General features: G+C 36.7%; 45 protein-coding genes (1 of these 45 running past the window's edge). 39 read left to right on the top strand and 6 right to left on the bottom strand.

The window, feature by feature from the left end; translation table 11 throughout:
• Positions 1-183 precede the first annotated feature (183 nt).
• The gene (locus IEV09_RS09895) at positions 184-897 is read left to right on the top strand and encodes a ferredoxin reductase domain-containing protein (protein WP_188368143.1); all 714 of its coding nucleotides are present in this window, start codon (positions 184-186) and stop codon (positions 895-897) included.
• 108 nt (positions 898-1,005) lie between these two features.
• Positions 1,006-1,452: a YbaK/EbsC family protein gene (locus IEV09_RS09900; RefSeq protein WP_188368144.1), complete on the top strand. Its 447-nt coding sequence runs from the start codon at positions 1,006-1,008 to the stop codon at positions 1,450-1,452.
• Between the two features lie 42 nt (positions 1,453-1,494).
• Here IEV09_RS09900 and IEV09_RS09905 read toward each other — a convergent pair whose 3' ends face one another.
• A complete protein-coding gene (locus IEV09_RS09905) occupies positions 1,495-2,352 on the bottom strand; it encodes an AraC family transcriptional regulator (protein WP_188368145.1) in 858 nt (285 codons plus the stop codon).
• Positions 2,353-2,564: 212 nt separating this feature from the next.
• Here IEV09_RS09905 and IEV09_RS09910 point away from each other — a divergent pair, with 212 nt between their 5' ends.
• From IEV09_RS09910 to IEV09_RS10015, 22 genes are all read left to right on the top strand, one after another.
• Positions 2,565-4,760 carry an alpha-galactosidase gene (locus tag IEV09_RS09910; protein WP_188368146.1) on the top strand — a complete coding sequence of 732 codons (2,196 nt, stop codon included), beginning with the start codon at positions 2,565-2,567 and terminating at the stop codon, positions 4,758-4,760.
• Between the two features lie 291 nt (positions 4,761-5,051).
• On the top strand, positions 5,052-5,531 hold the full coding sequence (locus IEV09_RS09915; RefSeq protein WP_188368147.1) for a sigma-70 family RNA polymerase sigma factor: 480 nt from the start codon (positions 5,052-5,054) through the stop codon (positions 5,529-5,531).
• 79 nt (positions 5,532-5,610) lie between these two features.
• On the top strand, positions 5,611-5,817 hold the full coding sequence (locus IEV09_RS09920; RefSeq protein WP_188368148.1) for a hypothetical protein: 207 nt from the start codon (positions 5,611-5,613) through the stop codon (positions 5,815-5,817).
• Positions 5,818-5,840: 23 nt separating this feature from the next.
• Positions 5,841-6,059 carry a DUF2922 domain-containing protein gene (locus tag IEV09_RS09925; protein ID WP_188368149.1) on the top strand — a complete coding sequence of 73 codons (219 nt, stop codon included), beginning with the start codon at positions 5,841-5,843 and terminating at the stop codon, positions 6,057-6,059.
• A 128-nt stretch (positions 6,060-6,187) separates the two neighbouring features.
• The gene (locus IEV09_RS09930; protein WP_188368150.1) at positions 6,188-7,039 is read left to right on the top strand and encodes a glycoside hydrolase family 25 protein; all 852 of its coding nucleotides are present in this window, start codon (positions 6,188-6,190) and stop codon (positions 7,037-7,039) included.
• A gap of 181 nt (positions 7,040-7,220) precedes the next feature.
• Positions 7,221-8,147, top strand: a complete 927-nt coding sequence (locus tag IEV09_RS09935; RefSeq protein ID WP_188368151.1) for an LCP family glycopolymer transferase — start codon at positions 7,221-7,223, stop codon at positions 8,145-8,147.
• 68 nt (positions 8,148-8,215) lie between these two features.
• Positions 8,216-8,905, top strand: coding sequence for a sugar transferase (locus IEV09_RS09940; protein WP_188368152.1), 690 nt, complete (start codon positions 8,216-8,218; stop codon positions 8,903-8,905).
• 29 nt (positions 8,906-8,934) lie between these two features.
• Positions 8,935-10,155, top strand: a complete 1,221-nt coding sequence (locus tag IEV09_RS09945; protein WP_188368153.1) for a nucleotide sugar dehydrogenase — start codon at positions 8,935-8,937, stop codon at positions 10,153-10,155.
• A 39-nt stretch (positions 10,156-10,194) separates the two neighbouring features.
• Entirely contained in the window at positions 10,195-11,274 is a 1,080-nt protein-coding gene (gene wecB / locus IEV09_RS09950; protein WP_275950544.1) for a non-hydrolyzing UDP-N-acetylglucosamine 2-epimerase, read from the top strand.
• Between the two features lie 11 nt (positions 11,275-11,285).
• Positions 11,286-12,386 (top strand): glycosyltransferase family 4 protein, encoded by a 1,101-nt coding sequence (locus IEV09_RS09955; RefSeq protein WP_188368155.1) that lies wholly within the window; start codon positions 11,286-11,288, stop codon positions 12,384-12,386.
• Positions 12,387-12,397: 11 nt separating this feature from the next.
• Positions 12,398-13,558 carry a hypothetical protein gene (locus IEV09_RS09960; protein WP_188368156.1) on the top strand — a complete coding sequence of 387 codons (1,161 nt, stop codon included), beginning with the start codon at positions 12,398-12,400 and terminating at the stop codon, positions 13,556-13,558.
• A complete protein-coding gene (locus tag IEV09_RS09965) occupies positions 13,551-14,285 on the top strand; it encodes a WecB/TagA/CpsF family glycosyltransferase (RefSeq protein ID WP_229731703.1) in 735 nt (244 codons plus the stop codon). Before IEV09_RS09960 ends, IEV09_RS09965 begins: the two co-directional genes overlap by 8 nt.
• Before the next feature lie 83 nt (positions 14,286-14,368).
• Positions 14,369-15,781 carry a lipopolysaccharide biosynthesis protein gene (locus IEV09_RS09970; RefSeq protein ID WP_188368157.1) on the top strand — a complete coding sequence of 471 codons (1,413 nt, stop codon included), beginning with the start codon at positions 14,369-14,371 and terminating at the stop codon, positions 15,779-15,781.
• Between the two features lie 1,022 nt (positions 15,782-16,803).
• Positions 16,804-17,832: an acyltransferase gene (locus tag IEV09_RS09975; RefSeq protein WP_188368158.1), complete on the top strand. Its 1,029-nt coding sequence runs from the start codon at positions 16,804-16,806 to the stop codon at positions 17,830-17,832.
• Between the two features lie 444 nt (positions 17,833-18,276).
• Entirely contained in the window at positions 18,277-20,328 is a 2,052-nt protein-coding gene (locus tag IEV09_RS09980) for a GH25 family lysozyme (RefSeq protein WP_188368159.1), read from the top strand.
• Between the two features lie 171 nt (positions 20,329-20,499).
• Positions 20,500-22,620 carry a glucosaminidase domain-containing protein gene (locus IEV09_RS09985; protein ID WP_188368160.1) on the top strand — a complete coding sequence of 707 codons (2,121 nt, stop codon included), beginning with the start codon at positions 20,500-20,502 and terminating at the stop codon, positions 22,618-22,620.
• Positions 22,621-22,866: 246 nt separating this feature from the next.
• Positions 22,867-23,589, top strand: coding sequence for a methionine ABC transporter ATP-binding protein (locus IEV09_RS09990; RefSeq protein ID WP_188368161.1), 723 nt, complete (start codon positions 22,867-22,869; stop codon positions 23,587-23,589).
• On the top strand, positions 23,586-24,257 hold the full coding sequence (gene emtB / locus IEV09_RS09995) for a metal ABC transporter permease EmtB (RefSeq protein ID WP_188368162.1): 672 nt from the start codon (positions 23,586-23,588) through the stop codon (positions 24,255-24,257). Before IEV09_RS09990 ends, emtB begins: the two co-directional genes overlap by 4 nt.
• Positions 24,258-24,265: 8 nt before the next feature.
• On the top strand, positions 24,266-25,087 hold the full coding sequence (locus IEV09_RS10000) for a MetQ/NlpA family ABC transporter substrate-binding protein (RefSeq protein WP_188368163.1): 822 nt from the start codon (positions 24,266-24,268) through the stop codon (positions 25,085-25,087).
• Between the two features lie 160 nt (positions 25,088-25,247).
• Positions 25,248-27,083 (top strand): LTA synthase family protein, encoded by a 1,836-nt coding sequence (locus IEV09_RS10005; protein ID WP_188368164.1) that lies wholly within the window; start codon positions 25,248-25,250, stop codon positions 27,081-27,083.
• 68 nt (positions 27,084-27,151) lie between these two features.
• Positions 27,152-27,715 carry an elongation factor P gene (gene efp / locus IEV09_RS10010; RefSeq protein ID WP_188368165.1) on the top strand — a complete coding sequence of 188 codons (564 nt, stop codon included), beginning with the start codon at positions 27,152-27,154 and terminating at the stop codon, positions 27,713-27,715.
• A 679-nt stretch (positions 27,716-28,394) separates the two neighbouring features.
• Positions 28,395-30,062 carry an extracellular solute-binding protein gene (locus IEV09_RS10015; RefSeq protein WP_188368166.1) on the top strand — a complete coding sequence of 556 codons (1,668 nt, stop codon included), beginning with the start codon at positions 28,395-28,397 and terminating at the stop codon, positions 30,060-30,062.
• Positions 30,063-30,168: 106 nt separating this feature from the next.
• Here the strand turns inward: IEV09_RS10015 and IEV09_RS10020 are convergent, their stop codons facing one another.
• Together IEV09_RS10020 and IEV09_RS10025 are read right to left on the bottom strand one after the other, a co-directional pair.
• A complete protein-coding gene (locus IEV09_RS10020; protein WP_188368167.1) occupies positions 30,169-30,438 on the bottom strand; it encodes a GIY-YIG nuclease family protein in 270 nt (89 codons plus the stop codon).
• Positions 30,428-31,165 (bottom strand): tRNA1(Val) (adenine(37)-N6)-methyltransferase, encoded by a 738-nt coding sequence (locus IEV09_RS10025; RefSeq protein ID WP_188368168.1) that lies wholly within the window; start codon positions 31,163-31,165, stop codon positions 30,428-30,430. Before IEV09_RS10025 ends, IEV09_RS10020 begins: the two co-directional genes overlap by 11 nt.
• Positions 31,166-31,332: 167 nt before the next feature.
• Here IEV09_RS10025 and IEV09_RS10030 point away from each other — a divergent pair, with 167 nt between their 5' ends.
• The 9 genes from IEV09_RS10030 to pepF all read left to right on the top strand — a co-directional run bounded on the left by IEV09_RS10030 (position 31,333) and on the right by pepF (position 46,115).
• Positions 31,333-31,950 carry a lysophospholipid acyltransferase family protein gene (locus IEV09_RS10030; protein ID WP_188368169.1) on the top strand — a complete coding sequence of 206 codons (618 nt, stop codon included), beginning with the start codon at positions 31,333-31,335 and terminating at the stop codon, positions 31,948-31,950.
• Positions 31,951-32,130: 180 nt separating this feature from the next.
• On the top strand, positions 32,131-33,261 hold the full coding sequence (locus IEV09_RS10035) for an exonuclease SbcCD subunit D (protein WP_188368170.1): 1,131 nt from the start codon (positions 32,131-32,133) through the stop codon (positions 33,259-33,261).
• Positions 33,262-33,263: 2 nt separating this feature from the next.
• Positions 33,264-36,374 (top strand): AAA family ATPase, encoded by a 3,111-nt coding sequence (locus IEV09_RS10040; protein ID WP_188368171.1) that lies wholly within the window; start codon positions 33,264-33,266, stop codon positions 36,372-36,374.
• A gap of 12 nt (positions 36,375-36,386) precedes the next feature.
• Positions 36,387-39,566, top strand: a complete 3,180-nt coding sequence (locus IEV09_RS10045) for a DEAD/DEAH box helicase (protein ID WP_188368172.1) — start codon at positions 36,387-36,389, stop codon at positions 39,564-39,566.
• A 255-nt stretch (positions 39,567-39,821) separates the two neighbouring features.
• Positions 39,822-41,549 carry an ABC transporter ATP-binding protein gene (locus IEV09_RS10050; protein ID WP_229731704.1) on the top strand — a complete coding sequence of 576 codons (1,728 nt, stop codon included), beginning with the start codon at positions 39,822-39,824 and terminating at the stop codon, positions 41,547-41,549.
• A gap of 226 nt (positions 41,550-41,775) precedes the next feature.
• Positions 41,776-42,174 (top strand): transcriptional regulator SpxA, encoded by a 399-nt coding sequence (gene spxA, locus IEV09_RS10055; protein ID WP_188368173.1) that lies wholly within the window; start codon positions 41,776-41,778, stop codon positions 42,172-42,174.
• Positions 42,175-42,365: 191 nt separating this feature from the next.
• On the top strand, positions 42,366-43,100 hold the full coding sequence (locus IEV09_RS10060; protein ID WP_188368174.1) for an adaptor protein MecA: 735 nt from the start codon (positions 42,366-42,368) through the stop codon (positions 43,098-43,100).
• A 169-nt stretch (positions 43,101-43,269) separates the two neighbouring features.
• The gene (locus IEV09_RS10065) at positions 43,270-44,238 is read left to right on the top strand and encodes a competence protein CoiA (RefSeq protein ID WP_188368175.1); all 969 of its coding nucleotides are present in this window, start codon (positions 43,270-43,272) and stop codon (positions 44,236-44,238) included.
• 62 nt (positions 44,239-44,300) lie between these two features.
• Positions 44,301-46,115 carry an oligoendopeptidase F gene (gene pepF / locus IEV09_RS10070; protein ID WP_188368176.1) on the top strand — a complete coding sequence of 605 codons (1,815 nt, stop codon included), beginning with the start codon at positions 44,301-44,303 and terminating at the stop codon, positions 46,113-46,115.
• Between the two features lie 22 nt (positions 46,116-46,137).
• Here the strand turns inward: pepF and IEV09_RS10075 are convergent, their stop codons facing one another.
• Positions 46,138-47,319, bottom strand: a complete 1,182-nt coding sequence (locus IEV09_RS10075) for an MFS transporter (RefSeq protein ID WP_188368177.1) — start codon at positions 47,317-47,319, stop codon at positions 46,138-46,140.
• 337 nt (positions 47,320-47,656) lie between these two features.
• On the opposite strand from IEV09_RS10075, the gene licT reads away from it, so the two are divergent.
• The 6 genes from licT to IEV09_RS10105 all read left to right on the top strand — a co-directional run bounded on the left by licT (position 47,657) and on the right by IEV09_RS10105 (position 56,460).
• Positions 47,657-48,496, top strand: coding sequence for a BglG family transcription antiterminator LicT (gene licT / locus IEV09_RS10080; RefSeq protein WP_188368178.1), 840 nt, complete (start codon positions 47,657-47,659; stop codon positions 48,494-48,496).
• Positions 48,497-48,627: 131 nt separating this feature from the next.
• Positions 48,628-50,568, top strand: coding sequence for a beta-glucoside-specific PTS transporter subunit IIABC (locus IEV09_RS10085; protein WP_188368179.1), 1,941 nt, complete (start codon positions 48,628-48,630; stop codon positions 50,566-50,568).
• Between the two features lie 9 nt (positions 50,569-50,577).
• Positions 50,578-52,002 (top strand): 6-phospho-beta-glucosidase, encoded by a 1,425-nt coding sequence (locus IEV09_RS10090; protein WP_188368228.1) that lies wholly within the window; start codon positions 50,578-50,580, stop codon positions 52,000-52,002.
• A 295-nt stretch (positions 52,003-52,297) separates the two neighbouring features.
• The gene (locus IEV09_RS10095) at positions 52,298-53,296 is read left to right on the top strand and encodes a LacI family DNA-binding transcriptional regulator (protein WP_188368180.1); all 999 of its coding nucleotides are present in this window, start codon (positions 52,298-52,300) and stop codon (positions 53,294-53,296) included.
• 54 nt (positions 53,297-53,350) lie between these two features.
• Complete coding sequence (locus IEV09_RS10100; RefSeq protein ID WP_188368181.1) at positions 53,351-55,009, top strand: alpha-glucosidase; 1,659 nt, start codon at positions 53,351-53,353, stop codon at positions 55,007-55,009.
• 20 nt (positions 55,010-55,029) lie between these two features.
• Complete coding sequence (locus IEV09_RS10105) at positions 55,030-56,460, top strand: PTS transporter subunit EIIC (RefSeq protein WP_188368182.1); 1,431 nt, start codon at positions 55,030-55,032, stop codon at positions 56,458-56,460.
• A gap of 130 nt (positions 56,461-56,590) precedes the next feature.
• Here the strand turns inward: IEV09_RS10105 and IEV09_RS10110 are convergent, their stop codons facing one another.
• Both IEV09_RS10110 and IEV09_RS10115 read right to left on the bottom strand, forming a co-directional pair.
• Positions 56,591-57,235, bottom strand: a complete 645-nt coding sequence (locus IEV09_RS10110; protein WP_188368183.1) for a DNA alkylation repair protein — start codon at positions 57,233-57,235, stop codon at positions 56,591-56,593.
• Positions 57,232-57,671, bottom strand: partial view of an endonuclease/exonuclease/phosphatase family protein gene (locus IEV09_RS10115; protein WP_373281485.1) — the 3' end only. It continues 652 nt past the right edge of the window; only the last 440 of its 1,092 coding nucleotides appear in the window; its start codon lies off the right edge, out of view; its stop codon occupies positions 57,232-57,234. The genes IEV09_RS10110 and IEV09_RS10115 overlap by 4 nt, the downstream gene beginning before the upstream one ends.

Below are 57,671 nucleotides of genomic sequence, written 5' to 3' on the forward strand. Positions count from 1 at the left end.
AAAAAACTCCTCTCATAGTAGACTAGAATTTTTGTTTTTTCTAGTGTCTACTATGAGGGGAGCATATCAGAATAACTAGAAGTACTGTTTTTTTGTTGGAAAATTTGATGAAGTCATTCTAATTGATAATCATTCTCAATTAGTGTATATTAGTATGAAATACGTAATCAAGGATGGTGCCTTATGGAAATATATTGGACAAAGATTAAAGAAATTATCGAAGAAACACCTGAGATTCGCACGTATCATTTAGAATGTCCTGTAGGGGTGACTTGGGAAGAAGGCGCACATATTCATTTAGCGTTGGAAGGTTTCAATGCCGGCGATAAGCCGAATCGTGCACTCGTACGTCACATGTCGATTTCAACGGTTCAAAAAGAAACAACGATTGGCATTACGACGCGATTAAAAGAAGAACGTTCTGAATTTAAAACCATTTTAGGCAATTTAGCGATTGGCGATCAAGTCGCTGTTTTTAAAATAAAAAGTAATTTAGCTTTACGTCGTGAAAACCGCAACGTTTATCTGCTATCTTCGGGCGTGGGACTGGCTTCGTTTCGTCCACTCGTTTTACAATATTTAGGGGATAACAAGGAAATAAATAAAATCCATTCGCTTCATATTTCAGATAAGAATGATCGTTTGTTTGAGTCTGTTTTTAACGGACAGTCAACGCCAACATTGACATCAGAAGTGGTGAATCAAAGAAGTGATTACTATGATAGCGTGCAATCACTAGCAGTAGACAAAGAAGGTTTATTCTATCTTGTCGGTAGCGATGAATTTTTGACACAAAATATTTCGTTGTTATTAGAAGCAGGGATACCCGCAGGACAAATTGTCATTGATAAACATGAAAACAAGCGAGCGCTGTTTTTATCAGAAGCCGCTGTTTAATAAAATAGTAGAAGTCCGTTTGTCCATTACGTGTCGACGGACTTTTCCTTCTATTATTTATGATACAGATGCTTGCTCGATTTAAGAATCGTAAGGAGTACCAAACCAATGACTAAAACAGAAGTCGAACAGTATTTGGAAATCAATCAAATTCCCTATGAGCGGTACCGTTTTACGGATGCTCCAATTGAACAGAGCACCATTCCAATATATAAAACACTCGTTCTAACAGGCGATAAGACAGGCGCGACGATTGCGCTGATTCCTATTGATCAGCGATTGGATTATAAGAAGTTAGCCAAGCTTTCAGGCAATCGAAAAATTGGTTTACCGCCAATCGAAAAAGTGCTTGAAATGACAGGATACCCACATGGAGCCAATACGCCAATTGGCATTTTTATCCATCATCCAGACTATCCAATGTTCTTTGATTCAACGATTCAAGAGCATCAGAAGGTCATCATTTCAGCAGGAGAATTAGGAAAAGTAGTCGTGATTGCAACGAGTGATTTAATCGAAACAATTGAACCAGTAGTCGCTGATTTACTAAAATAAAACCACGTATCAACGAAGGGAAAATTCGTTTGATACGTGGTTTTATTGATTGGGCATTATTCGGTTATGATTACGCCAAACCGTTGGTGAGACACTGAATTTTTGTTTAAAAGCTTTTGAGAAATACAGCTGATTATTGTAACCGGTCTTCTCGGAAATCGTTCGAATGCTATCATCGCTAAACTTCAAGAGGTCGCAAGCGACAGATAGTCGGAAATTGACCAAGTATTCTTGAAGCCCAATGCGCATCTCTTCTTTAAAGATCCGACTCAAATAATTACGGTTCAACCGACAGTGGGTGGCAATTTCTTCGACGGTAATCGGGCGATGGTAATGATGGGCAATGTAATCTTTCGCATCTTTGACATACACATTGGTTCGTTTCGTTTGAACGTCTAAAGCTTGTGTTTGTGAGGTGTGAATGAGCGCATCTAAAATTAAGTACAATTGCCCAGATAAGAAGAAGGATGAGCGATCTAAATGATTTGTCAGTTGCAACATTTGTGTGGCAATTTGCTGTCGGGCTTGGTTATCTTTAGCAGTATAAATCGGTGAATCAAAAGACAAGCCGGCTAAGGCAAAAGCTCGTTTGGCTAAAGTACCATCAATTTCAATCCACATATAATGCCAAGGGTCATTATAATCGGCGATATACGTATTGATTTGATCCGGTGAAATCAAAAATCCTTGTCCGCTACTTAGTTCATAAAACCGGTCTTCGCCTTTGGAATTCGTACTCTGGAGCGTTCCTTTTCCTGACAAAACATAATGAAATAAAAAATGATTCCGTATTGCTGGGCCATAAAGGTGTGCAGGATGACAATTTTGGGCGCCTGCTTGATACAGTTTTAAATCGATTAATTCATCTTGTGCGATCGATTGTAATTGAAAAGTAGACATATAGGCCTCCGTTTGTTCTTCATTCTTTTATTGTAGTTTACATGTAAAAGGAAAGCGTTTCAATTAAATGAGTGAAAAAGAAACAAAATATAGATAAATGAAACAAATAAGTTGGATAAAGGTATATAAAAGTAGCGAAATCACATCGATTCTCTTGTAAGTGCTAGGTATACTGTGGCTATTGAAAGAAAAAAAGCTTGAAGGAGTGTAATATGGCAATTATTTATAACGAGGAACGTCAACAGTTCCATCTATTTAATGATGAAATCAGTTATATTATGGAGTTAATTAACGAGGAGTATTTAGCACAAGTTTATTACGGACGTAACGTACAGACATTTAATCAAAGGAATCCTTATCCATATGTGTCTCGTTCTTCCTTTTCACCTTCGCCTGCGGATTGGCCCGATCGTCATTTTACGCTGGATGCGATTATGCAAGAAGCGCCCGGATATGATACTAGTGATTACCGTCAATCGATCATTGAAGTGACTTATCCTGACGGTACACAAGCGACGAATTTCAAATATGAAAGCCATGTCATTTTTCAAGGGAAAAAACCACTTGAAGGCTTACCGGCGACTTATATAGTAGAAGAAGACGAGGCACAGACGTTAGAAATAACGATGCTTGATGCGCATCGTCAGTTCAAAGCGATTTTGTCGTATACGATTTACACGGATCGTGCAGTCATTGCGAAATCGATTCGTTATGTGAATGCTAGTCCAGAGACAATTGTTTTAAATAAAGCAGCTAGTGCATGTCTTGATTTACCCGATTATGATTACGAGTTGATTCAAATGACCGGGAGCTGGGCTAGGGAAAAGCATCTGAAACGTGATCCGTTAACGATGGGAATTCATACATTTGATAGTAAACGAGGGGCAAGTGGTTCCGCACAACAGCCATTTATTTCACTCGTTCGACCGCAGACGACAGAAGCCACAGGCGAAGTTTATGGGTTCCATTTCGTTTATAGTGGGAATTTCGCGATTGAAGTAGAAGTCGATAATTACGAGCAAACACGCGTCCTTGTTGGAATCAACGCGCATCACTTTTCTTGGCAACTCGAACCGAACCAAGCGTTTCAAACGCCTGAAGTCATTTATGTTTATTCGAATCAAGGCTTAAATGGCCTGTCGCAAACGTATCACCACTTGTATCGTGAGCGTTTAGCTCGTGGCGAACATCAATACGCGGAGCGTCCAATTTTGATTAATAATTGGGAAACGACTTATTTTGACTTTAACGAAGAGAAAATTCTTGATTTAGTCGATGGTGCCAAAGAACTAGGAGTGGAATTGTTTGTGCTAGATGATGGCTGGTTTGGCAAACGGAATTCTGATAAGACATCACTTGGTGATTGGTTCGTCAATCGTGAGAAGTTGCCTGGTGGACTCGAACAATTAGCGAAAAAAGTCAAAGCACGTGGCTTGAAATTTGGTCTTTGGTTTGAACCGGAGATGGTTTCAGAAGCCAGCGAATTGTATCAAGCACATCCAAATTGGGCGCTTCAAGTTAAAGATTACCCATTAAGTAAAGGACGTGACCAACTGATTTTAGATTTTAGTCGCCAAGAAGTACGAGAAGCAATCTTCAATCAAATGACAGCAATCTTAGACGTCGTGCCGATTGATTACATTAAATGGGATATGAACCGGACGATGACAGAAGTCGGATCAATCGGACGTGACGCCAAGCAACAACTTGAAACTTCGCACCGTTATATGCTTGGCTTGTATGATTTCTTAGAGCGATTAACAACGCGTTATCCACATATTTTATTTGAAAATTGTTCAAGTGGTGGCGGACGCTTCGACCCAGGTATGGTTCATTATATGCCACAAAGTTGGGCGAGTGATAATACCGATGCTGTCGAGCGCCTCAAAATTCAATACGGCAATAGCCTGGTCTTTCCAACGTCCATGATTTGTGCGCAACTATCCGAAGTGGCAAATCATCAAGTTGGACGCATCACGAATGTTGAGATGCGCGCCAACGTTGCCATGTCGGGTAATTTCGGAATTATGCTGAACTTAGCACGCGAGTCACAAGCCGATTTAGCGGTAGTCAAAGCATCCATTGAATGGTACAAAACCCACCGACGTTTAATTCAATATGGTGATTTTTACCGTTTAATCAGCCCTTTTGAGTCGAACGAAACTGCTTGGTTATTCATTGATCAAGCCAAAGAAGAGGGTGTCTTGTTTTATTTCCAAATCTTATCTCAAGCATCGCAACCCTTGAAGAAAGTCAAATTCCAAGGGCTCGACCCAGACAGTCTCTATGAAATTCGTGGTCAAATATTGAGTGGCGATGAGTTGATGGCGTATGGATTGTATTTAAATCATGAATTTTATGGTGATTTCCAGTCCAAACGAATTCCGTTTAAAAAAATAAATCAATAGTATACAACATCCTTTCGATTCTCATGGAGCGAAAGGATGTTTTTTGTTATGCATAAATGAAAGCGCTTGTCAAATCGGATAATGACTAAATTGAGCGGAAAAAACGTCTAATCTGTGAGAATAGTATGTATCTCTCATTTAAGAATGTTGATAAATCAACATTCGCTTTTTTAAAATGCAAAAATAAAAGCATTATCGGCCCTTTTTTTCCATTATGTGAAATGCCAGAATGTCGAGTGCTTGATAATCTAAAGTCACCTCGAGGAATTCAAAATAAAGGACATATAAGAAATGACAAATGAAGAGTTGGATCAATTAGTGAGAGATTATGAAGGCTTATTTTATCGTGTCTTACAGCGTTGTGGCACCTTCCCAGGACAAGCAGCCTATGAAGATGAATTACAAGAGTTGCGTTTATTATTCTTTTTACGTGCCCAACAATACGAAACACGCGGATTATTTGAAATGGAAAATGACGTCACTTATTTATTCCGTCATCTATTGTGGCGACTCGTCGATGGCAAACGTAAAAAAGTCGTCGAAACCTATGGCAACGGTGAAGAGTTGTTTTTATACTTAGCCGAGGAAGAATCGTTATATGAAGAAGTTGAGTTGTTGGATCAACTGAATGCCTTCTATAAACAATTATCACAAAAAGATCAAAAGAAATGCCAAGCACTATTAAGCGACGAAACGTTGCCACGGCAAAGCCGCAGCCGCTATCGCAATTATTTCTACAAACATTTTAAAACTTTTTTCAAAAACCTGTGACATTTTCAATCTAAAACTCGTTTATATAGGTGTAGGAAGCGCAACTTACAAAAAACAAAAAAACAAGGAGGCAACAAACATGAAATTACACAAGCAAACAAAATTAACCGCTCAACTAACCATCGTCGGGGAAGAAAAACCACAAAAGCAAACATTTGCCAACGTCATTGAAAATCCAGAGGGTACTGCAATTATGGCACTAGGTGAAGTCATGGCAAGTTTCGATCCAGAAAACACGAGTGTCGCAAGCATGATTGAAACGGTTGAATTTGAACACACAAACTAAAAAACTAATTGGAGGAAACCAACATGAAAAAATTACATTTAACATTCTTAAACGCAGAAGGTAAGAAACACAAACTAATCCCGAAAGTCGCTTCGACAGAACTAAGTGGCGAAACCGTGGAAACAGCAATGAACCAACTTGCAGCATTAAATCTATTTGAAAAAGACAACGTCGCTCTATTCCAAGGAGTCGACAGCGCCAAATACGTCGAAACAATCGAAACACCACTCTTTCAAAAATAGAGGTTATTATTAAAGCACTAGCTTATGACCGAATCACTGCTCCAATAATACTAATCATCAAAAAATTACTCGAGAGGCTGTGACTTAGGTTGCAGCCTTTTTATTATAGAAGAAAAGGAGAATTTGTTATGATTCCAAAACCAATTATTTTAGATATTAGTGAATGGCAGGTCCCGACAAAGATTAATTACGATCAATTATGTCGAGAAATTGCAGGTGTCATCGTTCGCGTGCAATATGGTTCGAACTATGAAGATAAACATTACAAAACGCATATTGCTGCCTTTAAGAAAAGAAACATCCCTGTCGCAGTTTACGCTTGGGTCCGAGGCACATCAGTTACGGATATGGAAAAGGAAGCCAGTGATTTTTATCGACGAGCAAACACATTGGAACCAACTTTTTGGTGGTTAGACGTTGAAGAACAGTCGATGCGTAACATGCGACAAGGTGTGGAAGCGTATCGCAAAAAATTAAAAGAACTAGGAGCGAAGAAAGTCGGTGCTTATATAGCCAATCACTTATATAAACAGTTTAACTTGAATACATCAACTTTTGATGCGATATGGCTACCAACGTACGGTATCAACAATGGACAGTATAATGGTAGTAAACCCACAGCGACAAGCGTCTATCATTTACATCAATACACTGATCGAGGGAAATTGAGTGGTTATTCCGATTATTTAGATTTGAATCGAATAGCTAAAGGGAAATTAGATGATTATTTTAACCAAAAAGATAATCCTATTATAATAGAAGAAACAATACGTTATGAGCTGATTACCGACGTGTATCTAAGAGAAGGTCCTTCAGTTCATGCAAAAGAAATCGCACTTCTAAAAAAAGGAGAGCATATTTTAATTCACAAGAATCATTTTAAAGAAGGGTATATTTGGGGAGAACAAAGAAGAGAAAAGAAGCAGTCAGGATATCTCGCTTTAGTAATGTTACAAGAATATGTCAAGAAAGTTAAGTGAAGTTTACAAAGCACCCGATATTGGGTGCTTTTTTGATTGATTCAAGGAAAGGACTTTCTTTTTTCAATGACAGAAAGTATACTGATTCTGTGTGTTAAAATTAAGCAATTAAATTGTGAAGATAAGTTCAAAATGTTGCAAGAAGTAGAAATTAATTTTGCAATCAATCGGAGGAATGAATATGTCAAAATTTCAAAAAGTATTTATTTGGATATTAGGAATTTTATTAGTACTGGTGATAGGAGTTACTGGAATTGCCGCCAAAGTGTACTTAGATGTTAAAGGAAGTATTAAAGATACCTACGAAACAGTTGAACGTCAAGAAACAGGTGTCAAACGTAAAAAAGAAGTCGACTTAAATAAGAAAGATTCTTTCTCAATATTGTTGATGGGTGTTGATACGGGTGACTTAGGCCGAACAGATACAGGACGTTCAGATGCTATTATGGTCGCAACAGTTAGCCCAGAAGATAATAAAACGCAGATTGTCAGTATCCCACGTGATACATACATGGAAATTGTTGGTCACGGAACAAATGATAAAATCAATCATGCGTATGCCTTTGGTGGACCCGCTATGGCAATGGATAGTTTAGAAAAATATTTAGATATTCCAATTGATCACTATGCATCTATTAATATGCAAGGAATTAAAGATTTAGTCGATGCGGTAGGTGGGGTGACGGTTAACAATGATTTGGAATTTACAAATGAAGGTCATACGTTTGGTATGGGGAAAATTCAAATTAATGGAGAACAAGCACTAGCGTTTGTTCGTATGCGTTATGATGATCCACGTGGTGATTATGGACGTCAAGAACGTCAACGTCTCGTTGTAGAAGGTATTGCTAAAAAATTGATTTCATTATCGGGTGTGACGCAGTATCAGGCGGTATTAGATGCTGTTGCTGCAAATATGCGTACAGACATGGATTTTGGAATGATGCAAAAAATCGCATTAGAATACCGTAGTGCCTTTAACACGATTCAAATGGATCAAATGAAAGGCGAGGGCTTTATGCAAGATGGCGTGTCTTATCAACGTGTCAGCGATGAAGAGAAACAACGTGTGCAAACAGAGTTAAAAGATCAGTTAAACATAGACTAGGATTAGAAATGAAATACCACGGTGAGTAAAATCGTCGTGGTATTTACGTGTAGATTAGGGGGATATAAATGGAACAAAGTGAGATTCAATCAAAAGGAACGCCACTGAATTTTACGAAGAGCAAAGTTGATATAAAAGCAGTAAATAAGAAATATGTATTCTTTTTTTGTAAACGGGTAATTGATTTGGTAGGTAGTGTCCTAGGTTTGATTCTATTGTTTCCATTTTTTGTTGTATTAGCTATTTTGATGAAGATAGAAGACTTTAAAGCACCTATTTTCTTTTCACAGACAAGAATTGGCTTAAATGGCAAAAAATTTAAAATGTATAAGATTCGTTCGATGGTTGTGAATGCAGAAGAACTTCTTGAAGAACTGCTTGAGCAAAATGAAGTTGAGGGTGCAATGTTTAAAATGAAGGACGACCCTCGGATAACTAAAGTGGGAAAATTTATTCGTAAAACAAGTATAGATGAGCTACCTCAACTTTGGAATGTTGTAAAAGGAGATATGAGTTTAGTAGGTCCAAGGCCTCCTTTAGAAAGAGAAGTTGAAGAATATACAAAATATGATATGCAACGTTTATTGATTAAACCAGGGTGTACAGGGCTATGGCAAGTCAGTGGGAGGAATTCATTGAGTTTTTCAGAAATGGTGGAATTAGACTTGCAATATATTAGTAATTTAAGCATAAGTAGAGATATTTTGATAGGAATAAAAACAATCAAAGTAATTATTAAACCAAATGATGGATATTAAAAAAATATAGGAATGTGAGATGGAATTTTATGATTAACGTAATAGGATTAGGATATATTGGTTTACCCACAGCATTAATGTTTGCAAAACATGGAATAAAAGTTGTCGGGACAGACTATAATTCTCAACTAGTTAATTCTTTAAAACAAGGTGAATTGACTTTTGAGGAAAAAGGTTTAGAAGAACTATTTCAATCTGCTATTGAAGGAGGGATTGAATTCTCAACCGAATACCAAAAATCCGCTATGTATATCGTGGCTGTACCAACACCTTACATGAAAGATAGTAAGAAACTAGATCAGAAATATTTAATCTCGGCAGTAACCGGTATTTTGGATGTTTGTAATAAAGGTGCAATTATTATTATCGAATCAACGATTTCACCAGGATCAATCGATAAACATATTCGACCATTAATTGAAGATAAAGGATTAGTCATTGGCCAAGATATTCATTTAGTTCATGCGCCAGAACGAATTATTCCTGGCAACATGATTTATGAGTTAGAGCATAACTCTAGAACGATTGGTGCGGATAGTGTCGAAATTGCCGAAAAAGTTAAAGGATTGTATGCAAGTTTCTGTAAGTCTGAAATTATCTTAACAGATATTCGTTCAGCTGAAATGTCTAAAGTCGTAGAAAATACTTTCCGGGATATCAACATTGCTTTTGCCAACGAATTAGCACGAATTGCTCATTCCGAAGGAATGGATGTTTATGAAATCATTCGTATTGCGAATCATCATCCACGTGTAAATATTTTACAACCTGGACCTGGTGTAGGTGGACACTGTATTCCAGTCGATCCATGGTTCCTAGTAGGGGATTATCCAGAATTAACAAATTTAATTCATACAGCAAGAAAAACGAATGATGATATGCCGAATCATGTATTCAATCGAATCCGTGAAATCATGAGAGAGCACAATATTTCAGATATATCCAAAGTCGGTTTGTATGGATTAGCCTACAAAGAAGATGTCGATGATGTACGTGAAAGTCCAAGTTTACAACTGTTAGAAAAGATGGAAGAAGCGTCAATTCTAGGAGTGAAATCATTTGATCCATTTGTTAAAGAGAAATTAGTCGAAGGACAAGTCTTGGGATTCGAGGAATTCGTCAATGATGTCGAAGTAATCGTTGTGATGGTAGGACATCAACACCTCAAGGAAAATCTCGAGTTAATTAAAACCAAACATATTTTAGATACAAAAAATATTACAGCATTTGAAAATGCGTATCACTTATAACAGATGATCGAGGAGGCGTTACCCATTAGAAAGAAAGTTATGGTGGTCTTCGGAACACGTCCGGAAGCCATTAAAATGTGTCCGTTAGTCAAAGAATTGAAGACAAGAGAAAGTTTAGACACGATTGTTTGTGTAACAGGACAACACCGTCAAATGTTGGATCAAGTACTTGAGACATTTGAGATTGAACCGGATTATGATTTATCGATTATGAAGAGCAAACAGACGTTGTTTGATGTCACTATTAATATTTTAGATCGTATGAAAGATGTATTAGAAGAAGTAAAACCAGATATCGTACTTGTTCATGGTGATACCTCAACGACTTTTGTGACTTCGTTGGCTTGTTTTTATTTACAAATTCCAGTGGGACATGTGGAAGCTGGCTTAAGAACGCATAATATTTACTCGCCATTTCCAGAAGAATTTAATCGTCAAGCAGTAGGCTTGGTTGCGCAATATCATTTTTCACCGACAGAGCAATCCAAAGAAAACTTATTACAAGAAGGAAAAGACGAAGCGACAATTTTTGTGACAGGCAATACCGTGATAGATGCTTTAAGTACTACAGTTAAAGCTGATTATACTCATGAACATATCGAATGGGCTAAGGGGAGCCGTCTAATTATGATTACTGCTCATAGACGAGAAAATTTAGGCGAACCGATGCAACATATGTTCCGTGCGATTAAACGGATTGTGGATGAGACACCCGATATTAAAGTGGTTTATCCGATTCATATGAATCCAATGGTGCGAGAAGCAGCCAATGAAATTCTAGGAAACGATGATCGTATTCGTATTATCGAACCTTTAGAAGTGCTCGATTTCCATAATTTCATGGCTCAATCCTACTTAATTTTAACAGATAGTGGTGGTGTTCAAGAAGAAGCTCCAAGTTTAGGGAAGCCTGTTCTAGTAATGCGAGATACAACTGAACGTCCAGAAGGAATTGCAGCGGGAACGCTGAAATTGGTCGGAACGGATGAAGAAGTCATTTATTCATCGTTTAAAGAACTACTCGAGGATGAAGAAGTATACAAGAAAATGAGTAAAGCAAGTAATCCATATGGTGATGGAGATGCATGTAAGAGAATTGCAGATATTTTAGAAAAATAGGGGGAGATATTGTGAAAATTCACTTGATTTCAAATATGTATCCATCTAAAGATAGTCCAAGTTATGGAACATTTGTCGAAAAAATGTATAATCAAATCTCTCAAGTTGAAGGTATAACACTGTCTAAGACAGTGTTATACAAAGAAAAAAACAAAATCAAGAGAACTTTCAAATATGCTATCTTCTATATTAAAATTATAACGAAGTTACTATTAAATCAATACGATGTTGTTTATGCTCACTATGTTTCCCATTTTTCAATCCCAATATTAATTATAATGAAATTAAAAAAAATAAATTTGGTTATAAACGTTCATGGTTCTGATATAACATCGACAAGTCCTAAAGATCAAAAGTTGAAAAAAAACATGGGGAAATTATTAAGTAGGTCACAAAAAATTATTGTCCCATCAGACTATATGAAAAAAATTGTTGTTGAAGAACATAACATTATTGATGAAAAAATTTATATTTATCCATCAGGTGGAGTAGATGAGAGAATTTTTTATCCCAAAAATAAAAATACAATAAAATCTGATTTTTTATCAAAGTATAAAATTAGTCAAGAAAAAAAAATAATATCCTATGTATCGAGGCTAGATAAGGGGAAAGGATGGGACACTACGATTAAAGCGATGTCCATGTTAAAAAAACACGATTTTTTTGAAGATGACTGGCAAGTTTTATTTGTAGGATCGGGAAGCCAAGAGCAAGTATTAAATGCAGAAATAATTGAAAGTAAATTAAAAAATGTTATTCGTATTCCATCGCTTAGCAGAGATGAATTATCATATGTATATAACATTTCAGATTGGGTTGTTTTTCCGTCAGAGTTACCTGAAAGTTTAGGATTAGTAGGATTAGAGTCGCTAGCTTGTGGCACTCCGGTAATTGGCACTGACAATGCGGGAATAGCTTCATATCTAATACACGGCTATAATGGTTTACTATTTAATAAAGGCAATGCGGAAGAATTAGTAAAGGTTTTAACAAAAGCTATTTCTATGAAAAATGAGGAATACATTTCAATTAAAAGAAATGCTATACAATCATCTGATAAGTATTTATCCAAAAATATTGAAAATGATCTATTCAATATTTTACTTAAATGAGGTGGAATATGTTGAATAAAATTATCAAAAAGTCTTATGAAATTAAAGATGTATATTTCTTTTTAGGTATCGTATTGTTGACGATTACGGTGTTTTTTTCACCAGAATATATTAACCCTATTAAAAAATACATAGGAGTTATTGCTGTTATACTTTTTTTAGCGAAGATTTCTCTATCCGAGTACACTAAAAAAGAATATATCATAGCTTTTTTTTGTGGAGTAATACTATGTATCTCAACATATTTTAGTGGGCGAGAAGCCTTACTGATGAGTTATTTTGCAATACTTTCATCTAAAAATGTCGAGATTAGAAGTATATTCAAAACTATTTTTTGGGTAGGTTTGATATCCTTAATTACATCGATAGCGGTATATTTATCAGTGGATGGATTTTCACAATCACTTTTGGAAAGTAGACAATTTTTTGGTATAGAAGTATCTGTTTCAAAAAATAGTTTGGGATATTCCCATGCTAATATGTTGTATCTTTTAATGTTCGTATTGACTAGTATTTACGGATTCCTAAAGTTTAAGACACTAGGAGTTATAGATTATGTGGCTATTTTACTAGTGTCAATTGCTTTTTTCGCCATAACGTTCTCAAGAACTGGAATAGTTGTTTCCTTGGCGTCTATTATTATTTTATATATTTTAAAAAGATCTAATCGTGATAGTTGGATATATAAAGCAATACCTTATATTCCTTTAATATTATTAGTGCTTTCTTTCGTGCTTCCTCTTATATATAATGTGTATCCTAACGGAATCATGCATATTTTGAATAGGACATTATCAGATCGTATCTATTATTCTGCGGAGTTTTTAAGAGTTGCGAAACAAACCTTTTTTGGAACAGATGTTCACGGTTTATTAGGTGGAGAAAATGACTTTCCACTTAGAGCAGATAATAGCTTTGTCTTAATTTTACGGGCGTATGGTTATATTAATTTTATCATATTGTCTTTTTTGACATTTAAAATTAGTAGACAAGAATTCAAAAAAGAGGAATGGTATATAATAATTATTATGTATTTGTACTGTTTTACAGAGGGTTTTTTTGTAATTGCTGTACAAAATGTTTCATTATTTATTTTGAGTAAGAAGTATTTTAAGTATACTGAAATTCAAAAAAATCTTTTAGGTATGTTATGGAGGAAGTCAATTGAGTGATAGAATTAGAATATTTAATACTTATGTAGATAACTTAACGATGAGTGAAACATTAGAAAAAGTATCTGACATTATAGATAAAAAAATACCTACACAGCATGTAGTCTTAAATGCATCGAAAATTAATTTGATGAAGAATGACAGTAAACTAACAGACATTGTAAATTCTTGTAGCGTAATTAATGCAGATGGTGCTTCTATACTTTGGGCGGTAAAAAAAAATAACAAGGTACTGAAAGAACGAGTAACAGGGATAGATTTATTTGAAAATTTATTGCCTCTAGCGGAAGAAAAAGGGTACCGTATTTTTTTGTTTGGCGCAAAAGAAGAAGTTGTTCGCACAGTAAAAGAAAAGATAGAAAAAAAATACCCTGCTATTAATATAGTGGGAGTGAGAAATGGGTACTTTGACGAAAGTGAAAACCAAACTATTGTAAAAGAGATAGCTTCAACAAAACCAGATATCTTATTTGTTGCATTTTCATCACCAATGAAAGAATATTGGATCTCAGAACATTTATTAGATTTAAATGTACCGTTTGTTATGGGAGTTGGAGGTAGCTTTGATGTTCTAGCAGGTAAAACTAAGAGAGCACCTCGTTGGATGCAGAAGTTTGGTCTGGAATGGTTCTATCGATTTATCCAAGAACCAAGAAGAATGTGGAAAAGATATATAGTTGGAAATCTTAAGTTTGTTATATATACATATCAAACCAGAGAGAAGTGAATATCTACTACGACTTGAAAAAAGTATTAGATTTCTATGTTAGAAAATGGTTTTCAAAAAATACTAATGGAAGGAGTGTATGAATGGAAAAATTATTAAAAAAATTTGTTGGATTCTCTGTAGGTCCAATGATAGCAGCTGTAATATCGTTTATTACTGTTCCTATTATCACATATTTTGTTTCACCAGAAGAGTTTGGGAAGGCTAGTATGTTTACAGTTGTTCAAACATTGGTGGCTTCGTTTATATTTTTAGGAATGGATCAATCATATACAAGAGAATATCATTATGTAGAAAATAAAATTAAGTTATTCCAAAATGCAGTAATGATTCCATTGATGGTATCTTCTATATTCATCTTTATTGGTGTTATTTTTAGATCTCAAATCTCTTTTTTCTTATTTGAAAATAGTGAGTATCATTTTATTTCAATTCTATTTGGTTTCATGCTTGTTTTTATGATTTTAGAGAGATTTATATTACTTTCTATTCGAATGGAAGAAAGAGCTTTAGAATATTCCTTTTATTCAGTAGTTGTGAAAGTTGTTGTTTTTATAGTAACTCTATTGATGTTGTATTATGGGGAAAGAAATTTTCTAACTATCGTATATTCAACTATATTTGGGCAAATCGTTGGTGATATTTTATTAATAATTGTATTTAGAAAGTTATTTAAATTTAATTTTTCTTATTTTGATAGAACGCTAATGCATAAAATGTTTGTGTTTGGAATTCCAATTATTATAGCGGCTTCCTTGTATAGCTTCTTGAATGCAATTGGACGATTTTTCCTAAGAGGAAATAGCACATTTACTGAAATCGGAATTTACACTGCAGCTTTAAAGGTTGCGGGAATTTTGACTTTGGTTCAGACTATGTTTACAAGTTTTTGGGTTCCTTTGGCATATAGGTGGCACAAAGAAGAAAAAGGTATAAAGTATTATAGTTATATGAGTAACTTAATATTATTTATAATGACGTTGGTGTTTTTCTTCGTGGTCTTCTTTAAAAAATATATTATTTTGATATTAGCTCCAGAGTATCGACAAGCAGCATTTGCTACAGCGCTTCTTTCATTAGCCCCAATTTTATATACTGTAAGTGAAACAACTACTTTGGGAATAGTTTTTTCAGGGAAAAGCCAATATAATGCCCTAACTAGTTTTATATCTATCTTTCCAGCAATATTTCTTAATTATTTATTAGTCCCTAATTATGGTACAGTAGGAGCGAGTATAGCTACAGCTGTTTCATATGTTTTTTTCTACTTTTTTAGAACGTATTTTTCGAAAAAATGTGGATTTAATATAAATACAACGATGCAAAACCCTGTAATTTTGTTGTTGCTGACTACTTCAATCATAAATGCATTTGATGTACCTGGGATATTGTATTATAATATACTACTCTTTATTGTATCGATATTGCTTCAGTACGGAGTAATTAATTCTACAATGGATATAGTTAAAAATTCTAGAGAATGGGATTTTAGTTAATACTTAATAGATAAATTTATAGCTGAATAATTCATATAACTTCACTGACGGTACATAGATAACTTTTTATAATTAACGAAAATATCTGAAAAAAACTAAATTTTTTAAGACAAGTGCTAGTGCAGAGGATGACCTTTTTCCAGAAATTTTATCCATTATTCAATTGAAGTAGAAGTAACAACAATATTAAATACATCAACGATTCGAACAAAATTGATTGAGTTACTGTTTTTCAGGTTCAGGACTTAGATAATTAAAGGCCCTTTATTAGTAAAAGGGTGTGACAGTTATGTTCAATTCAATCTTTACTAAATAAGTAAGTAATGCTGTGATCAAGGTCAGAATCACTTGGTTAATCGTTTCTTGTCTGCTTTGAGAGTATAGAAGTTTGATATTGAGGTTCTGTTTTAAGTGCTTAAAACAGAACCTCAATTTTCTATCGTAATTGATACATGTCTGCGACTTAATTGCCTGAAATATCAAAACGAGTGGTAACTATTTTTGTACTTTTGTCAAAATCGTTACGAGTCGAAAACCTTGTGTCACATAATATACGACATGGCCAAGAGTAACTTGTGGATTGCTGATTATTTTTCAATCAGCTATTTTGGATTATTCAATAGTTAATTAATTTAAGACTAGATTTTGAATATTGGACTTTATCCTTACGACAAAGACATAGCCATCATTGTGCAATCAAAGTTTTTAATATTTTTGGGTTGCTTTTGAAAAAATTTTAAAGCTGTTTTATTGTTATACTTATCAATGCATGGGTCCTTCTTATTGGTCTTGGATAAGTCATCCTTGATTCAGTATAAGGATTTTTTTCGTATAGAATAGTGGATGAAACCATGTGTTTTTAGTATGTTGGCTTCTCTATTGATTATTCTGATTATTATTTTAGTTGGTTTTGCTCTCAACTATTTATTATGTCAGATTAGTTTGTTTCGGAAAATATTATAGAAATTAAAAATGAATTAGTGTGTTGAATATAAATTGATGTGCCATAGGAGGATTTAGTGTTGTTAAAACGGGTTGTGTATTTTGATTATTTGAGAATAATTGCAACATTTGCAGTTATTGTTTTACACGTAGCAGCTAGAAATATCGAGCTATTTGAAATTAACTCGCTACAATGGAATGTATATGTGTTTTATGATAGCTTGGTAAGATTCTCTGTACCAATTTTCATTATGATTAGTGGGGCATTATTTTTAGGTACGAATTATAATTTAAAAACTATTTTTGTAAAAAGAATACCGAGACTCGTAACTGCTTTCATTTTTTGGTCTCTTCTATACGCATTGATCAATCCTAACTTCATTGGATTAAAAGAAATAGTTATAGAAACGATAAAAGGACATTCACATATGTGGTTTTTACCAATGATTATAGGATTATATATAAGTATCCCAGTATTATCATTAGTATCTAAAAATAAACTGGTTTTACAGTATTTTATAAGCGTCTCATTTGTATTCAGTTTCGTTTTACCTACGCTTACTATTTTAATTAACGACTTTGGTACACCTAATCTGATTTTAATTACTAATAGCTTAAATAAAACGATAGCTTTGACTAATATTGGAGCAGTTTCAGGGTATTTCTGTTATTACGTTTTAGGATATTATTTAAGCACTAAAGAAATTGATACGAAAATAAAAAAATGGATATTCGTACTAGGGGTCTTTGGAATCTTATCGACATATCTTCTTACAGTAAAAGCATCTGTTAATATAGCTAGGTTATCTGTTAATTACTTTGCGAATATTTCAGTTAATGTTTTTCTAGCTAGTGTAATGGTGTTTATACTGGGAAAAACGTATTTAAATAGATTTGATAATAAGATTGTTAGAGATCTCTCTAGATATACTTTTGGAGCTTTTTTGGTACATGCATTAATTATTTCGAAGATTTATGAGTATTTTGATTTTTCGACGCTAAGTCCGGTCACATCTGTTCCAATAATCTCGATAATAGTTTTTTTGATTTCTCTCCTTATTAGTTTTGTTCTGAATAAAATACCTATAGTCAATAAGTTTATTGTTTGACTTATTACTGAAGGCTTGTATATTAAGGGTTATTGCTTTTTGTGTATTTTTTTAGACCTTGAATGCCAGCGCCTAAAAACTAAAGTAAGTGGTTAATAATAATACGAATACAAAAAAATATGATCCCAAACTATACTTGAATTATCATGTTAGATTGGAAATCATATTATTGAAGAAAAAAATACTGTTATTCCAGTTCCCCTTAGGGAGAATGTACGATCCGACCGTTTAATACTGTACATAAACCAAAGTTAACCTGCCAATTGAGTATTCAGGAATTAAGTAACATATTTTTTCTAGAACTACTTCAAATTATTTACATAAAAAATCATTTTTTTAAAATATAACAATATTTACTAAAACCACTCTTAAGCCGATATAGCTTGAGAGTGGTTTTTTGTGTTAGAATAAACAAAGGATAATATAAAATTAAGGTGGGGTAAAATGAAGCGGAAAATAGTATTAGGGTTGATGGCTAGTAGTCTGTTGGTAGCGCCATTACTTCAATCAATACCAGTATTGGCAGAAGGAACGGAAGAGATGGATAGTACGTATGTTTCAAGCGAAGAGTACGCTACTGAAACGATAGAAAGTACCGTTCCTAGTGATGTTTTGAGCGAGCCTTTAGTGACAATTACAAATGAGTCGCTAGAAGAAATGTTAGAATCATCGGTTCTGGCATCAGAGGAATCTCAAGCGACTGAAGCAAGTAGTCAAGAACTATTTAGTGAATCGGAAGAACAGCAATATGAAGAGGTCTTTTACAATGGTCAGTGGTTTAAATTTCCTGTACAACCGTATACAGAAGAACCAGTAGTTGATCCTAATGCCAATCATGAATTAGGAAACACAGTTAATACCATGTTAAAAAGTCGCTCGAAGGCAGATATTATTACTGAGGATCAAACAGGAAGACCGAAGTGGGACTTCATTGATGTTGCATCTTATCAATCTGATTTATCTGTAAAAGATTATGAATACATGAAAAAGCATGGAGTAACGGGTGTCGTCGTTAAGCTAACAGAAGGAACAAGTTATAAGAATCCTTATGCGCAAACACAAATTGAAAATGCTAAAAAAGCAGGATTGAAAGTGAGCACCTATCATTACAGTCATTTTTTAACAAAAGAAGGTGCTGAAGCTGAAGCGGCGTACTACGCTGCAGAAGCAAAACGTTTGAACTTACCGAGTAACACGATTATGGTGAACGATATTGAAGAGAATTTTAATGCGTTCTCAACTCAAAATTCGATCTTCTTTGCCAATAAATTAAAAGATTTAGGTTACCCTACAACGATGCACTATTCTTATGCAAGCGCATTTGAACGTGGTCTTTTAGCATCAGAAATGCTTGGTGCAAAAAATCTATGGATAGCACAATATCCCTATCAGCCGAGCGATAAAAATATTTTGCATACTGCGCATAGTGCATGGCAATGGTCAAGTTCGATGAAATTTACAGAAATAAAAAATAAAACGTTTGATGTAAATATGGATCATACTGGGATGTTTTCAAACCGTTCAGCGATTGAGGGTGAAGTAGAAGATATCAAACCGGTTTCTGAAAAAGTGATTAATAAATATGCGACAATTACGGCAAAAGATTTTATTTTTTGGAATGACTTGTCGTTTAAAAAACAAAATGCGACAAGTAGTCAATATTTCCAAAAGACGTTATATGTCGATAAAGAGTACACTTACGCGGATGGTGTAAAATACGTATCCGTAAAAGATAGTAATCAAAAACAAATTGGGATTGTTGATTCCCGCGCTTTAACGTATGCAACGAGTCGAGGTGGGATTTATATTTCTCATTCGCTGTATGTGACGGTTCGTTCAAAAAATTATAAGATTTGGCAGAACTTTAATTTTTCAACAACGCGTGGAATAACGGGTCAATATTATGATCAAACGGTGCAAGTGCGAGGGAAGTATCATCACTTTAATGGTTCAATCTATTACTCCTTATACACAAATGATGGGAAATGGATTGGTTACGTCGACGCAATGAGCGTTCGTCAAGGAAGTGGTCAGCAAGGGATTCATTATAAGTATGGAAAATTTGTGACAGTTAAAGGAAATTATAATCTATGGCGTAATTTTTCATGGAATAATCAGACGAAAGCAAGCCTGTACAAAGGTCAGACCATTGAAGCTCGTGGCTACTACAATCACTTCAATGGTTCTCGTTACCTGTCTTTATATGACAACAAAGGCAAATGGTTAGGTTATATTAATGAAAGAGGGGTTAATACTGAAAAGAGTCGCGGTGGTGCAGCTCTGGCAGCAAAGTTTAATAAAAAAATTGTGAAACGTAATTACACGATTTGGCAGGACTTTGGTTTTAGTAAGAAAAAAGCCAATAGTAATCAGTACCTCAATCAAACACTTTACGTAGCAGTGCAATACCGTCACTTTAACGGTTCGACTTACTATTCACTTTATAATTCGAAGAACCAATGGCTTGGCTACATTAATGCTAACGCTACAAAATAAACAATTATTTTAAAACACGTATCGTTGAGATTTAGCTGTCAACGATACGTGTTTTTATTTTGTAGAAATCTTATAATTATGATAACAACTCTTTTGCTGGTACGAGGTTCGAGTAGTTATCAATGTGACCGTGTTATAATGAGCTGACGACAAAAAGAAAAAGGGTGAACGATGATGAAAAGAATCATGAAGGGTATTGTTACTAGTAGCTTACTTATTCTGTCATTCTCAAGTATTCCGGTTGTTTTTTCAGATGAATTTACAACTCCTCCGTCGCTAGAATCAATTGTGGAAAGTTCAACAGAGGAAACATTAATGACAAGCGAAACGTTAAATGAAAGCGAATTCTTTAGTGGAGAGTTCGAGTCGGAAGGAAGTTCATCGGTGATTGAAACCTTCGATTCGACCCAATTTGAAGAGAGTGATGATTCAAGTGTAGCAACGACAGAGACGACTATTAGTGAGTCGTTGTTTGAGGAATCGGTTCAAGGTAAGTTGATGCTAAAGACCAATGAGATTATTTCTGAAAAAGTGATTGGGAAATATGCAACAATCACTTCAAAAGATTTGATTTTATGGGAAGATTTAACTTTGCAAAAAGAGAAAGCGAGAAGTAGTCAGTATTACTTGCAGACATTGTTGGTTGAAAAAGAATTTAAGCTTTCAGATGGTAAGCAATATCTCTCGTTAAAAAACAACAAAAATCAGTTATTAGGTTATATAAGTGCGACAGAATTAAAAATCGTTGATGGTCAACAAGGTCTGTTTCATAGTATCGATCAATTTGTATCGATTAACGGGACCTATACAATTTGGCAAAATTTCAAATGGGAACAACGTCATTCTGCGACGCAATTTAAAAATCAAACCTTCCGAGCAAAGGGTATCTACTATCATTTTAACGGCTCACGTTACTTGTCGCTCTATAATAATAAAAATCAATGGATTGGCTACATCAATGAAAATGGGGTAAAAAAAGCGATAGGTGATCAGGGGGCTTTTCAATCCATTTCGCGTTATGTTTCTATCAAAGGAACGTATACGATTTGGCAAAATTTCAAATGGGAAAAACGTTATTCAGCCAGTCAATTTAAAAATCAAACATTCAAAGCAAAAGGTATCTACAATCATTTCAATGGTTCCCATTACTTATCGCTCTACAATCAAAAGGACCAATGGGTTGGCTATATCAATGAAAAGGGGACCGATGCAGCAAGAGGTCAAGAAAGTATTTATCATAGCTATGGCAAATACATTAGTATCATAGGAAATTACGATTTGTGGCGTAATTTTTCATGGTCAAGCAATGTTCATTCCAGTAAATACCAGGGGCAAACATTTTTAGCAAAAGGGATTTATTATCACTTCAATGGTTCTCGCTACTTATCTGTCTATGACAATAAAGGGAATTGGCTAGGGTATATGAACGCTGATGGCGCTAAAGTGGTCTCAGATCAACAAGGTACCTACCAAAGTTATGGTAAGACAGTCACGGTAAAAACAAACAATTATGCGATTTGGCGTAATTTTAGTTGGTCGTCTAAAGCCAGTGGTAGTCATCTCGGGAAAAAATATCTAGCTAAAGGTGTCTACCAGCATTACAACGGTTCACGCTATCTCTCTTTATATGACAATAATCGTTGGATTGGCTATATCAATGCACTTGGTACCACTGATACGACGTCTCGTTGGGTGAAAGAAAATAATAACTGGTATTACTTGAACAATCGTGGCCAAGTGACAAAAGGTTGGGCTCAAATTGACAATCGTTGGAATTATTTCGATGCATCTGGTATTAATATTGATGATTCGCAAGCCCGTTTTATTGGTCAGAGTATCGATACTGCTCGCAGTATTGCTGATAAAAACCAACTGTATCCGTCAGTGATGCTTGCACAAGCCATTTTAGAGTCGAATTATGGAACGAGTGAATTGGCGAGAAAAGCCAATAACTTTTTCGGAATGAAATTTAAGGAAAATGAAGATGAAGGTAAATATGAAAAATACTTCGTTGAAACGAAAGAATACGACGCCACGACAGGTGAAACGGTGACGATTTTAGCTGCATTCAGAAAATACCCAACTCTCTTGAAATCATTTGAAGACAATGCTTTAAAATTACGACAAGGCGTAAGTTGGGATCATAATTACTACTCTGGTACGTGGCGTGAAAATGCCAAAACGTATAAGGAAGCGACAAAAGCTTTAACTGGTAAATACGCAACCGATCCGCTTTATAATCAAAGTCTTGATACCCGAATTGAAAAATGGCGATTGAACCAATTTGATTAATGTTGGCGTATACTGGATTCTTTTTAAACAACCAGTTCTTTCTGGTTGTTTTTTTTGTGTCTGCGTTCTATAATGAATAAAACAGTTTTTAAAACTGTTTTATTCTGTTTTTACTGAACAAACTTTCTTGTTTATGTTTATAAATAAAGGTTTATTGTTCATTTTTTTCGTGAAAATGAACAAAGGGAGAGTTGGATAGTAGTACAGATGGTTTTATTGTTTGGTATAGGTGGAAGGGGGATTGAAATGTATCAGCTGAAGCAGGTAAGTCATGCTTATGGTGAAAAACAAGCGATTAATGAATTATCTTTTTCAGTTGAAAGAGGTTCGTTTGTTGGGGTAGTTGGTAAGAGTGGTTCAGGGAAATCGACGTTGTTGCGTCTATTGAATTTAATGGAATCACCTAGTCGAGGCCGTCTATCAATCAATGGGTTAGATGTGGGAGAACTTTCTACAAAAGAAAAGCAACGCTGGAAACAAAAAATAGGGATGGCTTTTCAACATTTTAATTTATTGAATAATTTAACGGTGGCTGAAAACGTCGCATTACCTTTGAAGTTGATTGGGCAAAAGGATCAAGCGTATGTCACTGAATTGTTGGCTTTTGTTGGGCTACAAGAAAAGATGACGGCTTATCCGAGTCAGCTTTCGGGAGGAGAAAAGCAACGGGTTTCAATAGCACGGGCACTTGTGCGAAAGCCTGAAATTTTGTTGTGCGATGAGGTGACCAGTGCGTTGGATGAGGAATATGCGGATGAGGTTTTAATCTTATTGCAAAAGATTCATCAAGCGTTTGGTTTGACGATTTTCTTTGTCAGTCACGATTTAGCAGCGGTTAAAAAGGTTTGTCATCGGGTGCTTGTTTTAGAAGAGGGCAAGTTACAAGGTGAGGTTATGAATACACCGATTAAGGTTGAGATGGATACCGTGACCTATTTTGAAAAAGTTCAAAGGAGGTTAGCACCATGACCTTGTCTGAACAAATCGTTTATTATTGGCCAGAATTACAGTTATCGCTTGAGCAAACGGCAATTATGATGGGAATTTCTTTGTTTTTTGCGCTAGTGATCGGTTTACCACTGGGGATTGGATTATTCTTATCGAATCCTAAATTTACGCAAAAAAAGACAGTCAGCTATTGGGTATTAAATGCCATTGTTAGTGTGATTCGTTCGTATCCCTTTTTACTGTTGGTCGTGACGCTGATTCCGGTCGTACGTTTCTTAATTGGTAGAGCTTTTGGACCGGTGCCGGCTTCATTTCCATTGAGTTTAGTTGCGGTTGCAATTTTTGCCCGTCTGGTGGAACAAGTCTTACTAGACATTCCGCAAGAGATACGATTATTAGCCGATTCACTTGGTGCGAATAAGTGGCAATACATTTGTTACTTTTTGTTAGTGGAAGGTCGGAGTGGCTTGATATTAGCCTTTACGACAACAATTGTGAGTATGGTCTCGTATTCTACGGTGATGGGAATTGTTGGCGGTGGCGGGATTGGTGATTTTGCCATTCGTTACGGTTATCAAAGTTATCAGTACGGCATTATGTATCTTGCCATTATTTTGATGGTTTGTTTTGTATTTTTAATTCAAATGATAGGTAATCAAATCGCCTATCAATTAGATAAAAGAAAGTAGGATGGAAAATGAAGAAAATTGGTTTAGGGGTAGTCGCACTTGTAGCGATGGTTACGTTAGCAGCTTGTGGTGCAAAGGATAAAGAAGCAGGCAATGCAAAAGAAGATAAAGTGATCACGGTTGCTGGACAAGCAGCACCAATGACAGACGTTGTCAAAGTCGCAGCAGAAGTGGCTAAAAAAGATGGCTGGGAAATTAAATTAGTTCAAGTCAACGATAACGTGGCTTATAATGATATGGTCGCTAGTAAAGAAGCCGATGCTAGTTTTGCGCAACATGTTCCATTTATGGAAAAGTACAATTCAGAAAAAGCGGCGAATCTGGTAGCCATTCAACCAATTTACGATGCAAAAGTTGGTTTTTACTCAAAAGATTACCAATCAGTTGACGAAATTCCAGAAAACAGCAAAGTGGCGATTCCCAATGATGCTTCAAACGAAGGTCGCGCGTTAGCGATTTTAGCTGAGCAAGGCTTAATCACTTTAACTGAAGGTGTTGGAACGAATGCGACAACGAAAGATGTAATTGAAAATCCTAAAAACTTGGAATGGTTAGCCGTTGATTTATTGAACTTAGCGGAAGCTTACAGTGAACCAGGTGTTTCATTGGTTTATAACTATCCAACGTATATTTCTAAAATTGGTTTGAAACCAACCGATGCATTATTCTTAGAAGAAAACATTGACGATCGTTTCTCTATTCAATTAGTGGCACGTGAAGACAATAAAGATTCAGAAAAAATTAAAGCATTGCACAAATACATGACAAGTGATGAAGTCCGTAACTTTTTAGAAGAAGAACACAGCGATACATTAGTACCTTCGTTTTAAATCACTTCAATACTATTTAAAAGGCACTTAAGCGAATCGAATTCGCTTGATTGTCTTTTTTTGGTTAATATTTTATTAAAACAGAAGTGTGTTTCCGCAGTATCGTTGATTTATGGTATACTTTTGAGAAGAATGATTGACAGAAAGTAGGCAGAATTGAATGTTATTTTTATGCGGATTGTTATTATTTATCGCAGCGAAAATCCTACCTAGACAAAAGCGTGTGACCTTTATTTTATTACCGTATTTAGGTTTAATTATGAGTTGTTTGACCTTGATCTTTTGGCGCAGTGCGGGATTGGATATTTGGAATTTTTGGACGTGGTTTTTACCGATAGCGGGTGTTAACTATATACACACTTTCTTAGCGATATTAGCTGCATTGATTGTTTATGGTGGATTAAAAATGGTATTAAACTTAATAGAAAGCGGACGATTGAAGCGGCGAGCTGCTCTAAAACGCCGACAAATTATTGCGATTACTTGTTCGAGTATTGTCGCTTTTCTTGGGATTTTATTAGGTGTTTGTAGTGTTTGGGCAGTGAATTCTTTTGGTAATATGACATTTGACCAAATGGTTTATACGTTGAGTCAGCCACTGGGTGATTCAGATCCCAGTCAAGTCATCCATTTTATTGAACACCCCTTACTTACGACGCTGAATCTCTTTTTTATTGTCTTTAGTCTGTTTGTGGTATTTTCACTTTATACGATTTCGATAGGAACAAAGAAGCGCGAAAAATCGTTACTGACACTATTGGTGGGTTTGACGAGTTTTCTGGTCGTGGTGAGCAGTGTCTTTATTGGTGTGAGAGAAATTGGTTATGCGGACATTAAGGCTTATTATTTTGAAGAATCAGATATTTACGAACGTTATTATGTCGATCCGACGAAAGTTGAAGTGACGTTTCCGCAAGAAAAACGAAATTTAATTTATATTTACTTAGAATCAATGGAAAGTAGTTATGCCTCACGAGAAGTTGGCGGGATAAAAGATGTGAATCTGATTCCAAATCTAACTCAACTGGCTTTAACTGAAGGGACCCATTTTTCAAATAATGAAAATTTAGGGGGCTTTTATCAAGTACCAGGTGCGAATCAAACGGCAAGTTCAATGGTGGCTCAAACATCCGGTTTACCATTACGCGCAGCAGGTGGCGATGTTGATGCGAATCAATATGGGCAAGATGGAACGAACTTTTTCCCGGGGGCGTATTCCCTTGGTGAAATCCTTGAAAAAGAAGGCTACAATCAGCGTCTAATGATGGGTTCGAGTCGTGATTTTGCTGGGCGTGGGAAATACTTTACCCAGCATGGAAATTATGAGATTCAAGATGTTTACTGGGCACGTGAGCAAGGTCTGATTCCGGAAGATTATTGGGAATGGTGGGGCTTTGAAGACCGTAAGCTCTTTGAGTTTGCTAAAGATTCGATTACGGAACTAGCAAATCAAGGCGAACCGTTTAACTTCACTATGTTAACGGTCGATACGCATTTTGAAGATGGCTTTGCGACAGAAGAGACGCCAAATTTATTTGGTGACCAATATAAGAATGTAATTTTTGATAACGATCGTCGCTTAATGGTCTTTTTAGATTGGATTAAGCAACAACCGTTTTATGAAAATACAACAGTCATACTCGTTGGTGATCACTTAACAATGGACAGTGACTTTTTTGATGAAGAAGATCCATTGTATCCGCGAACCGTTTATAATACGATTTTGAATGCGCCATTAGAAGCAATTCAAACGAAAAATCGACAAGCGACAGCGCTCGATATGTATCCAACGACGTTAGCAGCCTTAGGAGCAACGGTTCAAGGTGAACGTTTAGGGTTGGGAACGAACCTTTTTTCTAAGCGTGAAACGCTTGCTGAACAGCTCGGATTTGATGCATTGTATTCAGAATTAACGAAGCGTTCTGAATTTTACAATGAAGCATTAATGAAGGGAACAGATCAAGAAGTTTTGCTTAAGCGAGAAGCAGAGAAATGACGTTTGTCAAAAGCCTTTGGTTCTGCTAAAATGAATTGAATGATTTTTACATGAAGGGGATAAAGAATATGATTACAGCAGTAGATTTAAGAGCTGGTATGACGTTTATTCAAGACGGGAAATTAATTAAAGTCTTGGATGCAAGCCACCATAAACCAGGAAAAGGCAATACCGTTATGCGTATGAAATTACGTGACGTAAGAACAGGCGCAACATATGATACAACTTTCCGTCCAGACGAGAAATTTGAAAAAGCACACATCGATACAAAAACAGTTCAATACCTATATACAATGGACGATACTGGATTCTTTATGGACTTAGAGTCATATGATCAATATGAAATCCCAGTTGAAACAATCGAAGATGAAATGAAATTTATCCTAGAAAACATGGAATTAAGCATCCAATTCTACGGTTCAGAAGTGATTGGTGTTCAATTACCATCAACAGTTATCTTACGTGTTGCAGAAACACAACCATCAATCAAAGGTGCAACGGTTACTGGATCAGGTAAACCAGCAATTATGGAAACTGGCTTAGTAGTTAACGTTCCAGATTTCATCGAAGCTGGTGAACTATTAGAAGTTAACACATCAGAAGGCACATACCAAAAACGCGCAGGGAAATAAAGAGGTTATTTCTTAAGCGATTAGCGTCTCGGTCATAAGCAAAAAATCGTTTGAAAGTGTTTTTTACTTTCAAAAAGATTCTAGCTTATGACCGAGACACTGCTTAAGAAATGCCGTTTCAAAAAGAGGCTATTTTGAGAGTGCCTAACTGTGAGAAATAAGAGACAATCCCCAGAAAAATCGACCTTTGATTTCTCTGGGGATTTTCTTTGATGATGTGTAATAGAGATTGTGTGATTGTATATAAAATAAGTATTTTATATAACATTCATATATAAACGTTGATATATCAAGGGTGAAAAAATACAATAGAAATATTGTAAGCGCTTTAATTATGATGTATGCTTAACTTAATCAGGAGGTGTTACCTTGTGGGGAGCTTAAATACAGTCAGTCTTTTATCCAATAAATAATGTTTCATTGGTGGTTATGTGAATAAATCCTTTGAAAGATTGTCAACGAAGATTTGTGACTAGTTGGACTCATAAGGTTTTGGAGTATGTTATCTTTAGCAACATAATAACAACACTTACTTTCGATGACGTAAAATAAGCGAAAGGAGAGTCGTCAAAAAAATCACTACTTTGTACATTAGCTGGGCGGATTTATATTTCATTTCATTTCATTTTTTATAAGATTGTTCGAGTTAGAAAAAATCTAATATACGGGAGAGAAAAAGATGAAAAAAACAAAATTACTTATGGGTGCATTGGTTTGTGGAATATTATTAGCTTCATGTGGTAGTAATGGGAATAGTTCTAGCAGTGAGGATAGTGGCAAAGTAAACACTGAAAATACGGATAAAAAAGAAAGTAACGTTGAATTGGGAGCGCTGGGTGAATTTCCAATCGTTAAAGAAAAAATTACAATGACGATGATGGGACCAGGCGTAGGAATTGCCGAATGGAAAGATATGCCAGCGCTGCAGACGATGGCAGAAAAAACAAATATTGAGTTCGACTATATCACGCCACCGATGGCTGACTTTGCGACGAAATTAAACCTAGCTTTTGCTAGTGGTGATATCCCGGATGTTTTATTTGGGACAGATGGGAATAATTTGACGCCAGCAATGGAGATGGACTATGGTAGTCAGGGGATTTTAGTGCCAATTGAAGGTTATATTGATGAACATATGCCGAACCTGAAAAAAGTATTAGACGAAGATCCATCGATTCGTAAATCGATTACGACACCAGATGGTCATATTTATACCTTGCCAATGGTTTCCAGAGGAGCAACAGCTATTTGGCCACGTGGGCCACTTTGGTATAATGGCGAATGGCTAGAGGCTTTAGATGTCAAAGAATTACCAAAAACCACGGATGAATTTTATGACTTACTTGTACGTTTCCGTGACGAAGATCCCAATGGGAATGGTAAAAAAGACGAAATCCCAATGCTGGATGTAAAAATGGATTCGACACGACCTTGGTTATTAGGCGCCTTTGGTCTGACCAATCGTGAAATTGAAGAAATTGATGGTAAAGTAGTTTATGCACCAATTACAGATAACTATAAAGAATATGTGACTTTTATGAACAAATTATATTCCGAAAAGCTAATCGACCAAGAAGTGTATTCACAATCCGATGAGCAGAAAAAAGCCAAGGGACAAAACAATCAATTAGGTTTATTCCCTGACTGGTTCTCATTCTTTACAACAGGTAAACCAGAGAGCGAGGCAGTAACCGATCCAATGTTCTACCCATTAACATCTGAAATTAATCCTGATCGTATCGCACCAGGAAGTACACGTTTAGGGCGTGCAACTTTTGCAGTGACAAAAAATAATCCATCACCAGAAGCGGCGTTACGTTGGGTTGATTACTTCTATTCTGAAGAAGGATCGGACTTAATTAACTCTGGTCCAGAAGGGGCGTTATGGGAATACGCGGAAAATGATAAGGGTGAACAAGTTCGTATCTATACAGAAGGTGTCAACCTTGATAACACGGAAGAGTCTCGTGCAAAAGTGACACCTGCATATGGTATTCCTGTGCCACAATTAGGTCAGGAAAAATCAGAACCGATTTTAAAAGATGCGAATCAAGAAGTGGATACGAAATTCCAAGACTTCATTGAAGCAGAAACACTCGAAAAAGTGACGCCATTTGCTAAAGTTACGTTCCCATTATTATACTTAACGAATGAAGAATCTGAAAAAGTTCGTGATGTAGCAACGGATTTAAAAACATATGTTGAGCAGATGGAAGCCAAATTTATTACAGGTGTTGAGCCAATCGAAAATTGGGATAAGTATGTCAAGACAATTGAAGGGATGGGTGTGAAAGATTACATTCAAGTTCATCAAGAGGCATACGATCGTTGGGCGAGCGCGGAATAGTTTTAAATATTAGAAATAAACTCGTAAATAAAAATGACGACTCTTACTTAGAACTAATTGGTTAACCTAAATTATCAAAAATCATAAAAAGACAAAGAAATGTGGCTTATATCACATCTCTTTGTCTTTTTAAATAACTTTCTTTTTGTTTTCTCGTTAGTTTCTTAAAGGCTGCTTCAGCTTTTGTTGCTTCGCTTCGTGTTTCAAAGTCTTCTTGATGGATCATTGTTAGAGGGCGCCGTTTGGCTAGGCGGGTATACTTTGCACCGATTCCTTCGTTGTGTTCGTTCAAGCGTCGTGTCGGGTCGGTGGTGTAGCCGGCGTAAAAGGTATTGTCTTTACAGTGTAAGACGTAAAAGTAATGTTTACTCGCCATAAAGCATCTGTCTAAAAATGGGTGTATACTCGCCCTTTTCATCATAAGTAATAATCGGAGGTGCGACTTTAAAGCCATCTGTTTTTCCGTCTTTAATGGCTTCAACTAGTAAGATATTGGCTTCTTTTCCTTCTTTAGGGTAAACAAATTGTACACGCTTCGGTGCTAAACGGTATTTTTGCATCGTATTTAAAATATCTAAGAAACGATCGGGGCGATGAACAAGCGCCATCCGACCATTGGTTTTTAATAAACGACTAGACATCTCTAAGACTTCATCAAGATTGGTATGCAACTCGTGTCGTGCGATCGCCAGATGAGGATTGGGATTTTTAATACCGGTTGGTACGTCTTTAAAATAGGGTGGATTGCATAACAATAAATCAACGGAATTGTGTGTAATATGAGCTAAACTGTCTTTTAAATCGATTTGAAAAACCGTCATTTGCTCTTCTAAGTGATTGAGTTCAATGCTTCGTTGGGCCATATCGGCTAACTTTTCTTGGAGTTCGACTTGATAAATTTGGGCGTCAGTTTTACGACTGACGAAAAGGCCGACAGCACCATTACCCGCACATAAATCGACAATCACGCCACGTTTAGGGATTTTAGGAAAATTTGCTAATAAGACGGCATCGAGTGAAAAAGAAAACACTTCGGAACTTTGGATAATTTGAATATCTTCTGCGTAGAGTTGGTCAATACGCTCATGGTCATGGAGTTGCAACAAAAAACGCCCCTTTACTTGTTTGAATCGTGCTTCTATTTTAACATAAAAGTGTGGCTTGTCGAAAGCTTCGTCAAAAGTTGAAATCTTTTGGCAAAATACTTGTTAAATGGGGATTTTTTTTGCATACTAAGAGGTAGTATAAATAGAGAAGAGGAATAGAAAAGATGTTTTTTACTTTTATGCGTGGCCTCGTGCGTGTGGTTTTATTTATCGTCAATGGTCCATTTGAAATTCAAAATAAAGAAGCATTGCCAAAAGATGAGAATTATATTTTAGTTGCTCCTCACCGGACGTGGTGGGATCCGTTATATATGGCGGTTGCTGCTAGTCCGAAAAAATTCGCTTTTATGGCAAAAGAAGAATTATTTAAAAATGCCTTTTTAAGTTTCATTTTAAAAAATGCCAATGCTTTTTCCGTTAACCGTGTAAAACCAGGACCAAGCGCGATTAAGACACCGGTCAAAATTTTGAAAGAAACCGACTTAAGTTTAATTATGTTCCCGAGTGGCACTCGTCATTCAACCGCTTTAAAAGGTGGGATGGCGATGATTGCGAAGATGGCCAAAGTTCGAGTAGTACCGGTCGTTTATCAAGGTCCTTTAACCTTAAAAGATTTATTCAAACGTAAAAAAGTGGTCGTGCGTTTTGGCGAACCAATTGACTTGTCTGATATTAAAAAGTTAAACACAGAAGGCCTACAAGTCGTGGAAGAACGCGTACAAGGTGCTTTTGATGGCTTGGATAAAGCAATCAATCCTGAGTTTAAATATGAAGTGAAATAATCGTTAATGATGAATAGCTATTTACTAGAAAGGGGAAACCTTTTTAGTAAATGCTATTTTTTGTTTTTCTTTATAAGAAAGTCTTTTTCAATAAGTTTTTTATTCATCTCATTACCATTTTATTTTCCCTTGTGCTTAGTGGTATAATAGAAAGAAGCTATTTTTTTCAGGAGGGATACGATGCGGTTTTTGCATACAGCCGATTGGCATATTGGCAAGAAGCTTCATGGTTATGATTTGTTAGAAAATCAAAAGGCAGCGATGGAAGAAATTTTGGCAATCGCGAAGAAAGAAGCAGTCGATGCGATTATTATTGCCGGTGATTTATATGATCGCTCAGTACCAGGCATTGAATCGATTGAGTTATTAAATAAACAATTTATCCAAATGAATTTGGAAGCTGAACTTCCCATTTTAGCGGTCTCGGGTAACCATGATTCAGCGACACGATTGGCAACGGGAGGACCGTGGTATAAGCAACGGAATTTTCATTTGCATACGACATTAGAAGAAGCACTGGTTCCCGTCGAGTTTCCTGAGGTGCAATTTTTCTTGTTGCCTTATTTTGAACCGATTGCGGCTCGTTTATATTTTGAAGACGATTCGCTTAAAACGATTGGGCAAGCAGTTGGGCGTGTTGTTGAAGCGATGGCATCTGCGTTTGATCCAAATAAAAAGCAAGTACTGGTCTCGCATTTTTTTGTGGCAGGCAGTTTGCGAACAGACTCGGAGACGAGTGTTGAAGTCGGTGGTTTAGATGCGGTTCCTGTGGATGTTTTTGCAGCTTTTGATTATGTTGCATTGGGTCATTTGCATTCCAAAAATGCGATTAAAGAAGGGAAAGTCCGCTATAGTGGTTCCTTATTGAAGTATTCTTTATCTGAAATTAATGACGAAAAAGGCGTCTGGTTAATCGACAGTCAGACGATGGAACCGGTTTTTCAGGCGTTGACACCGTTGCAAGATATTCAACATTATCAAGCAAGTTTTGCTGAATTAACCAATCCAACGATTTATCAAACGCTGGATCGTCAAGCTTTTTGGCACTTTGAGATTACGGATCGGGCGATTATTCCAAATATGATGAATCAGTTACGAGAAATTTATCCTTTTGTTTTGACGGTTGAACGAACGAATGGGCATGACGTTGTTGTCCAAACGACCAAAAAACGTTCAAAAAAAGTGGCACCGACAGTTGTCTTAGCTAATTTTTTTAATGAAGTCACAGGTGAAGAACTAACGGATCAACAACGTGAGTGGCTTGAGACTGGTTTAACAATGGCCTTAGATACAGAAAAGAAGGAGGACTGATTATGCAACCAAGAACATTAGTCTTGCAAAATTTTGGTCCTTTCATTCATGAAACGATTGATTTTAGTCTCTTTGAAGACGGTGGTTTGTTTTTAATTAGTGGGAAAACCGGTGCAGGAAAGACGACGATTTTTGATAGTATGACGTACGCTTTATTTGGTGAAACATCGGGACAGCAACGTTCAGGAAAAGAGATGCGTTCACTATTTGCTTCACCGGATGAAGTAACGAAAGTCGCGTTTACCTTTGAATACCAAGGATTGTTTTATGAAGTTGAACGGACACCCGAACAAACCTTACGCAAAAAACGTGGGGAAGGAACGACCAATCAAGCCAGTAAAGTCGTTTTAACGATTTTTGATCGCGAAATGAAAGAGCAACGTCAATTGACAAAGCGCACAGAAGTCGACACATTCATTAAAGACTTGCTGCAATTGGATGCGAAGCAATTTTTCCAAGTGATGTTATTACCGCAAGGAGAATTTCGTAATTTTTTAATTGCTTCAAGTGCGGATAAAGAAAAACTTTTACGTAATTTGTTTGGCACAGCGCTGTATCAACGTTTGACAGACTGGTTAAGTGAATTATTTAAAAATAAAAACAAAGAACTTGATAAAAAACAACAGCAAATGCAAGCGTTAGGTGAGAATTTTATTTGGTTGGATCAAAAGATTGAAAGTCCGACGCTGCAAGAACAATTGACTCATTGGCAAAATGAGCTAGCCGCATTTGCAGTGGCGATTGAGCAAAATGAAAAAATCGCACAAAACTTAAAAGCTGAGGTTAGTATAAGTGAAAAAGCTTTTTATGAAGGCCAACAATTAGTTGAACAAAAAAAAGCATATGATGAACGAGTCAAAGCGTTTAAAGACCTAGAGCAACAGCAATCAATGATTGATCAGCTACGTGCTGAGGTGATTTTTTTAAGTCAGTTAGAAAAAGACCAGCCGCTTTTAGTTCAAGTTGATCAGACAAGACAGCAATTGCGTACTGAAAAAAAAGCAGTCGATGAATTGAAGCAAGCGCTCAGTGAGGTCGAAATTCGCCTGAAAGAATGGCAAGATCATCGAGCCTTTCACGAGCAAGAAGTTTTGCGATTAAAAGACTTGCACTTGGCCAATGAACGATTCACGCGCTTGTTGCCTTTAACCGAACAAGTGACGCAACTAGAAACGGAGATAGCGACGAGTCAGCAGGCCATCTCAACTTTCAAGCAAAGTGCCGAAAGCTTGACGCAACAGTTAGAACAAGTCAAAATTGATTTAGACCAACTGAATGAACAATTAGAGGAGAAAGAACAATTACAGCAAGAAGAATTATTGTTAACTTCCCTTGAAAATCAAGTCGAGCGTTGGAATGAAACGACGCAAGAAATCACAAAAATAAAGCAATCCCAGGCTGAAACGAAAGCCTTATTTGAAGAGGCACAACAGCTTTTAGCTAAAAAAGAAGCAAAAGCAACCGCGCAAGAACAAGTCTTTAAGCAAGTTCAAAGTGAATATGCCAAGTTGCAAATTGAAATTTGGCGTCAAAAGCTCCTGCCAGGTGAGCCTTGCCAAATTTGTGGTTCGCTAGAGCATCCCTATTTAGAGGCTACGAGTCACTTACTGGAAGACGCGACTCCGGTTACGCAAGAGCAAGTTGAGCAAGAAGAAATTTTATGGCAACAGTTAAAAGAACAAGTCATCAAGCAACAAATGGCGATGCAAAAATTGTCTTTGGCAAGTGAGACGTTATTGGAACAGTCAACCAAACAAGCACAGATCCAATTAGAATTAAGCCAAACGATTCAAACACGCTTACCTTTTACTGCGGAGCAAACACCGCAGATGGCTTTTGAAGCACGTCAACTGGACTTCCAACAAGCGGTCGCGCGTTTTGAGCAGCTGGAACAGCAAGTGGCGAATTGTCAAATAACGCAAGCCGACTTACTAGAAAAGCAAGTAGTAAATCTAGCCCAACAACAGCAAGCAGCGGCTGATTATTTACAACAGCAAACACGCTTAGAGAGTTTACTTGAACAAGTTGAAGGTTTAACGCGTGCCGAAGTTTTAGCCCAACAGGCGCAGACTCAGACGCAAATCACAGAATTAGAAACAAGTATTACTGAATACGAACAACAAGGGCAAGGATTACAGCATCAACAAGTCACTTATACCGAACGTTTAGCGGCTAAGCAAGCACAGGTAACGACGCTTGGGCAACAGCTAGTGGAACAAGAGCAAGCGGTAGAAGCGATTTGCGCGCATTACGGTCAGACAGTCGATGAAGCGATGCTACGTCAACGTCTCGTGGAATTAGTTGACTTACCACAACAAGTCGCGCAAGTTACAGCTTACGATCAACAGCACCAATTTTTAAGTCAACGATTAGCTGAAGAGGCAAAATTTGCAACGTTGGTATTACCTGATATGGTTCATTTGGAAGAAAAATATCAAAGTGATCAAGCGAAAGCGGAAGAACACCAACAGTTGTACTTCCAACAATTGAGTGATTATAAACGCAACCAGTCATTGTTGGCAGAGTTGGAGCAACATTGGCAAGCCAATCAAATCGCTTTAGAAGAACTCGCGCAATTACAACAGTTAGCCGAAACGATGAAAGGCAGTAATAGTGAGCGATTAAGTATCGAACGCTACGTTTTACAGTCCTTTTTAGTTGAAGTCCTAGAGGTGGCCAATCAACGTTTAAGCAAGCTAACCCGCAATCGTTACCAGTTTTTATTGGCAGAAGATAAAGGGAGCTATCGTAATTCAACAGGGCTTGAGATTAATATTTATGATGACAATGCTGGCACCTCACGCCGAGCCCAAACGTTATCAGGTGGTGAAAGTTTTATTGCCGCATTGGCATTAGCCTTATCATTAGCCGATGTGATTCAACAGCGCTCAGGTGGGATTGCGATTGAAGCCTTATTTATTGATGAGGGTTTTGGCTCGCTCGATGAGGAATCGTTAGAAATGGCGATGCAAGCGTTAGAAATGATTGAGCAAGAAGGTCGTTTAATCGGGATTATTAGTCACGTGAGCGAATTGAAACACCGTGTCTTACAACAATTAATTGTCGAAACAAATGGTTCAGGCCAAAGTCATACGAACATAAAAATAGGGTAGGAGAGATGTTGCATGAAGTGGAGTATACCAGAACGAGTCATTGAACGTGGTCGCGATTATTTGAATCAAGACCGTGTATTGTCCGTTGTAGCTGATGAAGACAATCAAGTCTGGCGCGCGGAAGTCTTAGGAAGTGAACTGTACCGTGTCGACTTAGATGCGACAGCCAAAGAAGAAGACTACTGTCAGTGCCCTTATTGGGAAGAGCATCATTTTTGTAAACATACCGTGGCTGTTGAGCTTTATTTACGTAAGAAAGGTTTGACTCGTCAAATCAAAGCAGAAAAAACAACCACGCCCATTTCCTTTTCAAATTCTGAAATGTTCTCAAAAGGTTTCTACCGTCTACAAGAAGAAAAAAATAACCAACCGCTGATTCAACGGCTTGAAATTAGTTGTCAAATCGATAGTTTAGCCACGAATCCTTACCGTAAAGAACTGGATGTTTTAGGCATTAGCTTAAAGCTTGGTTTACAAGGGGAGCGTAAGTATGTCATCAAAAATATTTATCGCTTCTTACAAGTGTATCAAGATGAAAAAATGTACAGTGGCATTAAACAAGGCACGTTCCATCTACATCCGGATGCTTTTTCGGAAGCTGAAAACGACGTCTTGCGTCATTTATTGAATAATGCGCAAACCCAGCAATTGTTGGGGCATACTGGCGTACAAGTTAATGGCGTACTCGATAAAAAGTATTTACTTTTACCAGTTAGCGAGGGACAAGAATTACTCGAAAAGATGCAAAAAATTCCCTTTGTTTTTGTGAGTGGTGATAAAAAGTATTCGAAATTACCTTTCAGCGATCAACCATTACCACTAGCTTTTACCTTAAAACCACACGATGAGACGAGTTATGAATTGACGCAAGTCCATGATTTTGATCATGTCTATCAAGCCTATCGTTGGGGGATTTTTAAAGGCGAGATTTATCAAATGACCGCTGAAGAAATGGAAATTTGTTTAACAACGATGCAACTGATGAAACGGTTAGACGAACCTAAAATTATTTATCCTAAAAAAGAATTATCCTTATTATTCCGTCAGGTTTTTCCGTTTTTACGTCAAGTCGGACAAGTCGATATCGATCCGGAAGTCTATGATGCGGTAAGCGAAGCCGCGTTAGAAGTGATTCTTTATTTGCGGAGAAAACAAGGGAAGATTGATGTTCGTGTCGATTACAAATACGATGACATTGTATTTTCTAGTCACACGGCGTTTGAAAATAACCCAGAGGATGCACCCGAAGTGTTACGTGATTATCAAGCTGAATCCCGTGTTGTTCAAATGTTGGAGCAATTTCAGTTTAAGCAAGACACGCAACCTGGATGGCAAAAAGAAATTCCTAAAGGTGTGCAATTGTTTCAATTTTTCAATCATGAAGTCCCGACTTTACGACAACTTGGTAAGGTACACGTAGGGAAAAAATTGAAAGAAATGTATTTAGATGGCGAAGATTTCCGACCGGTGATCGAAGTCGGTCAAGAAGATTCTTGGTTGAATGTCTCGTTTGATATTTCAGGTATTAGTGAAAATGAAGTGCAAGAAGTCTTGCGTAGTTTACTTCGTCAAGAAGCCTTTTATACGTTAGCCGATGGGAAAGTTTTATCATTGATGGATGAACAATTCCAAGAGACGAGCCGAATTTTACAACAGTTGCGTCAAGAACTAAAAGAAGGAACGACGAAATTTGAGATCCCGTTACATCGTGGGTTACAACTGCAAGCACATTTAGGTGAAAAAGCTCATTTCAGTCAAAGTTTTGATCAGTTAACGAAACACTTAGTTGAGCCAGGGACTTTCGAAGCAACATTACCGAAAAATCTACAAGCTGATTTACGTGAATATCAAGTGCTTGGTTTCCGTTGGTTAAAAATGCTAAGTCATTATTCGTTCGGTGGGATTTTAGCCGATGAAATGGGACTTGGTAAGACTTTACAAACGATCGCTTTCTTACTTTCAGAAAAAGAAACGAAGACAAAGATTCCGACACTAATTGTGACACCAGCCAGTTTAACTTATAACTGGCAGCAAGAAATTAAACGTTTTGCACCTGATTTATCAAGTGTTGTCGTTCACGGGACAAAAGAAGAGCGCCAAGCAATTTTAGCTGGTGAAAAAGATATTTACATCACGTCTTATACAAGTTTGCGTCAAGACGTTGAGACATATCAAACCAAAAAATTCACGTATCTAATTTTAGATGAAGCGCAAATGGTCAAAAATAGTTATACCAAAACAGCACAAGCCTTACAATCACTTGTGATTCCTGTTCGATTTGCTTTAAGTGGGACGCCGATTGAAAATAATTTAGATGAACTTTGGGGTTTATTCCAATTGATTATGCCTGGATTTTTCCCGACGCGCCAAAAATATCGTGAGTTAACAGCAGAAGAAATTGCTCGAATGGTAAAACCTTTTGTCTTACGTCGTGATAAGAAGAGCGTGTTGAAAGATTTACCAGAGAAGATTGAACGCAATTACTACAGTGGCTTAACTGCGGAACAAAAAACAGTTTATCTCGCTTATTTACAACAAATGCGTGAAGAAGTTTCTGGCATGGATTCTGACACATTCCGTAAGAATCGAATTTCGATTTTAGCTGGTTTGACTCGCTTGCGCCAAATTTGTTGTGATCCTCGTCTGTTTTTAGATGACTACGAAGGGACTTCTGGTAAGTTGGAACAAGTGAAGATGTTAGTCAAAACAGCGATTGAAAACAATCGTCGTGTCTTACTCTTCTCACAATTTACCGGTATGTTAAGTATTTTAGAAGAAGTCTTTGCCGAGATGGATATATCTACCTTTTATCTACGTGGTAGTACACCGCCAAAAGAACGTGTTGATATGGTGAATGCTTATAACGCGGGTGAAAAAGAAGTCTTCTTGATTTCCCTGAAAGCCGGGGGAACTGGACTGAATTTAACTGGAGCGGATACGGTTATCTTGTATGACTTGTGGTGGAACCCAGCCGTTGAAGAACAAGCCGCTGGTCGTGCGCACCGCATGGGACAAAAAAAGGTTGTTGAAGTTTGGCGGATGATTGCTGAAGGAACGATTGAGGAACGGATGGATGCGTTACAACAAGAAAAACGTGAACTCTTCCAAAAAGTCATCCAAGGCAATGAAACACAGTTACAACAATTAACCGAAGAAGACATTCGCTTGATTTTAAGTATGGGCGAAGAGTAAATCAATTAACGACTTACAACGTTTTTTATAAACGAGTAAGTCGTTTTTTTGTGTAGAAAATTAATTAAGAACGCCTGTTTCAACATGAAAGCCAAGGGATTCTCGAAAGAGGGCGGATAGCAAAAAGTCCTCTGGAGTTTTTATCCTGAACTTTCTTGCTTTCAATGGAATCCCAAAAAAGAAGCGATTAGGACGATTCATCAAAGGAAAAGTCTGTTATACTTGTAGGTAGATTAAGTGAAGGGAGTTAAAAATATGCGCCGTTTTTTTAGTTATTATCGTCCTTATAAGGGCTTATTTATGTTAGATTTTTGTTGTGCAATTTTAGCAGGATTGTTAGAATTAGCCTTTCCTGTGGCGGTTAATCAAGTGATTGATAAGATTATGCCACAGAATAATTTCAAATATGTGTTACTTGCAAGTCTAGGTTTATTTATGTTTTACATTATTAATACGATTTTGCAATACATTGTTGTTTACTTTGGACACGTTTTAGGGGTCAATATTGAAACGGATATGCGTAACGAATTATTTGAACATTTGCAGCATCAACCATTTGAGTACTATGATAATCAAAAGACCGGGAAGTTAATCAGTCGTTTAACAACCGATTTATTTGAAATTTCAGAGGTTGCACATCATGGACCAGAAGATGTTTTTATTACGATTATGACGTTAATTGGATCGTTTATCTTGATGTTCCGTATGCATGCACAATTAGCGTTTGCGACATTTGCTTTAATTCCGTTAATTACGATTGCCTTAGTCGTTTTTAATAAAAAAATGACAACAGTCAATACAGAGATTTATGATAATTTAGGTGAGTTTAATGCCGGTGTGGAAGCTGCGGTTAGTGGGATTCGTGTTACACAATCCTTTGCCAATGAAGCACATGAAAAGGCACGATTCTATTACTTAAGTGATTTGTACCGTCGTTCGAAAATCGTTTTCTACAAAGTAATGGCGATTAGTTCTTCTTATAACTATTTAATGATTCGATTGATTAATTTATTTGCTTTAATTTTCGGTTCTTATTTTACAATCAAAGGTGAGTTAACATACGGTCAATTTGTTGGTTTTATTCTATTAGCAAATGTCTTTGTACGTCCGATTGAAAAAGTGAATAACATGATTGAAAGTTATCCAAAAGGTATCGCAGGTTTTCGTCGTTTAACGCAAGAGCTCGATAAGAAACCAACAATTGTTGATCAAGCCAATGCGATTACGGTCGATCATTTGACCGGAAATATCTCTTATCAAGACGTTTCATTTTCTTATGCCGATCATACGAAAGTCTTAAATCAAATCTCGCTAGAAATCAAAGCAGGTGAGACGGTAGCTTTTGTTGGCCAAAGTGGTTCAGGAAAAACAACGCTATGTAATCTGCTGCCACGTTTCTATGAAGCAACGAGTGGGACGATTACGATTGATGGAATCAATGTTCAGGATATGACTCTTGCTTCTTTGCGTCATCAAATTGGAACGGTTCAACAAGACGTCTTTTTATTCCCAGGAACAATGCGTGAAAATATTGCCTATGGAAAACTAGACGCAACCGAAGCCGAAATTTTGCATGCGGTGAAATTAGCCCATCTCGAAGGAGTAATTGGCCAAATGAGTGAAGGACTCGATACGATTGTTGGTGAACGAGGCGTTAAATTATCTGGCGGACAAAAACAACGTGTAGCGATTGCGCGGATGTTTTTGAAGAATCCACCGATATTAATTTTAGATGAAGCGACTTCAGCACTCGATACAGAGACCGAAACAGTGATACAAGAGTCACTCAATTCATTAGCCAAAGGGCGAACAACATTAATTATCGCCCACCGCTTAGCAACGATTAAACACGCAACGAGAATAGTTGTAATGAGCGATCAAGGGATTTTAGAAGAAGGCACTCATGAAGAATTAATGGCCAAAAAAGGGCCATATCGTAAACTTTATGATGCTCAATTTCACGATGAAACGAGCAAAAATTAGACAGTATTTTCTTTAGTTTTTAATTAAATTTAAATGAGAAATTTTCTTAGGAAAGAGAAGTTTAAAAGAGAAAATGTTCATAAAATCGGTCTATATAACCGTAAAGTTTGACATAAAATCTAAAAGAACGCTAGTATTCTCTAATAATTTACTGTATAATGAATGAAACAATGAAATAAAATGGTAACTGTTCTTTTGCTTTTAATAAATAAAGGAGTGATGCACGTTGTTGACACTATATACTTCCCCAAGCTGTACGTCATGCCGTAAAGCCCGTGCTTGGTTACAAGAACACGAGATTCCTTTTGTTGAGAGAAATATTTTTTCAGAACCATTAAATATTTCCGAACTAAAATCAATTCTACAGATGACGGAAGATGGGACCGAGGAAATTATTTCTACTCGTTCAAAAGTTTTCCAAAAATTAAACATGGATTTAGATGATCTACCGCTACAAGGATTATTAGTCCTCGTACAAGAAAATCCAGGTTTATTACGTCGTCCGATTATGGTTGATGAGAAACGTTTACAAGTTGGCTTTAATGAGGATGAAATTCGTCGATTCTTACCGCGTGATGTTCGTCAATTTGAACTACGCCAAGCCCAATTAATGTCAGGATTATAATAAAACAAAGCTGAAACAGTCTACACTGTTCCAGCTTTTTTGATTAAACGAATCGAAAGTGCAGCTAAGAAACGGATCTTTCGTTTAAGAATTGCTCAGATTGAGGGGAAGTGAGCGTTTTTCCCTTTACTTTTATCTTTCTTTCGTTACAATTAAATAGAAGATATATAAAGTGAGGTGTAGCCAATACAATGGAAATGGAACATATTAATGAAAATACGATTCGTGTATTAATCCAAGGTGAAGATTTAGTTGCTCGAGGCATTACATTTATTGATTTATTAGGCAATCATCAAGAAATTGAATCTTTCTTTTATAGTATTTTAGAAGAAGTCGATGTTGAGGAGCAATTCATCGGAAGTGAAGCAGTCACGTTTCAAGTTCTGCCTAAAGGTGATGGCCTCGAATTAATAATTAGTAAGAATCTCTCACCAGATGAGATGACACCCTACGAGATTTTTACAGATCAGTTTACGGATGATGAGTTATTATCGATTTTTACTGAAACAGAAGAGAGTCAAGATCAAGAAGATGCAGTGGATGAGTTACTAAATGCTTTAAATTCAGACAATCCAACTGCCAAAGAATCAGAAAACCCAAAGCGTAAGAAAAAGGAGCAAGAGAAACTGCTAGAAGTTAATCGTCGCTATGTTTTTAGTTTAATATCCTTTGAAGCAGCAATTTATATTGCAGCCTCAGTCACGTTAGAGGAAGCACAATCAAGTTTATACATGCTAAAAGACCATTATTATTTAGCAGTCAATTTTGCAGAAGATGCATCTGAATTATTAATCAAAAATAGTGTGGCACATATTTCAGAGTTTGCTCGTGTTTCTGAAACGACAGAAGATGTTTTATTAGAACATGCTCAAGTGATTATGTCAGGTGATGCGTTAAGTACAATTAATGAATATTTTGAAATTTAAGAATAGAGATTAAAAGGCGTTGTATTGCCTTTTAGTCTCTTTTTTATTGTTCATCAAACGGGTCTGCTTTGATGAACAATAAAATTGGTGGAAGGTGATATGGGAACGATTTTTTGTTTAAAAAATTATCGCTTTTTTTACGAATCTAATCGTAAGGAAGGTGAGCTTGGTGTTTGTAGCAGAAGATATTCAAGGACAGAAAATTTGGGCTCAAGATTGTTTTACCCAACAAAAGGGGAGTTGGCATTGCCCAAGTTGTAAAGGACAGGTCCGTTTAAAACGTGGCCCTTTGTTGGCAGCGCATTTTGCCCATGTTTCCCTTGTGGATGATTGCCAGAGTTTTAGTGAAGGAGAGACGGCGGAACATCTATCGGGGAAGATGTTATTAGGACGTTGGGCCAAAGGCAGTGAATTAGAAGCCTATTTACCAGAGTTAAAGCAACGACCCGATGTTTTATGGGGGAATCTCGCAATGGAATTTCAATGTTCTAGTTTAGCTTTTGAACGGTTTGTTGAACGAACAGAAAAGTATATCAAGCAAGGCTATGCGCCGTGGTGGATCCTAGGGGAAAAGTTTCATCCGAAACAACGTTTGAGTGATTTTCAAAAAGCTTGTTGTTATTATGAACCCTTGAGTGGCATCAAGTTATGGTTACTATCCGAGAGGACTCAAACCATTCAGCTTTGCTATAACCTACAGTGGCATTATCAAAAAGGACACCTATACGAACGCAAGAATTTCCAATATGAGCGACAAAGTCTACGGAGAATTTTACTAGAAAAACCTTTGGCTTCAACTGATTCTATCTGGGGAAATTTAGAGTTTAAAAAGGCTCTCGCACAAAAATTATTGCGTTGTGCAGAAAAAATCTTACTTTTGCAAGAGAGATTTTATGTTCAAGCCGCCCATATTTTGTATTTACCTGATTGGTGTTATGAACCGAGCCGTTACTTTTTCTTTTTTGAAGAAGAGTTACTTTATTTACGTTGGTGCGTTCTGCACTCACATTCCTACAATCAATGGTTTGAACAAATTGATAAAATATTATTGAAGTGGCCTTTTCCTTTAATTTCACGCACAAGTATTTTACAAAAAATTTATGAGGAAAGCTGCCTTTTAGCAGAAATAAAAAAATGAGAATAAAATGAGGGCAAGGTGGACATTTTGTGCTACACTAAAAGAAAAGGAGGCGTTTTTTAATGTCAAAAGGTCCACAACAATTACCATTACGTGAAGAGGTTCCAGTTGAATTAACTTGGGATTTGACAACGATATTTAAGAATGATGAGGAGTTTGAACAAGCATTTAATAAGCTTCAAGCCGAATTACCAGAGGTAGAAGCATTTAAAGGCACGTTAAATCAAGGTCCGAAAGTCTTTTTGAAAGCGTTAGAAGCGATTTTTACAATCTCTCGTCAACTAGAATTATTGTATGTTTATAGTCATTTAAAAAATGATCAAGATACAGCCAATACGACTTATCAAGGATTATATGGTCGAGCGGGTGCGTTATATGCACAAGTAAGTGAAGCGGTTTCTTGGTTTGAACCCGAATTATTAACCTTATCTGATGAAGAAATTTTAGCCTATTTGGATGAGGAAGAACTAGCGTTATATCGTCATTATGTCACACAGATTATCGCCAATCGTGCTCACGTTTTACCAGCCGAGCAAGAAGCGTTATTAGCAGCAGCAGGTGAAATCTTCCGTTCGCCAAGTTCAACTTTTTCGGTCTTAAATAATGCCGATTTAGAGTTTCCCGTAATTAAAGGAGAAGACGGTGAAGAAATTCAATTATCCCATGGTGTCTATGGTAAATTAATGGAGAGCACGAATCGTCAAGTGCGAGAAGACGCATTTAATGGTATCTATTCAGTTTATAAGCAATTCCGTAATACGTTTGCGACAACTTTAAGTACGAATATTAAAGGGCACAACTTCAGTGCAAAAGTACGTAAATACGATTCTGCTCGTCAATCCGCTTTAAGCAATAACCATATTCCAGAAAGTGTTTACGATAATTTAGTTAACGTGGTGAATGAGAATCTACCGTTATTGCATCGTTACATGCACTTACGCAAACGTCTGTTAGGTGTCGATGAATTGCATACGTATGATTTATATACGCCGCTATTAGGAGAAGCACCAATTCGCTATACGTATGAAGAATCGGTTGCAAAAGCGTTAGAAGCTTTGAAACCTTTAGGCGAAGAGTATTTAGCAGTCGTTAAAGAAGCTTTTGATAGTCGTTGGATTGACGTGGTTGAAAATAAAGGCAAACGCAGTGGCGCTTATTCATCTGGTGCATACGACACAGCTCCGTACATTTTAATGAACTGGCACGATGCAATCGATCAATTGTACACGCTAGTTCATGAAGTTGGACACAGTGTGCATAGCTACTTTACTCGTAACAATCAACCATACGTTTATGGTGACTATTCGATTTTCTTAGCTGAAATTGCCTCAACAACGAATGAAAATCTATTAACCGAGTATTTATTAAAAACCGAAACGGATCCAAAAGTTCGTGCGTATATTTTAAACCATTACTTAGATGGCTTTAAAGGGACAGTTTTCCGCCAAACACAATTTGCGGAGTTTGAGCATTTTATGCATGTGGAAGATGCGAAAGGCACGCCGTTAACAAGTGAATTTTTAAGTGAGAATTATGGAGAGTTGAATGCACGCTATTATGGCGATGCATTGACGGCTGACGAAGAAATTCGTTTAGAGTGGTCAAGAATTCCACATTTCTACTATAACTATTATGTTTTCCAATACTCAACAGGATTCTCCGCAGCAGCAGCTTTAGCTGACAAAATCTTACACGAAGAAACAGATGCGTTAACGAAATATTTAACGTACTTAAAAGCAGGAAGTAGTGATTTCCCAATTGAAGTCATGAAAAAAGCAGGTGTTGATATGACTGAGGTCGATTACTTACGCGATGCGATGCATGTCTTTGAAACACGCTTAAATGAACTCGAAGCACTCGTTTCTGAATTTGAATAAGCAATAAAAAAAGCCACGCAGTTTATTTGACTGCGTGGACTTTTTGCATAGTTGTTTTTTTCTGATTTAACAGCAACGTTAAGAATCCGGTGCCGACTAAAATAAGAGCCGAAACATAGTAAGGATAGAAATGGTTGATATCAAATAATGAACCAGCCGCCATTGGGCCTAAGATATTTCCAAAGCTTGTAAACGTTGAGTTCAAACCATTGATGGTTCCTTGTTGATCACCGGCATTTTTGGATAAATAAGTCGTGACAGCCGGACGGAATAAATCAAAGGATAAGAAAATCATAAAGGTCGATAAAATCACAACCAATTTACTATCTGTAAAAGCGATGACAGCGATAAAAAGTCCGCTGACAAAAAAGGTTAATTGAATCAATTTCATCTCAGAAATGTGTGACACAATCCAGTTAAAGAAGAAAATCTGACAAACCAGCGCAATCGTACCACTGACCGTGATAATCATTGCGATTTGACTAATTGTAAAACCAAAGTTGACACTTGTCATAATGCTATAAATCGATTCAAAGGCTTGTAGGCCAAAGGATGAAATTAAAATAATAACAAATAATGACGTGAAAATGGGATTTTTAAGAATATCCCAGATTGAACTCTTTTCGAGGTTTGAATGAACGACTTGCTTTTTTTTCGGTTCCTTTAAAATAATTAGTGAAACAATAAAACCTACTAAAGCGACGAAAGATGCGGCGAAAAATGGTGCTCGAATCCCATAATGAGCAATAAAACCACCGATTCCAGGACCAATAATAAAGCCACCACTAATTGCAGCGGAAACTAATCCCATTGCTTTTGGACGCTCAGAAATATCAGTGATGTCAGCGACGTAAGCCGTAACAGATGGCATCACTAGAGCGGCAGCCACGCCACCTAAACCACGTGAAAAGTAGAAACCATTTTTGGTTTGTGCCAATCCGAATAATAACTCTGAGATCGAAAAAATAATCATCCCAGTTGCGATTAATTTCTTCCGTCCTATTTTATCCGATAACATGCCAGTTAATGGTGAGGCGATTAACTGGGCAATCGCAAAGATTGAAATCATCATCCCCATTGTTGCACCTGAGAAATTCATCTCTTCTTTTAGTTGAGGTATTACAGGAATTACTAATCCAACGCCTAAAAAGACAAGGAAGAGATTCGAGATGGCTAAATACATCATACTTTTTTTATTTTCCATAAAAATTCTCCTTAAAAAAGCAGCCCTGAAAAGGCTACTTACTTTTTCTTTGATATCAAAACGAATAGTACAATATTATAATAAAAAGGGGGTGGTGTCATCCTATTTGCCTAATATTTATGAAGAAATTTTCTTGATTAAAAAAATTCTAATATGGGCTTCATTTGTCGGCTCTTGACAAACGATGTAAACTAAGTAAAATGGTAGATAGAAAAGGATAGTTATTGCATAAAAGGCAAGCTCGACCTGTAATATTGATGAAGACTGATGCAAATTGCATGGGTGTCTTTGTTGATAGGCAGGTCTTTTTTATTTTCTAAAATGGAGGTGAGTTTCAGTGATTTATCAAAAAAAATTAAATAATAATGTTGTCATCGCACTCGATGACGATCACAAAGAAGTGATTGTGATGGGGAAAGGGCTAGGATTTAATATTCAAGCAGGGGACACGATTTCCGCAGATCGTATTGAAAAGATTTTTTCGTTAACCGATGTGAAAGCGAATAAACAGCTACAAGAAATTATCGAAACGATTCCAATTAGCTTCGTTGAACTAACCGAAGAAATTTTCTCATACGCTAAAATTCATGTGGCATCCGATTTAAATGATAGCGTGATTTTACATCTCTGTGATCATATTTATATGGCACTCGCACGCCAAAAAGAAGGAATTACCGTGAAAAATGTGATGTTATGGGACATTCAACGCTTTTATCAAGAGGAGTATCAAGTCGGACTGTACGCGCTTGATTTGATTTTTGAAAAAATGGGTGTCCGTTTACCAGAAGACGAAGCCGGTTTTATTGCGATTCATATCGTCAATGCGCAACTAAAACAAACAACCAAATCGGTCCATGAAATTACCAAATTAATGGAAGAAATTGAACAAATTGTTCGCATCGTCTTAGGTGTCAATATAGATAGCCAATCGGTTTATTATCATCGTTTCATTACACATCTGCGCTTTTTCGCACAACGTCTTTTCTCAGAACAGACGCATGAAAATCAAGAGGTCGACGAAATGATGTTACTTGTTAAAAGTCGTTATCCCGAGGCCTATGCTTGTGTCGGGAAAATCGAGAAATTTATTCAAGAAAAATACGACTATGCATTGAGTGAAGAAGAAATCTTGTATTTAAGTATTCACTTATCTCGGATTTACCAAGTGTCAAAGTAGTACCATAATTAGTGATAAGGATAGTTACATTCAGTTGGCTTGACCTTCATATAAGTAAAGTACAAGGAGGATCGTCGAACGATTTGCAAGGTGCAAATCAAAACACTTATTATATTGAAGGAGTTTTTAACATGGGAAAATATCAAACAGTAGCAAAAGAAATCGTCGATAAAATCGGCGGGAAAGAAAACGTCAATAGCTTAACGCATTGTATTACGCGTTTACGTTTTAAATTGAAAGACGAAAGCATCGCCCAAACCGATGTATTAAAAGACATGGATGGCATTGTGACGGTCATGAGTAGTGGCGGACAATACCAAGTCGTGATCGGTAACCACGTAGCGGAAGTCTATCAAGAAGTTCAAACATTATTAGGCAATCAACTTGAAACGACTGCAGCAACGGAGGGTCCTAAAATGAAACCACTAGATGCCTTTATCGATGTGATTTCAGGAATCTTCCAACCGATTTTAGGTGTAATGGCCGCAACTGGGATGTTAAAAGGCTTGAATACTTTATTTGAAACATTGGGCTGGTACAGTGCCGATTCAGGTAGCTACATTGTCTTAAATGGGATTGGCGATGCCTTATTCATGTTCTTACCGATTATTTTAGGATATACAGCTGCTAAAAAATTCAGTTTGAAACCAATGGTCGGTCTCGTTGTAGGAGCGATTATGTGTTATCCAGGTCTACAAAGCTCGACATTATCCGGTTCGATGGAGCCTTTGTATACGTTATTCGAAGGCACGATGTTTGCATCACCGGTCTATCTTGATTTCTTTGGGTTACCAATCATTTCGATGGACTATACATCAACCGTTGTCCCTGTAATTTTTGTGGTCTTCTTTGCAAGTAAAGTCGAACGACTATTAAACAAAATCATTCCAGATTTAGTTAAATTCTTTATCGTTCCACTATTAACATTGGTTGTTTCGTTAGTTGTCGGTCTATTATTAATTGGTCCATTCGTGACATTCGGTTCAACAGCGATTGCTCAAACGATTATGAGTGTTCGCGATTTTTCACCAATGTTAGCTGGTGCCGTAGTCGGTGGGACGTGGCAAATTCTAGTCATCTTTGGTTTACATTGGGGCTTTATTCCAATTTACATTAATAACATTGTGACAAACGGTTATGATAATGTCATGATGCCATTCTTTGCTTGTACGTTTGCAACATCAGCGGTTGTTTTAGCAATTTTCTTTAAAACGAAAGATCAAAAATTAAAAGAAATGACCATTCCAAACTTTATTTCTGGTATTTTTGGTGTCACAGAACCCGCGATTTACGGAATCTTATTACCATTGAAGAAACCATTTATTATTAGCTGTATTGCTGGTGCAATTGGTGGAGGCTTCTATGGTGCGTTTAACTTTAGAAAATTTGTCATGGGTGGAATGGGAATTTTTGAATTCCCGGGTATGATGAATCCAGATGGCAGCATGGGCAACTTGTATGTCGCATTTGCTGGTGTGATTATTAGTTTTGTGATTGCTTTTGTCTTGACGATGGTTTTATTTAAAGACAAAGAAAGTGTTGCTGTAGCAAGTGCTTCAGGTACTGTTGCTGTTGAAACAAGTTCAGAAGTTGTAGCAGAAAAACCAAGCTTAAAAAAGGTTACGTTAATCAGTCCATTAGTAGGAAAAGTTCTACCCTTAAAAGAAGTCAGCGATGATGCCTTTGCATTAGAGATTCTAGGTAAAGGGTCAGCAGTTATTCCGAGTGAAGGGTTAGTTGTTGCACCAATCGATGGTGTGGTAACCACTTTATTCCCATCACTGCATGCGATTGGGATTACGTCAGAAGACGGCATCGAAATTTTAATTCACGTTGGAATTAATACCGTGCAATTAGATGGCAAAGGTTTTAAAGCACTCGTTGAACAAGGAGACACGGTGAAAGCAGGGCAACACTTATTAGAATTTGATATTGCGGTGATTGAAGCAGCTGGCTTTAGTATTGAAACACCAGTAGTGATTACGAATACTGATCAATTCTTAGATGTGCTTGCCACGAATGAAGCGACAATTACTCACGGTGAAACATTGATTGATGTGTTAATTGGATAAGAAAGGGCGATAAATTTGAACGAGAATTTTTTATGGGGTGGCGCAACGGCTGCCAATCAGGCCGAAGGTGGCTATAATTTAGATGGACGTGGTTTATCAAGTATCGATTTATGTCCAATCGGTGAAAAGCGCAGTGCGATGATCCGTGGTTTATCGAATCAACTAACTTTAGATGAGACACAATATTATCCTTCACATAAAGGGATTGATTTTTACACACACTACAAAGAAGACATTGCCTTATTTGCAGAAATGGGCTTTAAAGCGTATCGATTTAGTATTTCTTGGACGCGAATTTTTCCAACAGGTGTTGAAGAAACGCCAAATGAAAAAGGCATCGAATTTTACAGTAATGTCATTGATGAATGTTTAAAATATGGCATTGAACCGATCGTTACGATTTCACACTTTGACGTGCCGGTTGCTTTAATTGAAAAAATTGGCTCTTGGCGTAGCCGTGAAATGATCGGTTACTACTTAAATTTATGTCGTGTTTTATTTGAGCGCTTCAAAGGTAGAGTGACTTATTGGTTACCGTTTAATGAAATCAATATGATTTTACACGCTCCCTTTATGGCAGCCGGTTTAGTCTTTGAAGAAGGTGAAAACCAAGAACAAGTCAAGTACCAAGCGACACACCATGAATTGGTTGCTAGTGCAATGGCTACAAAAATGGCAAAAGAAATTGACCCGAACAACCAAATTGGTTGCATGTTTGCGGCAGGCAGTACGTATCCATATACGTGTAATCCAGATGATGTTTGGCAAGCACTGCAAGTCGATCGTGAGAACTATTTCTTTGTTGATATTCAAGCACGAGGCTATTACCCAAATTATGCTTGGAAATTCTTTGAAGCCAACAACATTGAGTTAACAATTGAAGACGGCGATTTAGCTTTAATCAAAGAAAATACGGTCGATATCATTGCCTTTTCTTACTACAATAGCCGCTGTGTCTCAGCTGATCCAAATGCGGCAAGTCAAGCCGAAGGGAATTTGTTTGCCTCTGCTAAAAACCCTTATTTAGAAGCAAGTGCTTGGGGTTGGCCGATTGATCCAAAAGGCTTACGCATTACGTTGAATGAAGTGTACGATCGTTACCAAAAACCATTATTTTTAGTTGAAAATGGTCTAGGTGCCGTTGATGAAGTAACTGAAAAAGGTGAAATTATCGATGATTACCGGATTGATTACTTATCGAAGCATATGGCAGAGATGGTCAAAGCAGTCGATTTAGATGGTGTTGATTTGATTGGTTACTTAACATGGGGGGCGATTGACATCGTCAGCGCTTCAAGTGGTGAAATGTCTAAACGTTATGGCTTCATTTATGTCGATGGTGATAACGAAGGGAACGGCACATACAAACGTTCGAAGAAAAAATCATTTGATTGGTATAAAGAAGTAATCGCAAGTAACGGTAAGAATTTATAAGAAGTGATAACCTTCGAGAGGAATTATTCGTTTTGAGGAGTAGAACTGAAGGAAATAGACACTATATCAAGATTAAAAAATGAATAAGAGCAGTCATCAGAATCGATAGAGGATTTTTACTCTATCGGTTCTCTTTTTATTGAAAAGAAAAGTGGTGTCTTTTCGTAAGGGAGCTAGTCTTTCTTTAAGTTTTTTGATTCGTTTATCTTATATATATCTGAAAATAAGGATTGACAAGTGAAAATGAGTGAGCTATAGTAAATGTGAAATCGATACCATAAGAGGGGGATGACGAATGGCGACAATTAAAGATGTTGCGAAAAAAGCTGGACTTTCTGTTTCGACTGTTTCGCGCTACTTAAATAATCATCCTTATATTTCAGAAGAGAAAAAGAAAAGTATTAAAGAAGCAATGGAAGAGTTGAATTATACCCCGAACTCAATTGCAACACAATTACGCTCAAAAAAGGGAACAATGATTGGTATCTTAGTTTCGCGAATTACAAATCCCTTTTTATCTTATCTCGTAGACGGAATTGAAAAACAGGCAAAAATGCAGGGATACAATGTATTAATCATGCAGACCTATGATGATTCTAAAGCAGAGATCAAGATGTTAGAAATGTTGAAACAACAAATCATAACGGGGTTAATCATGTGTTCCGTTGAAGGTGAAAAAGAAGTCATCGAGAGTTATCAAGTTTATGGCCCCATTGTTTTATGCAATGAACAAATTTTGCATTCAACGATTCCTCAAGTAATGACGGATCAAGAGCAAGCAACGTATGAAGCGGTTCGTTTCTTAATTAATAAAGGTTATCGAAAAATTGCTTATTGTACTGGGGGAAGCCTTGCAACGAAGGGGCATGGTGAGCTACGAACTTTGGGAGCAGAACGTGCTTTATTAGAGGAGAAGTTACCATTAAAAAAAGAATGGATTTTTCGAAAAACGCATACAATGCAAGATGGCTATCGAATAGCTAAACAAATTTTTCAGTTATCAAAAGAAAATCGACCAGATGCCATTTTTACAAATAGTGATGAAGTAGCGATGGGAATCATCGAATATAGCATGGCGCACCAAGTCGTTATTCCAGAAGACTTAGCAGTTATGGGATTTGATAACCAACCTTACACGTCTGTTTTGGCAGTACCATTAACTACAATTGAACAACCCGTCGAAGCGTTGGGGATAGAGTCAACAAAACTATTAGTGGCGTTAATGGAGAAAAAAGCATATCAAATTGATGAAACACAATTAAAATTACGTTTAATTGAAAGAAAATCCGTCTAAAGGATTTTCTTTTATGAATAATGTGGTATCGATACCACAGAGGAGGAGCAAAAAATGAACAACAGTATAGTAGATAAGAATTGGTGGAAAGATGAAGTTATTTATCAAGTGTATCCAAAGAGTTTTAAAGATTCAAATAATGATGGTATTGGTGATATCCCAGGAATTAAAGAAAAATTACCTTATTTAAAAGAACTGGGAATTACAACTTTGTGGATCTGTCCAATTTTTAAGTCACCTATGGTTGATAATGGTTATGATATTTCTGATTTTGAGGATATCAATCCAGAATTTGGAACGATGTTAGAATTTGATGAATTGTTAGCAGAGGCAAAGAGTCTCGGAATCAAAATTATTTTAGATTTAGTAATTAATCATACTTCTGACGAACATGAGTGGTTTCAAAAAGCTTTAGCTGATAAAAATAGTAAATATCGTGACTATTATATATTTAAAGAAGGTAAGGAAGAGCCAAACAATTGGCGTTCAATTTTTGGTGGATCTGTTTGGGAAAAAGTTCCGGGTGAAGATTGCTATTATCTCCATGTATTTGATAAAAGACAACCAGACTTAAATTGGGAAAACGAAGAGGTGCGTCAAGCATTATACGCGATGATCAATCGATGGTTAGAAAAAGGAATCGCAGGATTTCGCATTGATTCGATTACATTTATTAAAAAAGATCAAGATTATAGTAGCTTACCAGCAGATGGTGTCGATGGTTTGGTTTCTTGTAAAAATAAAACACGAAATCGACCAGGTATTGAATCCTTTTTATCAGAACTAAGAAGAGAAACATTTGATAAGTATAATTGTGTTACGGTAGGTGAAGCACCGGGAGTTCCTTACGAAGAGTTTCCGCAATTTATTGGCGATGATGGTTATTTTTCGATGATTTTTGATTTTCATTATGCTGATATTGATGTTGAATCGGGTTCCGATTGGTTTAAACGAACAAACTGGACAACAGCAGAATTTAAAGAGTTATTAATGAATTCTCAACATGCGTTACAAGACGCAGGATGGGGCGCCAATTTTTTAGAAAATCACGATCAACCAAGAGTTTTATCGAAATTAGTGAAAGAAGGCTTTCGAACACCAGAATCAGCAATGGGGCTAGCAAGTATGTATTTCTTTTTACGAGGAACCCCTTTTATCTACCAAGGGCAAGAATTAGGGATGTTAAATGCTGAGCGTACGAGCATTCAGCAATTTGATGATATTTCAAGTATTGATAACTACTATCGTTCAATTGAAGAAGGATTTACGCCAAAGGAAGCATTGGATTTTGTGAATCTAAGAAGTCGTGATAATACGCGAACACCGATGCCATGGAATAGTAGTCAATATGGTGGTTTTTCAGAACACGAGCCGTGGTTAGCGATGACTGAAGAGTATCCTGAGATTAACGGAAAATCTAATAGCGTTTTAGAGTTCTATAAACAAATAATCGATTTGAGGCAAAACTCTAATGTCTCTTCGATTCTGAAAAGAGGTTCGATTGAATTCTTAACAGACGTATCGGACAATGTCGTTGCGTATGAAAGATCCTTAGAGAATCAAAAAGTTTATTCTATTACAAATCTAGGAACAAATGTAGAAGAAGTCCAACTACCTAAAGCAATTGATAAGATTTTATTACACACACACGAATTAAATAGAACAGAATCAAAAATAACATTACTACCATACCAAAGTATTTTGTTTAACTAAAGAAGAGTGGAGGAAAGAAAATGGAAACGAACTATAAAAAAATAGGTGAATCAATTGTATCGGTAATAGGGAAAGACAATATTTTATCATTGACACATTGTGCCACTCGTCTACGATTAGAGGTTAAAGATCGTGACGTGATTGATGACAACGCCATTGAAGCAATTGATCACGTTAAGGGTGTTTTTTATAATGCTGGGCAATATCAAATTATTTTGGGAACGGGAGTAGTCAATAAAGTCTATGCAGAGTTAGTTAACAATGATCACAAAATTGAAGAAAAAGTGACTAGTTTGGAAGAAATCAAACGAGAAGGCAATCCAATTAAACGTGCAATTCGAACATTAGCTGATATTTTTATATCGATTATCCCAGGTATTGTTGCAACAGGTTTGTTTTTAGGAATTAAAGGCGTTATCTTAAACGAACATGTTTTAGGTTTCTTTGGAACATCATCGGATCAAATTCCAGAAACATTTTTAGTGTTAGTCAGTGTATTAACTGATACGGTCTTTGCATTCCTACCTGCTTTAATTTGTTGGTCCGCTTTTAAAAAATTCGGAGGGACACCGATTATTGGATTTGTTATTGGCCTAATGCTTGTTTCACCAATGCTACCGAATGCTTATGCAGTAGCAGATTTGAATAGTGGTGTAGAACCGCTGATAGCATTTGGATTTATTCCAATTGTAGGTTACCAAGGAAGTGTTTTAACTGCTTTGGTTTTAGGGATTTTAGGAGCGAAGTTGGAAAAAGTCTTACGAAAGAAGATGCCAGATTCGTTGGATTTAATGTTTACACCATTTGTTGTTATTCTAGTCATGGTATTAGCAGGGCTCCTTGTTTTAGGACCATTGCTCCATTTTGTTGAAAGTGGTTTAGTGTATGTTGTTGAGTTCTTAATCAAAATACCTTTTGGTTTAGGTGGTTTAGTAATCGGTTTCTTGTACCCACTGTCTGTGATGACGGGGATGCATCATCTTTTTATCGTAGTAGAAACAGCACTCTTAGCATCAAGTGGATTTAACCCTGTTATTACTGTTTGCGCTATGTATGGATTTGCTAATGCCGCTGTTTGTTTTGCCATCAGTAAGAAAACAAAAAAGAAAAAAATTAAAGTAATTGGATTAAGTGCAGGAGTAACGCAACTACTAGGTGTTAGTGAACCTGGATTATTTGGAATTACGTTGCGATATGGTACAAAACCATTGACTGTAATGCTTGCCTGTTCTGCAGTAGGAGGGGCACTGCTTTCAATCCTCGGAATACAAGCAAACTCATATGGTTTAGCTGTAATTTTATCACCTTTGATGTATATGTATGATCCGTATCAATTAATGACTTACATCATTGTTGGGATTTTAACTTTTATTGTTGCATTTATTTTGACGTACCTTTTTGCAGTACCAGAAGAATTGATGATTGAAGATGAAGTTGAATTAGCAAATTAATCATAAAAAATAAAAGCAGATGAAAAAGCTCAAAATAAGAGTTTTTTTCATCTGCTTTTTATTTCGTAATCATCGCTAGCAAAGAGTCCTTTTAAAGGATTTCTTTCTTACAATCTCGCAAAAACAGCTTTCAGATATACTTCGAAGCTTCACGAATGCTGAGGGGCGCCATTTGTTCTTTGTGGGTCTCAATAAATTCGCGTACCCAAGTTGGATTGGCTTTACTGTAATCACGTAAACTCCAACCGATGGCTTTGTTAATAAAGAATTCTTTGTCGTTGAAATTGTTGCAAATGATTTGTGCGAGTAGTTCGGTATTCGTTTTGTCTTTTCGCAATAGTTGATGGTCAATTGCGACACGTCGAATCCAAAAGTTCTCGTCTTGGCTCCACTCAAGCATTATTGCTTCGACTTCAGGCGTTTCGTAAGCTAAATGTCCGAGTAATTCATCCAGTCCATCGACGGTGTCCCACCAAGAATGGGTCGTAATCAATTGCTTCAGCACTGGAATGTCGTTGATGGTTAGTTTCTTTTTGAATTTAATTAAATAGCCAATCGCGATGTATTGGTATTCACGTGGTTTATCGTGCCAGCAATCGTGCACGAAATTCCAATCAATCGGTGTGTGATCGATTGATTGGATAAATTCACGAAAGATTTTTTTACGTTCAGGGGCTGGGATTCCGAGAAAAGTGAATTGATTGCGCATGTATTTTTCCATTTGAAGTGCTTTTTCTGGATTTGCCGCAGCGGTTAAGGTTTCAGAAAGGTTCATTGGTTGTCTCCTTTGTTAAAATGAAACGTTAGTGTTACTGGATTATGGTCAGAGTTCGCAAAATTTAAATCAGAGACTTTGACGCTTTCGACGATGATATCATCAGAAACGATAAAGCCATCAATCAATGAGACAAAGTTCTCACCTTTGACATAAGGTTTATTGCTGGCGCGGACCGTTGGCACTTGATCTCTGGCTAAGTCGCCTTTAACGACAGAAAATCCTTCAGGTAATAATTCTTCTGGGAATGGATGGGTCCATGTTTCTATTTTACGTTCGGTATCAAAAACTTCAGGACTATTGCCGAGTAAATCGTGGTTAAAATCGCCTCCGACAATCACACTGCGACCAGCGGCTCTTTCGCTAGCCATTTTTTCGGCAAGTTTTTTAATTTGGCTTTCTAAAATGTTTTTGTCCTTTGTGAAAGCGGAAGAAT

The sequence above is a fragment of the Enterococcus alcedinis genome, assembly GCF_014635985.1.
GTDB lineage: Bacteria > Bacillota > Bacilli > Lactobacillales > Enterococcaceae > Enterococcus_I > Enterococcus_I alcedinis.

Coding starts and splice junctions, on each gene's coding strand:
- IEV09_RS10085 (WP_188368179.1), top strand. CDS start 48,628: ATGGGAAAATATCAAACAGTAGCAAAAGAAATCGTCGATAAAATCGGC.
- IEV09_RS10050 (WP_229731704.1), top strand. CDS start 39,822: ATGCGCCGTTTTTTTAGTTATTATCGTCCTTATAAGGGCTTATTTATG.
- IEV09_RS09970 (WP_188368157.1), top strand. CDS start 14,369: ATGGAAAAATTATTAAAAAAATTTGTTGGATTCTCTGTAGGTCCAATG.
- IEV09_RS10045 (WP_188368172.1), top strand. CDS start 36,387: ATGAAGTGGAGTATACCAGAACGAGTCATTGAACGTGGTCGCGATTAT.
- emtB (WP_188368162.1), top strand. CDS start 23,586: ATGACCTTGTCTGAACAAATCGTTTATTATTGGCCAGAATTACAGTTA.
- IEV09_RS09985 (WP_188368160.1), top strand. CDS start 20,500: ATGATGAAAAGAATCATGAAGGGTATTGTTACTAGTAGCTTACTTATT.
- IEV09_RS09940 (WP_188368152.1), top strand. CDS start 8,216: ATGGAACAAAGTGAGATTCAATCAAAAGGAACGCCACTGAATTTTACG.
- pepF (WP_188368176.1), top strand. CDS start 44,301: ATGTCAAAAGGTCCACAACAATTACCATTACGTGAAGAGGTTCCAGTT.
- IEV09_RS10005 (WP_188368164.1), top strand. CDS start 25,248: ATGTTATTTTTATGCGGATTGTTATTATTTATCGCAGCGAAAATCCTA.
- IEV09_RS09920 (WP_188368148.1), top strand. CDS start 5,611: ATGAAATTACACAAGCAAACAAAATTAACCGCTCAACTAACCATCGTC.
- IEV09_RS09930 (WP_188368150.1), top strand. CDS start 6,188: ATGATTCCAAAACCAATTATTTTAGATATTAGTGAATGGCAGGTCCCG.
- efp (WP_188368165.1), top strand. CDS start 27,152: ATGATTACAGCAGTAGATTTAAGAGCTGGTATGACGTTTATTCAAGAC.
- IEV09_RS10075 (WP_188368177.1), bottom strand. CDS start 47,319: ATGGAAAATAAAAAAAGTATGATGTATTTAGCCATCTCGAATCTCTTC.
- IEV09_RS10030 (WP_188368169.1), top strand. CDS start 31,333: ATGTTTTTTACTTTTATGCGTGGCCTCGTGCGTGTGGTTTTATTTATC.
- IEV09_RS09900 (WP_188368144.1), top strand. CDS start 1,006: ATGACTAAAACAGAAGTCGAACAGTATTTGGAAATCAATCAAATTCCC.
- IEV09_RS10040 (WP_188368171.1), top strand. CDS start 33,264: ATGCAACCAAGAACATTAGTCTTGCAAAATTTTGGTCCTTTCATTCAT.
- IEV09_RS09910 (WP_188368146.1), top strand. CDS start 2,565: ATGGCAATTATTTATAACGAGGAACGTCAACAGTTCCATCTATTTAAT.
- IEV09_RS09905 (WP_188368145.1), bottom strand. CDS start 2,352: ATGTCTACTTTTCAATTACAATCGATCGCACAAGATGAATTAATCGAT.
- wecB (WP_275950544.1), top strand. CDS start 10,195: ATGGTGGTCTTCGGAACACGTCCGGAAGCCATTAAAATGTGTCCGTTA.
- IEV09_RS10060 (WP_188368174.1), top strand. CDS start 42,366: ATGGAAATGGAACATATTAATGAAAATACGATTCGTGTATTAATCCAA.
- IEV09_RS10110 (WP_188368183.1), bottom strand. CDS start 57,235: ATGAACCTTTCTGAAACCTTAACCGCTGCGGCAAATCCAGAAAAAGCA.
- IEV09_RS10035 (WP_188368170.1), top strand. CDS start 32,131: ATGCGGTTTTTGCATACAGCCGATTGGCATATTGGCAAGAAGCTTCAT.
- IEV09_RS10000 (WP_188368163.1), top strand. CDS start 24,266: ATGAAGAAAATTGGTTTAGGGGTAGTCGCACTTGTAGCGATGGTTACG.
- IEV09_RS09895 (WP_188368143.1), top strand. CDS start 184: ATGGAAATATATTGGACAAAGATTAAAGAAATTATCGAAGAAACACCT.
- IEV09_RS09990 (WP_188368161.1), top strand. CDS start 22,867: ATGTATCAGCTGAAGCAGGTAAGTCATGCTTATGGTGAAAAACAAGCG.
- IEV09_RS10100 (WP_188368181.1), top strand. CDS start 53,351: ATGAACAACAGTATAGTAGATAAGAATTGGTGGAAAGATGAAGTTATT.
- IEV09_RS10095 (WP_188368180.1), top strand. CDS start 52,298: ATGGCGACAATTAAAGATGTTGCGAAAAAAGCTGGACTTTCTGTTTCG.
- IEV09_RS10105 (WP_188368182.1), top strand. CDS start 55,030: ATGGAAACGAACTATAAAAAAATAGGTGAATCAATTGTATCGGTAATA.
- IEV09_RS10015 (WP_188368166.1), top strand. CDS start 28,395: ATGAAAAAAACAAAATTACTTATGGGTGCATTGGTTTGTGGAATATTA.
- IEV09_RS09915 (WP_188368147.1), top strand. CDS start 5,052: ATGACAAATGAAGAGTTGGATCAATTAGTGAGAGATTATGAAGGCTTA.
- IEV09_RS09945 (WP_188368153.1), top strand. CDS start 8,935: ATGATTAACGTAATAGGATTAGGATATATTGGTTTACCCACAGCATTA.
- IEV09_RS09935 (WP_188368151.1), top strand. CDS start 7,221: ATGTCAAAATTTCAAAAAGTATTTATTTGGATATTAGGAATTTTATTA.
- IEV09_RS09925 (WP_188368149.1), top strand. CDS start 5,841: ATGAAAAAATTACATTTAACATTCTTAAACGCAGAAGGTAAGAAACAC.
- IEV09_RS09980 (WP_188368159.1), top strand. CDS start 18,277: ATGAAGCGGAAAATAGTATTAGGGTTGATGGCTAGTAGTCTGTTGGTA.
- IEV09_RS10020 (WP_188368167.1), bottom strand. CDS start 30,438: ATGGCGAGTAAACATTACTTTTACGTCTTACACTGTAAAGACAATACC.